We start from the raw sequence: 57,321 nt of genomic DNA, 5'->3' as shown, positions 1-57,321 counted from the left end.
ATGCACCGACAGCACGCCAATCGGTCGTCTATGCGACATGGATCATCGGTGCGTTCTACATATTGACAATCTTCCTCGGATTCGGTGCCGCCGCATTCGTCGGCTCGGATGCCATTATCGCCGCCAACCCGGCCGGCAACATGGCCGCACCGCTCCTGGCTCAAGTGCTCGGCGGCGACTTGTTGTTCGCCTTTGTCGCGGCGATCGCATTTGCCACAATCCTTGCCGTCGTCGCCGGCCTCGTCTTGTCGGCCGCCTCGGCATTCGCCCACGACTTCTATGGACATATCGTCCGTAAAGGGGAAGCAACAGAGAAAGAACAAGTCACGGCGGCCCGCATCGCTTCGATTGCTGTCGCCCTCGTCTCGATGGGACTCGCGTTTTTCGCACAGTCGATGAACGTCGCTTTCCTCGTCTCGCTCGCTTTCGCCGTGGCCGCCAGTGCGAACTTGCCGGTCATCTTGTTCACGATTTACTGGAGACGGTTCAACACCGGAGGAGCCGTGTTCGGCATGATTGTCGGCTTGTTCTCGTCACTCTTCCTCGTCGCCATCAGCCCGAACGTATGGGCGCCGGACGGTTCCGCCATCTTTATCGGTGAGGCTCTGTTCCCGCTCACGAATCCGGGGATCGTGTCGATCCCGCTCGGTTTCCTCGCCGCTATCGTCGGGACGTACGTGACGAAGTCAGATGAAGTCGCCGGAAACTTCGAACGGATTCTCGTCAAGGCCAACACCGGAATCGATGCCGAGACCGAAGCAGCCCTGACCAAAAAATCTTCTTAATCGACAAAACGGCGTCCCTCGCAAGGGACGCCGTTTATGATGCTACGATTTGTTTGTACTTTTGATACATGGCGATGCGCCATGGGACAATCATGCCCCAGGCGATCAAGTAGAACAGGCCGCCCGTCGCGAATATGTTGACCTCGTCGCCAAGGAACGCCTTCATGACCGTCCGGATGGCCAATAAGACAAACACGACGATGAAGAACGCTTTCGAACGGGACAAGTACACCTCTCCGTCACGTTTCTCGAAATTCGACGTCTTGATGAGGAACACGCTGAAAATCAATCCCACGATCAGCGCCTCTCCGACCTCGAGCCAAGTCAGCCGAAACGCCGGGACGAGAAATTGTAACATGCCCGTCGACATCGCCAGCGGCGGAATCAAAATCTTTTTCGCATTCGTCGGACGTGCTGACGCTTTGACGCGAACGAAGCTCGCAATCAAGCCCATCATCAGTGCGACGAGGGTCGATCCCCAAAATATCGACATTCGGTCAACCCCTTTAAAATCCGGTGAATCCTACTAATTCGCTCATCCAAGCAGCGAAGCGGTTCATGCCATCAAAATATAATACGACGCCGAAAGCCATCATCAAATAGCCTCCGAATCTTGCTACCTTGGCGCTATTGCGTGCCAAGTACTTGATTTTGCCGACAAAACCGGCCATAACGAGGAATGGGATGGCAAAGCCGATGACGTATGCCAACATATAGCCCATTCCCTGACTCGGGTTCGACGCCGCGAGGGCGATGACGCCAGCAAGAATCGGTCCGGTACAAGGTGTCCACCCTGCTGCGAATCCGATTCCGATGAGTGCCGTCCCAAAATAGCCGCTCTTGCGCTCTCCTAATGCGAGTTTTTTTTCGCGCATCATAAAACGTGGTTGCCAGAGACCTGCCAAGAAGACACCAAATACGAAGATAAGGATGGCACCGAACATGCGCAAACTATCTTTGTATTGAATGAACACGTCGGCAATCAGCGAGGTCGACAAACCGAGCACGAGAAAGACGATAGAGAAACCGAAGAGGAATGAGAACGTATGAAACCATGCCGTGCGCTGCCGCAGTCCTTCGCTCTTCAAATCAGAGACAGAGACCCCAGTGATATACGATAAAAAGACTGGATACAACGGTAGCGTGCACGGAGACAAAAATGACAAGACGCCCGCCCCAAATGCGAGCCAAAGGGTAACTTCCATGCGATCTTCCACCTTTCAGCCCCATTATAGCGAAAACCTTTTCAAAATGCTCGCATCTTTTTCTGCAACGATTGTTTGATTGAAATTGTAATCTTTGAAATGGAAATGAAACTTGTAAACAGTAGTGTTAGATGCTAAGATTTGGATATTCCTAAGTAACACTTTTGACTTTATAATGATGGGGGAAACACCGTGGCGGTCATCACAGCTGAAAACTTACATTATGCCATTGAACAGAAACGCGATGAACTGTACGAAATCGCTTCGCAACACAGTTGGACGTCTCCTGAAGTGATTCACGTCAGCCAAGAGTTAGACAAGCTGATCACACGTCACGTCCTCGCTATACATGCTTCAGAGCACCTAACTTTTTAAATGAACGGCTCTCCGCATCTCATTTGCGGAGAGCCTTTTCCATGGAAAAAAGACGCCGATATTGGCGTCTTTTTTTGTAATTTATGACATCAGACGTTGGCCTGATTGAAGTTCATACATCTTTTTGTAGAGCCCGTCTTGTTTCAATAACGATTGATGATTACCTCGTTCGACGATTTCACCACGATGGAGGACGAGTATCAAGTCGGCATCTTGAATTGTCGAGAGTCGGTGTGCGATGGCAATCGTCGTCCGACCCCGTCTCATCCGCTCGAGGGCGAGTTGAACGCGCTCCTCGGTCTCAGTATCAATCGAACTCGTCGCCTCATCCAAAATCAAGATTTTCGGATCCCGGGCGACCGTCCGGGCGAACGCGAGCAATTGCCGTTCCCCGCTCGAGAACGTCGCCCCCCGTTCACCGACCGTATGCCCGTAGCCGGCCTCGAGTTTCTCGACGAACGTATGGGCTTGGACGAACTCAGCCGCTTCCCGGACTTTGTCCGAGTCGATTGTCGGGTTAAATAGTTTTAAGTTGTCCTCGATCGTCCCCGTGAACAAGAACGGGTCTTGGAGCACAAGGCCGACTTTGGCTCGAAGCTCGGCTTCCTCGAACTGCTCGATCGGATGCCCATCAATCGTGATTTGTCCTGATTGATACGGATAGAACCGGGTCAACAAGTTGATGATTGAACTCTTCCCGCTCCCGGTATGACCGACGAGTGCGACTGTCTCTCCCGGCTTGGCGACGAACGAGATGTGTTTCAATACGTCGACTTCTCCGTCATAGCTGAACGTGACGTTTTCGAAGCGTACTTCCCCGGAGCCAATTTCAGCCGTTCCCTCCAAGCTCTTTCCTGGGGCCGGTTCATCCGTGTCCAAGACTTTGAAAACTCGGTCCGCCGAAACGACCGCCTGTTGAAATTCGCTCAAGCGTTGCATGATATCGAGCACGGGACGGAAGATTCGTTCGATATAGCTGATAAAGGCGTAGACGACCCCGACTTGTACTTGCTCGGTCGTTGACAAGACGCCGTAATAGCCGAGCAGCCCGATGATGGAGAAGGCGAGCAACAATTCGATAATCGGTCGCAACAACATACTGTCGAGCTTCAAGTTCCGATAACGTGCTTCTTGGTGGGCCTCGTTCGTCTCTTCGAATTGGCGGACAAGCCGCTCTTCTTGACGAAACTGTTGAACGATTCCCATCCCGTTAATCGACTCATTCAACTGTCCGTTCAATTGTGACAGCAGATCACGCACTTGCGCGAAGTACTTTGTCGAGTAGCGACGATACACCCAGATGATGAGCCAGAACAACGGCACGAGCACAAGCCCCATCGTTGCGAGCGTCGGTTCGAGGATATAGAGAAACACGTATGTCCCGAGCAGCTGCACGGCCGATTGGACGAACGTACTCATCACCCCGACGTACAGCTCCTTGACCGCCTCGGTGTCGTTCGTAATCCGCGAGACGAGTACGCCTGCTGGCGTCCGGTCGAAATAGGCGAGCCGCATGCCCATGACGTGACGGAAAATATCCATCCGAATGTTTTGAACGATTTTTAAGGCGATTTTTTGGAATGAAATCGACTGTAAATAGTCGAAGATGATCGCCGACACATGCAAGACCAAATAAACGACGAGCAATGTGACGACCCAGTTCGTCGGATAGACGCCTGGCGTCACGAACTCATCAATAAAGACCTTGATTAAAAACGGTCCCGCGAGCTTCGCACCGGTGGCGAGCAACAAAAAGACGAAAGCGAGACTGAGTGGGCGTGAGTAACGATTCGTATACGCCAATAGACGTTTGATGACCGCCCATTCCTGAACGTCATGCTTCATGGTGGCCACCCCCTTCTACGATTGCTTCGAGCTGTTGACGATCATACGTATCTTTGTACCATCCCGGTTCGCGAATCAAGTCCTGATGCCGGCCCCGTTGGATGATACGACCGTCTTCGAGAACGAGAATCTCGTCGGCGTGCTCGACCGCAGACAGTCGGTGCGCGACAATCAACCGAGATTGATCGGGATTCCCGGCCCGGAAATGCTCGATGATCGCTTCTTCCGTCTTCGCATCGACGGCGGAGAGAGCATCGTCTAGAATCAATACGTCTGCCTCGATCATGAGGGCACGTGCAATCGAGATGCGTTGTTTTTGGCCGCCCGATAGCGTCACGCCCCGTTCGCCTACAAGCGTGGCATAACCTTCTGGTAACCGCATGATGTCATCATGCACTTCGGCGATTTTAGCTGCTTCCATAATCTCGTCAAGTTTTGCTTCCGGTTTACCGAACGCGATATTGTTTGCAATCGAGTCGCTGAACAAGAAATGGTCTTGCGGGACGACGGCGACCTTATCGAGCAGAAGTGATTTTTTCACCTGTCGGATATTGATGCCCCCGATTTTAATCGTGCCGTCATGGACGTCATACTCCCGCGTCAACAGCCGAACGATTGTCGTTTTACCGGAGCCTGTCCGTCCGACAATCCCGAGTGTGCGGCCGCGTTCGATCCGGAACGACACGTCTTGTAAGACGGGTGTCTCATCATAGCGGAAGGCATGAATGTCTGCCACAATCTCCGAATGGGCAAGTTTCGTCGCCGCCATCGGGTCATCTTGAATCTCAGGTTTGACGGCGAGCATTCGCTCGATTCGGTCATAAGACGCACGACCGCGTTCGACGATATTGAACAGCCAGCCGAACGCGAGCATCGGCCAAGTGAGCAAACTGAGATACGCCGTGAAACTGACGATTTGACCGATTGTCAGCTCGCCTTGTTCAATCAAATAGGCACCATAGCCAATCGATAAGATATACGAGAGGCCGACGATTCCGAAGATGGTCGGGTCGTATAGGGCATCGATTTTGGCGACACGGACGTTCTTCGCCATGACCTCGTCGGATAACTTCTCGAACGAGTCGACGTCGCGGCCGACTTCTCCGGCCGATTTCAATACCCGGACACCGCTGACGCTCTCTTGGACTTTGTCATTCAGTTCGGAGAACGCCGCCTGAGCGACCCCGAACCGATTATGTAATAGTTTGCCGTATCGTGTCGTTAACGCGACCATGATTGGCAGCGGCAACAGCGCTACGACCGTCAACTTCCAACTAATCGTCGTCACCATCGTGATGATGACGAACGTCCCCATGGTAATGCTGTCGACGAGCGTCAAAATCCCCGCACCCGCCGTCGTCGAGACGGCTTGGACATCGTTCGTCGCATGAGCCATCAAATCCCCGACCCGCGACTTCTTATAAAAACGTTGATCTAAATCGGTGAAATGGCGATAGAGCTGACTCCGCAACATCCGACCGAGCCGAATTGAAGCCCCAAAGATGAAGTACCGCCAGAAGAAGCGGGCCACATAGTTTCCGATGCCGACGGCCGCGAGCCCGCCGAGCAACATCCACAATAAATCTGTTTCGAGCGATTCTCGGTTGATCTCATCGACGATTCGGCCGATGATGCGTGGCGGCACGAGTTCGAGCGCCGCAACGAACATGAGTAGGACGATACCGAGCGCATACGTCCGCCATTCGAGCTTGAAGAACCAAGCCAATTGTTTGAATACACGAATCTGAAACACCCCCTATGTTGTCTTGAATTCAGACTATTCTTTTAGATTAGCGAAAGTTTGTTCGATTGTCTAACAAAAAATGGATACAAAAAGCACTTTGCGGGCGCAAAGTGCTTCGGTCGATCCGGTTTATTTCTTTTCGTTCTTCATTTGAACGTTCATGGCGCGCATCACTTGGTTGACTTTCTTCTGTGACGGCTTTTGACCCATTTGCATCATCAATGTACGAATCATATCTTCGTTGATCGGTGGGTTCTGTTCGAGGTAGTTCATCATGTATTTACGAGCGATAAAGAAACCGATCGCAATACCCCCGATTAGTGCTGCCACGATCAGAAGAATCCAGAATAATGTACTCAAGGCTTAACCTCCTCTACCATATGAAACATCGTTTTTTACTATACACTATATTACGCTAATTCGCTAGTCGTCTGTAAAAAAAGTGGTGACCCAAAACTCCGGGCCACCACTGATAGTAAGCGATTAAAGTGATTTGACAGCAGCGACGACGTTGTCGACCGACATGCCATATTCTTTCATGAGGAGATCCCCAGGGGCAGAGGCACCGAACTTGTCGATTCCGAGTACTTTACCGCCGAATCCGACGTATTTGTACCAGCCGAGTGTCGCGCCCGCTTCAAGCGAGACACGCTTCGTGATTGACGAAGGAAGGACCGATTCTTTGTATTCTGCTGACTGTGCTTCGAACAATTCCCACGAAGGCATCGAGACGACAGCCGCGTTCACGCCGTCAGCCGCGAGTGCTTCGCGAGCTTCGACGAGGACGTGTACTTCAGAACCTGTACCGAGGAGGAGGACGTCCGCCTCGCTCGAGTTACCGGCGACGACGTAGCCACCTTTAGCCGCTTCTTCGATCGACGTGCCTTCGAGTTCTGGCAACGCTTGACGCGTCAAGACGAGAAGTGACGGTGATGATTTCGTTGTGATTGCTTGCTTCCAAGCCGCAATCGTCTCTTTTCCGTCAGCCGGACGGAGAACAGACAAGTTTGGCATCGCACGGAAGCTCATCAAGTGCTCGACCGGTTCGTGTGTCGGGCCGTCTTCGCCGACCGCGATTGAATCGTGTGTCAAGACGAACGTCGATGGGATTCCCATGAGGGCCGCGAGTCGTACCGCTGGACGCAAATAGTCTGAGAAGACGAAGAATGTCGCGCCGTAAGGAAGGACACCACCGTGGAGTGCCATACCGTTGACGGCAGCTGCCATTGCGAATTCACGGACGCCGAACCAGATGTTGCGGCCTGCTGGATCTTCATCGAAGTCTGCAGCACCTTTAATCATCGTGTTGTTCGAGCCCGCGAGGTCAGCCGAACCACCGAAGAGTGTCGGCACCGCTTTAGCGATTGCGTTCAATACTTCACCGCTCGTTTGACGTGTTGCTTTCTTCGAACCGATTTCGAACGTCGGCAGCTCGCTGTCCCAACCTTCTGGGAGCTCGTTGTTCACTGCACGCTCGAACTGGGCACCGAGTTCAGGGTGTGCTGACTTGTAAGCTTCAACGAGTTCGTTCCAGTCCGCTTCATGCTTCGCGCCTGGCTCAACGACTTTATCGTTGAACAAGTCGTATACTTCGTTCGGTACGTAGAAGTTTTCGCCTTCCCACTTGTAGAACTGCTTCGTGAGCTCGATTTCAGCTTCGCCGAGTGGCGCGCCGTGTGAGGCCGATTTCCCTGACTTGTTCGGTGAACCGAAACCGATGACCGTCTTCACTTCGATGAGGGTCGGTTTCGACGTTTCCGCTTTCGCTTCGTCGATTGCTTTCGCGATTGTATCGATGTCCGTGCCATCTTCAACGCGAATCACTTGCCAGCCGTAAGCGTTGAAACGATCTTCGACACTTTCTGAGAACGACTTGTGAAGGTCGCCATCGAGTGAGATGTCGTTTGAATCATAAAGGACGACGAGCTTTCCGAGTTTCAAGTGACCAGCGAGTGAGGCAGCTTCTGCCGACACGCCTTCCATCAAGTCACCGTCTCCGCAAATCCCGTATGTGAAGTGGTCAACCACTTTGAACTCATCACGGTTGTAAGTCGCTTCCAAATGCTTTTCAGCCATCGCCATACCGACTGCCATGGCAATCCCTTGGCCAAGCGGTCCAGTCGTCGCGTCGACACCAGCCGTGTGACGGTACTCTGGGTGTCCAGGCGTCTTCGAATCCATTTGACGGAACGATTTGAGGTCGTCGAGTGAAAGGTCGTAACCAGATAAGTGAAGAAGCGAGTACAAGAGCATCGAACCGTGTCCCGCTGAAAGAACGAACCGATCGCGGTTGAACCAGTTCGGGTTTTTCGGGTTGTGACGCATCTTATCCGTCCAAAGTGTGAACGCCATCGGAGCCGCACCCATCGGCATCCCCGGGTGACCAGAGTTCGCTTTTTGGACCGCATCAATCGAGAGCGTCCGAATCGAGTTAATCGCTAATAATTCTTTAGTAGTTGTTTCCACTAATTTCATCCTCTCTGTTGTTACAAAGTTTCTACCCGTCATATTTTAGCATACTCATTCGTGTGTCACAACTAATTAATTAGTATAACACATTGAATGGAATCGTTTACTTCCTTTCGTCCAAAATCAGTCCAATAAGTCCCCCTGATCCCCGTTCGCGTATAACAAACATGCACACCCTATATGAAATAGGATGTGCATTCGTGGTCACTCCGAGCGATGTCGTTTCTGCTCGTCTTTCAATTTTTCAGGCGTTACATCGTTCCCGTCCGGATCGACGACCTTCATCCCCATCATTTGTGATTTGAATGATTGGCGGAACGCTTGCAAATATTGTTGGCGCAGCGCTTGCTGCTCGTCCATCTCTTCTGATGACAGTCCATCTGTCTTGGCTTTGTTGGCGAGAAAATTGATTCGCTCCAACTGTTCAGGTGCTAGCATCAGGCTCGCCCCCTCTCTACTGAATTTGTTCTTCTACTGTACAAAATCAGCGAGCAGGAATCAAGTTTCTGGCACTGATACGTGCTCCAAATAACGACGGTTCACGGTCGCTTTCGACACCTCATAGCCAAAACCACGTAGCGTGGCGGCAATTTCAGCGAACGTCAGTCCGCGCTCGCGCAGTTGGACGATCTCTTCGATCGGGACTTCGATTCGGCTCCGACCGCCTTGATCGTGATGTTGGATGTTGCGGTGCGGGTTGAACCCGTTCGCGACCGCCCGACGCATGCCGCGTGAGATTTTCGCATTATGGATTTTACGCTGGTACTCCTCGACGACACTGACGATTTCAAGCACCATCTTCTCGGCATCCGAGACGACGTATTCATCGGACGATTGCATCGTCAACAAGCGGACGTTATGTTTCATGAGCGTATGCAAGATGGCGATTTTCGCGTTCCCTCGTCCGAGGCGGCTGTCATCGCTCACGAGCACGGCATCGAGATTAGACGTCGAGACGTGCTCCAACAAATCGAGCAACCCCGTCCGATTGACCTCATACCCACTCTCTTGCTCACTGATCACATCGACGATTTCGGCGTCAAGACGTTTCGCCATCCGCGTCAGTTCGTCCGCTTGGCGACCGAGTGACGTCTCTTGCGTGGACTTGTTCGTCGACACGCGACAATAAATGACGACTCGCATCCCGTCACTTCCTTTCTTTCCATTCGCCCTCTACGATACACAGGTTCGGGGGCTGTTCGCAATCAGAAAAGATTATTCGGCGGCGAACCACGTCGTCTTGTCGTCTTCTTTCTCAGCGCGTTCGGCGAGAAGCTGTGCCTCGAGCGACTCGGCCTCCGTCAAGGCGACTTCTTCTTCGACGCTATGCTCGATCACCGGTTCGGTCGCGACGACATCGACGTCGTGGCGCATCTCCCCGACCATATAAAACGCGAACATTCCAAGTGCCAACATGCCGACTAAAATGATTCCATTGATTGTGTCTCTCATAACGATTACCTCCTGGGAATAAGAATACACGTTCTCGAGAACGTCTGTTCGTTTATCTGTTCTCATCATAAAACAAGAACTTCTGTTCGGTCAAGTAGAAAAAAACGAACGAATGTTTGTGCGCTCATGTGTTCTTGTGTTAAACTAAACCCATAAAGAATAGGATGCGTTCGCAGGTTATTCGACATAATCGAGGTGAAATCCATTGAAAAAAATGTCAGCAAGACAACAACAGATTCTTGATTTTATAAAAGCCGAGGTCCGGGCGAAAGGGTATCCACCTTCCGTTCGTGAAATCGGAGAGGCAGTCGGACTCGCATCGAGCTCGACCGTCCACGGCCACTTGGACCGTCTAGAGAAGCGTGGATTGATTCGACGTGACAAGACGAAGCCACGTGCCATCGAAATTTTAGATGAAGAGATGTCAGTCGTGGAAGACCATGATGCCGTCATGTACGTGCCGGTCATCGGGAAAGTCACGGCCGGTACGCCAATCACGGCAATCGAGAACGTGGAAGAGCACTTCCCGCTCCCGGCCCACGTCGTCGGTTCCGACAACGTCTACATGCTCTCGGTATCGGGAGACTCGATGATTAACGCCGGCATCTTGGATGGGGACCGTGTCCTCGTCCGCCAACAGAACACGGCCGACAATGGAGAGATTGTCGTCGCCATGACGGATGAAGGCGAAGCGACAGTGAAGCGGATTTATAAAGAAGCTTCGAAAGTCCGTCTTCAACCGGAGAACGACGAACTCGAAGCGATGTATTTCGATAACGTGTCGATTTTAGGGAAGGTCATCGGTGTATACCGTACGATTCACTAATGGCGAGTGGCAAGACACATACCCGTACGAATCTCGTGGCAATCGGTGCTCTTGCGATTGCCACGCCTTTTATTGACATCGATATTCCGACAGTGTTCCTATTCGGCGCCCTAATCGGGACGTTCTGGCTCTCCCCGGACCTTGACTTAAAGTCGGACGCCTATTATCGATGGGGACCACTCCGAGGCTTTTGGCTCCCTTACGTGAAGATTATGCCCCATCGGTCGTTATTCTCGCATCTGCCGCTCTTGAGTGATTTGATCCGGGTCATCTATCTAGGCTTCCCGCTCACGCTTTTGCTCACGTTCACGCCGTATGAGGAAGCTGCCAGATCGTGGCTCGACCTGAACGGGGCCGCCTGTTTCTTCGGACTCGTCTTCGCGACGACGTTACATACGACGCTCGATTATGCGTCGACGTTCTTCAAACGTGCCTTTTAAGCCAAACATTTATGCTATGCACCTAAAAGGGCAACCCGTCTACTAGACTGGGTTGCCCTTTTTAAGCGTCTGAAGATATTAACGGATTAATCATATTCGATAATTCGGATTCCTTCCGACTCAGAAGGTGCTTCAAAAAACGAAGTGACATGATCGAACACTTCTTTTGTGTCAAATGCTGCCCGTTCAGGCATTTCTGTCCGCCTTTTAGCAATTCGTCTCATACACTGCTCGTCGCTAAGATTCAGATAAATCAATTGATGGTCTGCCCCAACCTTGTTCGCTATGGCAAGAAACCATTGACGTAGACCGATTGTGTTGGCAGGGAAGTCCATCACGACATTTGTCCCTACTTCAAGCATACGCTGGACAGTTGTTTCTACGATTGGTTTGAGCAGTTCAGAGTGTCGTCTGTAATCTTCGAACGTATGAATCTGATTAGGATAAAGTGCCTGTAACCACTCATCCTCGGACAACCGTACCGCATGCTTTTCGAGCTCGAGTCGCTTGGATACCGTTGATTTCCCTGCCCCCATCTTCCCACAAAGAAAAAATAATGTTCCTTTTTCCATCATGATCATCTCTCCTGTCCACACAGATGTGGGTGCTGACATCATATTGTTTCGCAAAGTATGATTCAATCATCGCGTTTATACAACATGATGTGATTCTCAGCGACTTCGCGTCCATTGACCAGCAAAACGACACGATGCTCACCCGGATAATGTCGGCGCGTCGTCAAATCTGCCCAACTGTGCATCCTGTTCGCGACCAGTCGCGCACCCCCGGCGACGATTTTATTCGCTAGCAGAAATGCCTTACGACTCGCTTTCCCGTTCGCTTTTATGAAATCGATGGCGTATTCGACCCGAATATAGGCGGCATCGCCTGGACGAATCGACACATCGTATTGAATCTCGCACGCCTCCCCTATGCTGAGCACGTTCGGATGTATCGAAATCGATGCGTTGACGGTCAAATCCGTTTCTTGCGTATAACCGAACAGCGTTAAGCCGTCAGGATGTGCGGATTTGATCAATGTTCGGCACGCATGTCTGATGACCCAATCGGTATGAGGATGTTCGCCTTGCCATCGACGCGAGACTTCGAGCACGGCTTCCGGGTGATCTTTCGAGATATCGTTGAGATTGTTGGCGACACTTTTCCTTACATATAATGATGGGTCTTCTTTCAATAACTCTAAAACCGCAAACACGGGAGCCGGATTTTCTCTGAACATCGGTAATGACTCCGCCCACGGAAGACGAGGACGACAGCCTTCACTTGCCAATCTTCGCACATGCTCATTCGGATGCTTGGCCCATGCCATCATGCGATCCATTACTCGCGTCGAATCACGAAGCAGAAAAGGTCTGATTGCGAATTCAGAAGACGATTTCTGCGTGAAGAGTTCGAGTGCTGACATCGAGCGTTCCCAATGTTCTTCCGCCTGTCCATACACTTCTACGAAGTCGGGAAAGAATAAATATGGAAAGCCGACACAATCGTCTGCAATTTCAACCAATACATCTATAGCTGACTCATAGTTTTGAGGTAAGTACTCCCCGAGCTTTGTCGAAATACGGCGCATACGCCCTTTCAGCGCTAACGCTTCCCATGACTCATCTACAATCGATGCGACAAATGCTTGTATATCAAACGATGGGTAAACGGATTGAATACGTCGTCCAAATCCTAGCAAAAAATCCTCATGATATACCTCTTTCAACGGTGTGGCCACGTCTTCCATCTCCTTCAGTTTCGTCTAGTCCGCTCATCCAGCCATACATTCTTCCTCATTATATAGAACGATAGAAAAAGAGTCCTGAATGAGTTCTTCTTGCGAAGACTCCTTCAGGACTCTGATTGGTAGGGTTAACGTCCCCAGTTCATCTACTTAGTAGAGCGTCATGTACTGATCGCGTTCCCACTCTGTTACTTGCGTACGGAACATATCCCACTCGATTTCTTTCAACTCGAGGAAGTGTTCACCGATGTGGTCACCGAGTGAATCCATCACGACTTTATCGGCGCGAAGTACTTCGAGTGCGTCGAAGAGTGTAGCCGGAAGGTCGTCAATGCCGTTTGCAACACGCTCAGGCTTGTCCATCACGTAGATGTTGCTGTCAATCGGCTTCGGAGCTGTCATGTCTTTCTCGATTCCGTCGAGGCCAGATGCCAAGAGGGCAGACAACGCAAGGTACGGGTTCGCCGCTGGGTCAACTGAACGCACTTCGATACGCGTCGAGAGGCCACGGGCCGCAGGTACACGAACGAGTGGTGAACGGTTGCGCGCGCTCCATGCTACATAGCAAGGTGCTTCGTAACCAGGTACGAGGCGCTTGTACGAGTTGACCGTCGGGTTACAGACGGCCGTGAACGCACGAGCATGCTCGAGAATCCCTGCTGTGAAGGCGCGGGCCGTATCAGAAAGTTCCATTTCGCCGTTTGGATCGTAGAAGACGTTCGTGTCACCTTTAAAGAGCGACATGTTGGCGTGCATCCCTGAACCGTTGACACCGAAGAGTGGCTTCGGCATGAACGTCGCGTGAAGACCGTATTTCGCTGCGATCGTCTTGACAACGAGTTTGAACGTTTGGATGTTATCAGCCGTTGTGACCGCATCTGCGTATTTGAAATCGATTTCGTGCTGACCTGGTGCGACTTCGTGGTGTGATGCTTCGATTTCGAAGCCCATGTTTTCGAGCTCGATGACGATTTCTTTACGGCAGTTCTCGCCGAGGTCGACCGGTGCCAAGTCGAAGTAACCGCCTTGGTCGTTGAGTTCGAGTGTCGGTTGGCCGTTCAAGTCTTTCTTGAAGAGGAAGAACTCAGGCTCTGGTCCGACGTTGAATGCTGTGAAGCCGAGCTTTTGCATGCGCTCGAGGTTACGCTTCAAGCTACCACGCGGGTCACCACTGAACGGTGTGCCGTCCGGGTTATAAATATCACAAATCAAGCGAGCGACTTTACCGCTGCCGTCTGTCCACGGGAAGACAACCCATGTATTGAGGTCTGGATAGAGGTACATGTCTGATTCCTCGATGCGAACGAAACCTTCGATTGAAGAGCCGTCGAACATCATCTTGTTATCAAGTGCTTTGTCCAATTGGCTGATCGGTACCTCGACGTTTTTGATTGTCCCGAGGATATCCGTGAATTGAAGACGAATAAAGCGTACGTCCTCTTCTTGTGCGATCCGTTTGATGTCTTCTTTCGTGAACGTTTTTCTGGCCATGGTAAAATGTCCCCTCTCACATTGTGTAATGGTTAATGTACTGGCGTCATCGATAAAAACGTGACAGCTCACCTTGAATGAGCGACGTCTTATTGAAACGGCCAGCTTCTTGAAGCTGTGTTTTCAATAATTTGTGTAACTCTTGTTCAGAGATCTTCGGTGCTTCATCGACCGGCGCTTTTGGTGATTCCGCATCTTTGGCATCCGTGTTGTCGAGCATATGACGAATCGCCGCCAAGTTGAAGCCTTGGTCGATAAAATCCTTGATCGCGAGTAGACGTTCGACATCATTAAAGGAATAGAGCCGTCGTTTCGATTCCGTCCGACTAGGCGAAATCAGACCCTGTTCTTCATAGTACCGAATCTGCCTACCTGTCAGTTGAGTCAAATCTTGAACGATTCCTATCGGAAACAACGGGTTGGAGCGACGAAATTGATCGGCCATCTCTTACCCCTCCTTTTCTGTCTCACAATGTGAGAATAATACATGACAACTTACCTGTCAATAGATGTTAAGAAAGTTAACATGACATTTCGGTTACAACTTCTGTGAGAGTATGTCACGGTCAAATGTGACGAGCTCTTTCGTCCGCAATTGGCTCAAGGCGAGCATGAGCGCGACCTTGACGTGGGCGTACGTCAAGCCGCCTTGCACGTAGGCCGTGTAAGGAGCACGGAGCGGTCCATCGGCTGATAATTCAATCGACGAGCCTTGAATGAACGTCCCGGCCGCCATGATCACATCATCTTCATAGCCCGGCATATAGGCCGGTACCGGCAACGCATGCGCATTGACCGGTGACGCCATCTGGATGCTCTGACAGAACGCAATCATTTTATCGCGATCGCGGAACGTCACGGATTGAATCAAATCGGTCCGAGGCGTCGTGTAGTGCGGGTCGGTCTCGAAACCGAGCAATCCGAGCAGGCTCGCCGTCAAGTGCGCCCCTTTCAAGGCTTGGGCGACCGTGTGCGGCGCCATATAAAACCCTTGATACATCTCTTGGAGCGAATAGAGTGACGGACCGGCCTCGCTTCCGATGCCAGGTGTCGTCATGCGGAATGAGCAGCGTTCGACGAGTTCTTTCGTCCCGGCGATATAGCCACCCGTCTTCGCCAAGCCGCCACCCGGGTTTTTGATGAGCGAGCCGGCCATGAGATCAGCCCCGACGTGGGTCGGTTCAATCGTCTCGACGAACTCACCGTAACAGTTGTCGACGAAGACGAAGACGTGCGGGTGTGCCGCTTTGATTTTCGCGATTGCCTCCCCGATTTCTCGGACCGGGATGCTGCGTCGATTGGCGTAACCTTTCGAGCGCTGGATGCCAACGAGCTTCGTCTCAGGGCGAATCCGTGCGATGACGGTCTCGACATCGATCTGGTCGTCTTTCAACTCGACCGTGTCGTAGCCGACACCAAGTTCTTTGAGCGACCCACGGCCGTCTCCCCGAATCCCAACAATCTCTTCAAGCGTATCGTACGGCTTGCCGGTAATATAAAGCAGTTCATCCCCTGGCAACAACACACCGAACAAGGCGATCCCGATGGCGTGCGTCCCAGAGATGATTTGCGGGCGGCACAGGGCGAGGTCCGCCCCGAACACGTCAGCATAAATCGATTCGAGCGTGTCGCGTCCGATATCGTCATAGCCGTACCCGGTCGTCGGATTGAAATGAAAATCCGACACTTTATGCTTCTTAAACGACTCGAGGACACGGTATTGGTTGAACTCCGCTGTCGCCTCGATCGTTTCAAAATATGGTTTTACCCGCGCTTCCGCCTCGGTCACGAACGGGGCCAATTCATCATAATACGCAATCTTTTCTTGCCACATCATTGTTTCACACCTCAAATTGTTTAAGCGTCGCATATAGACGCGTGTCTTCTCTCATATATCCAACGAGTTCGACCGAACCGTCATCGAGGAACTTCTCCTCGAGACGATACATCGAATCTTTGGCCGGATGGTAATGCTCGAACGAGCGGACCGGCAAGATGACGTGTACTTTCGTTAACACATCAGCAATCTTATCTTCGATCGCGCCGATGAGCGTCTCGATATCGTTCGAGTCGAGCGCCGAGATGACGAGTGGTCCGCCAACGAAGTCTTCGGTCAACCGGTCTTTCTTATTGTATACCTCGAGCTGCGGCAACTCACTCGCGCCGAGTTCCGTCAAGACCGAGTTGGTCGTGTCGATTTGGTTCATGTAATGCGGGTTTGACGCGTCAATGACGTGCAAGACGAGGTCAGCCCCGAGCACTTCCTCGAGCGTCGAGCGGAACGCGGCGACGAGTTTCGTCGGCAAGTCGCGAATAAATCCGACCGTATCCGTGATGAGCACTTTTCCGCCGCGCGGCAATTCGAGCTCACGCGTGAGCGGATCGAGCGTCGCGAACAATTCGTCCTGTTCGTACGTATCGGCGTCCGTCAAGCGGTTGAAAATCGTTGATTTCCCGGCATTCGTATATCCGACGAGCGCGACTTGGAACACACGGTTCTCTTTCCGACGTTCGCGGTAACGGTCACGGTGCGCGACGGTGCCTTCGAGATTTTTCTTAATCTCGTCGATGCGGCGCTTGATGTGTCGGCGGTCCGACTCGAGTTTCGTTTCACCCGGTCCCCGCGTCCCGATTCCGCCACCGAGACGTGACAGTTGCGTGCCTTGTCCGATTAAGCGTGGGAGCAGGTAGTTCATCTGGGCGAGCTCGACTTGGAGCTTCCCTTCTTTCGATTGAGCCCGTCCGGCAAAGATGTCTAGAATCAATTGCGTCCGGTCAATCAGTTTCATCTCGTCCGGGTCGTTCAGCGAGATGCGGATGTTCTTCGACTGGGCTGGCGACAGCTCGGCGTTGAAGATAACGATGTCCGGCTCAAACTGTTCGATGAGCACCGCGAGCTCCTCGACCTTCCCTTTCCCGATGAACGTGCGGCGGTCGACTTGTTGCCGTTTCTGGTCGAGACGGGCGACGACCTCACCTCGTGCCGTATCGACCAATTCGACGAGTTCCCCCATCGATTGTTCATATGTCCAATCGTCGACAGTCGGTAATTGACATCCGACGATAATGACTTTCTCTCGTTGCATAAAAATCCCTCATTCCTATAAGTCTCATCCTCCATCTTACCACGAAACGACGAATGGAGAACGTCCGTTTGTGGTACGATATGAGGAGAAGGAGGAACGTCCATGACGAAACGTAGAAAAGAGTATCCATTGCCTGAATATATCGAGGCGTACTTGTTCCATCTCGGCGCAAGCGGCCGTCAACCGTCGACGCTGAAACGCTATCGGTACGACTTGATCGATGTGCACAAATACTTTCATGACCATAACGTCGAGCTCGATGCCCCGGAGGCGTGGCTCGCCGTCCCGCTCGAATCGTGGAAGACGTTCGTCAACGACTTCCTCATCGAAGAGAAGCAATACCAACAAGCGACGGTCGCCCGAATCGTCACCGTCATCAATAGCCTGACCGTCTTCTTGAATCCGCACCGGAAAAAGATGCTAGCCTATGCCCAACCAGCCCATACGCTCACCGTCGACCAGATTGCATTGCCCGCCGAGTTCAGCAAGCTCGTTCGGAAGATCCGTTCGACAAGCGGGCTGAGTGAGAACCAGCTTCAGGCGCATCCGTATCTCGTCAATCGGAACGAGCTGATCGTCACGTTGTTCTATAAATATGGACTCCGGGTGCACCATATCATCCGCCTCCGGATGAACGACCTGCATCTCGCGAGCCATGAGTTCGACGTCTATGACCGGCTCGGCAACCGGTTCACGTTGAAACTCAGTCAAGAGGACCAGACACTCCTCATGAACTATTTGGCCGACATCCCGACGCCGGTCCGTCCGCGTTGGTACTCGGACGATCCCGTCTTCGTCTCGTTCGACTTCTCCCGGATGACGTTCCGTTGGGTGTATGCGAAGAACCAGCCGAAACAGCTGACGATTGTCATGATTACGAAGATGATGCGCCAATTGAATGAACGCAGCGGTCTCAGCCGTTCGGTCACACCGTCGATGCTCCGGAACGCCCACGTCTTGAAGACGTATGCGACCGACATGACGTCACTCGAGCGGATGAACGTGACATGTATGCATAAAGAGTCATCGCTCCGGCGCTATGAGCAGGCGTATGCCGAGTTCGGTAGCGAACTCTTCGGCGAACAAATCCCAAACGAAAACCCCGCCTTGTAATGATATGCTCCCCAATAGGTAGACAGATGAAATAACAAATCTGTTTATCTGATTGGGGAGTGTTTTTTTATGGCGAGAAGTCGGCATTCGATCGAACAAAAACTGAGCGCGCTGCGCATGATGAATGAAGAAAAATATACTTGGAAGGAAATCATGGAGGCCCATCACGTCTCTAAGCATACCCTTCGGGTATGGAAAGTGAAATTCGATACCGGTGGGATCGATGCGTTGAAGGAATCGAAGACATGGAGACCTTACACCAAGGAACAGAAGATTGAGGCCGTCCGCGACTATCTCGATGGGATCACTACTATGGAAGTTCTCTCCAAACATCAGATCAGTGATTGGTCTGTTCTTCGAAGATGGGTTAAGAAGTATACTAGTCATAGCGAGTTAACAGATTCGAGGAAAGGGATGGATCGAGCTATGACAAAAGGAAGAAAACTACATTCGAAGAGCGCTTTGAAATCGTGAAATACTGTTTGGAGAATGGACGCAACTACCAACAGACCGCGGAAAAATTTCAGGTGTCCTATGCCCAGGTCTATGGCTGGGTCAAGAAGTATGACACGAACGGGGCAGAAGCGCTCCTAGACCGCCGTGGGCGTACGAAGCCAGAGGACGAACTAAGTGAAGAAGAGAAGCTGAAACGCCGTATCCGGCAAATGGAGCTTGAGAACGAACTTCTTCGTGCAGACAACCTATACCTAAAAAAGTTAGAGGAGATCGAGAGGAGGTCGTGATCAGCCAGGTACGGCTACAGCAAAGATACACCGCCATCAAAGAACTATACGACGAGGAGGCCATTTCGATCGTCCTCCTCTGTCGGGTCGCTGGCATCTCACGGGCGGCCTATTACAAATGGTTGAATCGCACCATACCGGTGCGTCAAGAAGAGAACGAGGAGCTTCTGGAGGACATTCGTCTACTCTATGACCAGGCGAACGGCACATACGGATACCGTCGGATCACGATGACAATCAATCGGCTGCGTCGGCAACAAGGTCTGTCCCCGTTCAATGAAAAGCGAGTCTATCGTTTGATGCATATCCATGGGATCCAATCAATCATCCGCCGGAAGCGGAAGAAACATAAGAAGTCGACGCCACAGCATGTGGCGGAGAACCTGATGAACCGAGAGTTCAGTGCGTCCCGCCCGGACGAGAAATGGTGCACCGACGTCACCGAGTTCAAATATGGTTCCGGAAAAAAGGCATATCTCAGCGCGATCATCGACCTGTATGACGGCTCAATCGTCGCCTATCGTATCGGGAGGTCCAACAACAACGTTCTCGTCTTCCAGACGATGATGCCAGCCATCGCGGGGCTCCGGTCAGGAGCGGGTCCGATGATCCATAGCGACCGAGGGTTCCAATATACCTCGAGAGGGTTCAAGCGAATGGTGGAAGACGCGGGACTGACCCACAGCATGTCCCGGGTCGGACGTTGTATCGACAACGCCCCGATCGAGAGTTTTTGGGGCACCTTGAAAGTTGAGATGTACTACTTGCGTCAGTTCCAGGCCTATAACGAACTCACGACGGCCATCGAGAAATACATATCGTTCTACAACCACGAGCGTCTCCAGAAACGACTAAACGGCTTGAGCCCTGTCGAATACAGGTCTCAAGCCGCCTAGGTTGGTTTTCATTATTTGCCCTGTCTACTTGACGGGGAGCAGTTCATAACAGGACGGGGTTTTGTATGTTAATGGGCCCATTCATCTCGCAACAGCCCGTACACGACGTGGTCGACGTAGCGGTCATAGAGCCACTCCGCATTGCGGAGCACCCCTTCTTCGAGGAAGCCGAACCGTTCCGGCAAGGCCCGACTCTTCACGTTCCCGGTCGCGACCCGAATCTCAATTTTATCAAGTTTCAAGTCACGGAACCCATAATCAATGACCGTCTCGAGCGCTTGACTCATGATGCCCTTCCCTTGAAAGTCTTGGCCGAGCCAATAGCCGACCGTGCCGCACTTGATGCCCCGGTCGATATCGTTGAAGCCGATTGTCCCGGCGAGCTCACCCTGATACACAATCGCGAACGATTTCGGATACCCGCCCGTCTCCATCAATCCTTTAATTCGCCCTTCGATGTTTTGTCGTGAATCCTCGACCGTCTCGGTGTAATCGAGCCAACCGAGCCACTCGCGAAGGTATGGCTTCGACGCCATCGTCAACTGGAACAACGCCTCCGCGTCGTTCACGTTAAACATCCGTAGCGATAGTTCCTCATTCACTTTATAGTCGAGCATGTTTCCCCCGTCCTTTCCCTGTTTTCCATATTGACGTACGATTTAATTTTCTGTCTGTGGATACGTGACAGCAATCTTTAGCGGATGGATGGTCCGTTCACTCAACTCACTAAACGTGCGAATCAAGTCGTCTCGTTGAATGTCCATATCAAAAATTTGTTTAATATATTCGGCTCGTTGAACCGATTCGAAATACCACTGAAAGTGTTCCGGATAGTCCCAGCCGTCACTCGACCCCATAATCTGTAACTCTTTTTCATAGAATTGAGGCTGGAGGACGAGCGCCTCTTTATTCCCGTCCGATAACACACAAATCGATCGTTCCGGTTTCACAGCTTGCTGGAGTAAGGCAAATGCAGCATTGCTCGCTGAACACTCGATACCGTAGTCATAGCAATCGAACCCCATTTCGTTCGGCGCATATACACTCCCTACCCCAAACGCCTTAGCAAGTTCTCTCCGAGTAGGGTCCGGCTCAATCGCATCCACTTTCTCCACTCCATAAAAGACCTTCAAATAGTAAACCGCAAGGAGACCCATCGTACCCATGCCGGAAACGATGACCGCATCCTCTGGCTTAGGGTTCAACTTTCTCACCCCTTTGGCGGCATCACACGACAAGATGGCCAACAGAGCCGATTTATCGTCAATTTCTGCCGGTACGTGAAACGCCTTATCTGCAGAGACGATGCCATATGATTGTTGCCCATAAAACGCAAGGACTCGATCTCCAACTTGAAGCGATGTGACGTCTGTTCCTGTCTTCATGATGACGCCGTAACTTTCATAACCTACTTTTCGCGGATAGTCAGGCGTCGGATCGGTCAGGTCGTTCGCTTCGTATTGTGGGAGTTCGGCACCTATGCTGACGGAAGTCGTGATTGTCTGAATCAAGACTTCATCCGGCGCTAGAGCCGGCAGCTGACGTGAATCCCAACGCAGTCGTTTCTTCCCCACTAATTTTAACGATTGTTGAATCATCTGCCCCTCCTAAGAATTACAATTTTATCCACACGCTAAGTTTACATAAATAATCATTTTTTGTATAATTATTTTAATATTATATAGAGAGCGGTGTAAATATGTAATTCGACATCATGTCATCCACCCAAAATTGAATAGTTCTGGAGGAGAGTCATGATGAAGTCGTTTTACCTGCTGCTGGTCAGTCAATGGCTGGCCAATATTGGTGACGTGCTTTATATCGTCGCCTTGATCGCTTTGTTATATCAACAGACCGGTTCCGCCCTGACTGCGGCCAGTTTCCCGATTGCCGTCACGATCGGCATGACCGTGAGCGGTCTGTTCTTTGCCCGCGTCTTATCTCGGTTCACCCTCGGACAGACGCTGCTCGTCACGCAACTATTGAAGACGGCCTTGCTCGGAGCCGTCATGTGGTCAGAGTCGATTCTCGTCCTCGGTCTCGTCGTGCTCATCGCCTTCTTGGACGGGTTCGCCCGTCCGGTCCAAGCGTCGTTCATCCCCCGACTGACGACGAATCGTCAACAAGCGAACAGTCTCGTCCAAGGGTCGAACCAGTTCATCCAGCTGGCGATGTGGCCGCTCGGTACGATGGTCGTCGCTTCTTTCTCAAGCGCGATTGCCTTGACCGTCGCGTTGATGATGTTCATGCTCTCGACGCTCGTCACGCTTCGCTTCGTCCGTTCACTCGACCGCGACGTGACGGTAGAAGATGATGAATCAGACATTTCCCTTAGAGACAGCCTCGCCATCGTGCGAACAGCACCTCACGCTCGATTAATCACGGTATTCGTCACGTTCGAGTCTTTCGTCAGCACGCTCTGGATTTCTGCACTATTGCTCGTCTATCTGGAACGCCATCTCCACATCGATACGGGCTGGTGGGGCTCGATGAACGCAAGCTTCTTGATCAGCATGATTCTGGCCAGTGCATACTTGTATCGCGCTCAACGGACCAGTTCGCTTGCTGTAGGCTCCCTACTGTCGGTCGGGGCTGCCTTGTTGTTCGGCGTGACGTCTCATATCGCATTCGCGCTCATTGCGCTCGCAGTTCAAGGATACGCCACCCAACTTCGTATCATCCAAACGAACACGGTGCTCCAGGAAACGACACCGGCTTCGCAGCTTCCGTACGTCTATAGCGTCCAACAGACGGCCTACACCCTCGCCTTCAGCATCGGCAGCCTGACGTTCGGAATGCTCGCGGACGGATTACCGATCGCCATCGTCTATTTGATTGGCGCAGCGTTGACCGTTCCGCTCGTCTGGCTCGGTCGGCAAATCGATTTGACGGACGATGTGATTCAATCAGCTTAATAAGAAGGCGCCTTCTCGGTCAGAGAGGGCGCCTGTTTGCTGATATGTGGACTTTTTAAGATTGCTCGTAGTAATGCTTCCCACCAAAATAGATGGTTGGGCTCCCCCGACGGATACATTTTAACCCAATCGCCGCCTCGACAGTCGGGTCCGACATCGTGATGATTTCGAGGACCGTGTCCAATCCGTATATCCGATAGTGGCAAAATGTAGCGACGTCCGGTTTGATGTACTCCCACAACTGAAAACGTGTTTCTTGGAGTTGATCGAGATAGCCTGACTTTGTATAACGAACGATTTGATTTCCTTCAAACTTGTCATGAGGCGTGATCACCACTCCATCGGTATACGATTCATCGATGACTTCCATGTATATGATGTCTTCAAAGCGGAGCTTCACGTTCACCATCTCGCTTTGCGGAGGAATCCCATTCGCCTCAAGCCGCTCACGGAAAGAGACGTTCCGTTTCCTAGGGTGGTCGAAGAGCTGTAGATTGAACGTCAGAGTCTTAGGTCCGAGGTCATAATTGAAAGCAAACACGTGCATCATCCCGTCATACAAGAACAAATCTTCAAATCTCATTGGAAACCACCTCTCCCGGATGTTTATACTGAAACACACCGTAGCCATATCCTTGCGTCAAATCGCCTCCAATGAACAATGAGACGGTTTCTGTCTCGGTCGGGATGAGGAATCGAATGCCTTCCCACTCTTCATCATGTTCCAGGAGTGACACAATTTGATGAACAGCTTGTTCTGGTTGTCGGGAGACATCACAACTCACCTTATACGTCTTCGACCACGTCCATTTCCCACTAGATTCAATTGCATGATCGCTTCCCGTCCGCTTCGCCCAAGACTCAAAATCGGATAACAGTTTATTTTTGGATAAGACGACTTGGAATGACGTAACACCGAGTGCGATTAATAAGTCCGCAATGAATGCCGCAGGGGCCTTCACTTCCGGTAACCCGAACTCTCTCCATTGGCTGTCCGGTGAGAGGCCGTACATATCCTCCATTTTCAGAGAGTATGAATCAGGGTCATGAAACGTCTGACTGTGTGCCAATAAAAAATCGAGGAAAGAAACATCGTGTCCGGCTAGCTCGATGGACACAACTTTTTCTGTATATAATTTGCGATGATACGAATTATACAAAAAGACTAGTTTTTCATTCGAATAGATGCCAATCGGTAACGTCAAATCAATCCATCGAAGCTGAAGTAATTGTGGTTTGGTAAGTTCCAAATCTAACTCACCATAGTCAATCACGCGATAAGAACCGAGCGGCAAAACGTCTGACCAAATAGATTTGAGCAAGAACAAATCAATCGTCCGGAACGTCTGCGCATGTAGATGCTGAACATCTAAGGCATCGAAATTCAATTGGCATTCCCCTTTCCATGAACAGTGTGCTGAATCGATCACAAGTGATGTCGTATACTGAAAGAAACCTTGGAATGGAGTGATTGATGATGTCCACCCTTTCACACGAAGAAACAACCGAGTTGTTGAAAACTCTCGAAGCGCGCTTTACCACCAACCCCGAACGACATCAAGATCTCACCTGGCCCGACATCTTGACTCGTCTTCAAGCGGACGACCGTAAACTCGCCGCGCTCTCCGAAATGGAACGGACCGGCGGCGAACCCGATGTGATTCGACTTCCGAACGGGGAGCATGTCTTCTGTGACTGTTCGGTTGAAAGTCCGAGTGGTCGACGTAGCCTATGCTATGACGATGCGGCGTTAGCGGCGCGAAAGAAGAACAAACCGGTGGGGAGTGCCGTCGAGTTGGCTGAAGAGATGGGCATCGAACTACTCGACGAAGCAACGTATCGCCATCTGCAGACGCTCGGCACGTTCGACTTGAAGACGTCGAGCTGGATTGCCACCCCGGAATCGATTCGTCAAAAAGGCGGCGCCTTGTTCTGCGACCGCCGCTACGACCAGATCTTCGTCTATCATAATGGGGCCGACTCCTATTATGCGGCCCGTGGATTCCGCGGGATGTTGATTCTTTGAGCAGGGCCATTGGCCTTGCTTTTTTATGTGAAGAGCCAATTGAAGACGATGGGGACATATTTGACGAAGAAGAGACTGACGAAAAAGAGCGAGGGTACTTTTAGCAACCACATATACCAGACATTATCTTTACGCATCCAGAACAGAATGACGGCATGAAGCAGCGCATGCTGTGTGACGTTCGGTCCGTGTATCATTTGATTTATGAAAGCTGGCCACCCAGGAAATGAATCTATACCAAATGATGCCGTGAAATCTGGCGATGTATCATATTTAATGCGTACATACCACGCCATGGCATAAAGCGAAACAAAGAACGAAGCGACAATCGTCATCACTAAAAACGTTAAAAACTCTTTCCATGACTCCACATCGAGATAAAACACAACGAACAAAGTTCCAATTGCAAAAATAACCTGAATGATAAAAGCTGGAGAAATCGTCAGGACAGAAAACTCTTCTGCCGTCCAAAGGGCTCCCATCACAATACTAGTGTCGTCAATCATATTACATCCTCACTATTATCTAAAGATTAGGCCGTCATCAATCGTATGATGACAGCAACCTCGTTAATCCATCTGATTGTGATCACCTGAACACCCAGTTGATCACGACCGGAATATACTTGATGAAAAAGAGGCTTACAAAGAAAATAAAGATGACTTTTACCGGCCACATGTACCAGTTATTATATTTTCGCGTCAGGAACAGCAAAGCAGCATATGTAATCGCATTTCCAGTGACATCTGGCTCCTCCATACTCTGTGCCAGCAATTCTTTCCATCCTGGAAATGGACCGGGCGCAAACGAGGCCGCAAAGTCTGGCGTGATATCATGTTTCAGTCGTACATACCAGGCAAACACGTACATCGAAATGAAGAACAGTGACCATATTGTTATAACAGTATTGAACAATCGACCTTTCCAGCTCTTGCTTCGGGAATAAATCACGACAACCAAAGCCACAGCACTGAAGATGACGTTTATGATGAACGGCGGTGAAATCGTCAAGATGGAGAATGTTTCCGCGGACAGGGTTACGCCCATCACTAAATGTGAGGCTTGCATCATCGTCGCGTCGCCCTTTCTTTTATATAATAAATTCGGTAGTTGAAATAATATAAACGTTAATCATTTGGTTTACCTTTTCAAATTTTAGAGTCATTCCACCTAAATGTCTACCAAAATTTTCAAACTAAAACAGCATACCTGAATCAGGCATGCTGCAAGTCACTTATTAACGGGTTGAAGCTTTACTTGACCAATGCCTTCCACAATCAGCATCAGTTCTGGACCGGCATCTCGTGACGTGAACGGCACTTGGAACACCAGATTTGTTTTTCCGGCACTGACCGATCGACTATATCCAGATTCAATGTTGTACACGTTCCCATCCGCATCACGTAGCTTCACGTGGTCGATAAAATAGTTCTCATCGTAATCATCCCCGTTGACGGTAAGCTCGATTCGCATCGATGTCAGGTCGACAACCACATTCCCGACTTCAAGCGGGGAGACGGCGTCGTCAGCTTCATAACGGATCGCGGCTTGCATCGTCACCTGTTCAATCGGTAAACGCCAGTCACCGTTGATTGTATCGGTCTCCCCGTCACGGAACAGCCGAACCGTCTCAATCTCAATCGTCGCTCCTTCCAGTGACGGAATGTCTTTGTCGCCCGCCTCGCTCAACACTTCATATACGAGTGATCCGCTCTCATCGACCATCACGTTCACTTGATGGCCACGCATTCCACCGTCCCCCTTCAACGGCAACGTATCCGATACCATCTCGTCGACATACGATCCGTCCGCACTACGAACACGATAGTCGAGACTCAGATCCGTGACGTCTTTCCATGGTATTTCCTCTTTTGTCAGGACGAAACGGAGCGCGAGTTGATGGCGGTCGGCGATGACCCGCTCTAACTTGATGTGAACGTCTTGATCTGTGGTGGTCGCGACCGGTCGCTCTCCTCCGTTCGTCAACACGACTTGGTCGATGCCACGGTCTCCGAACTTAAATAAACGATCGATGGCGGCAAGCGCTGAACCGTCAAACGCCAGTATGAACACGAGCAACGTCGCGGCCGCCATCATGACCACCCCGCCGACACGGCGCTGGCGTCTCCGACGCGCCCGGTTCGCCTGTTCCCTGACGCGGGCATAGCCGGCATCGAACGCCTGGCGCGCCCCGCTCGATAGATTGGTTTCATTATGTAATTGTGTCAATCGCTTGTCGAACTCTTCATTCATACCGATTCACGCTCCTGTCGATAGTACGTCTGCTTCAACTGTTCTCTCGCCCGCGATAACCTTGCTTTGATTGTTCCTTCCGGCGTGCCAAGCACGTCTGCAATCTCACGGGTCGTCAGTTCCATCACATAGCGCAACGTGACGACTTCGCGATACATCGGGGCAAGAGCGTGAATCGCCTCGTCGAGTTCAAGGTGATACGCATCGTTCACCGCCGTTTCTTTGATGATGCCGTTCACGTTTGTCTCTCGCTCTCGCTTGCGGATGAGACGATGACATTCATTCAGCATGATTCGGTACAACCACGTATGCAGAAATTCAGCGTCACGCAACGTGTGCAGTTTCGTATAGGCGAGGAGCACCGTCTCTTGCATCACGTCGGCGACATCTGCTTCATGGCACAACATGCGTAGTGCGCCGCCATAGAGCGTCGACTCATAGTGTTGCATCAAGGTGATGAACGCCTCTTCATCGCCCTTTTGCGCCCGCTTGACGAGGCGTCTTCGTTGTTCCATCCGGTCGACCCCCTTTTTCTTTGTCATACATTAGAGTCGACAGCCTCGCGTTTCGTTGCATGAAAAAACTGCAGACGAATCGTCTGCAGTTTCAAGCTTATGCGTGAAGCGTGACGTTCAGTTCTTCCGCGACCGCTTTGAAGGCAGCGAGCGCGCGTTCGAGGTCGTCGCGCGTATGTTCCGCCGTCACGATCGTCCGAATCCGGGCCTTGCCTTTCTCGACCGTCGGGAAGGCGATGCTCTGTGCGAACACGCCGTGGTCTTTCAGCTTATCCGAGAATGTGTGCGCAAGCGTCTCTTCGCCGAGCATGACCGGTGTGATCGGCGTCGTCGCATGGCCGATATCGAAGCCGAGATCACGAAGACCCGTCTTGAAGAACTCGGTGTTCGCCCAAAGCTTATCGAACAGCTCTTCCTCCTCTTTCATGACACGGATCGCCTCACGGTTCGCCGCGACGACCGCTGGCGGGTGTGACGTCGAGAACAAGAACGGACGTCCCTTTTGAATCAAGAAGTCACGGATGTCGTTCGAGCAGGCGACGTAGCCGCCGAGGACACCAATCGCTTTCGACAACGTCCCGACTTGTAGCGCGACCCGGCCGTCGAGCCCGAAGTGGTTGACCGTACCGCGGCCGTTTTTGCCCAGCACGCCCGAGGCGTGGGCATCGTCGACCATGACCGCCGCGTCATACTTCTCGGCGAGCTCGACGATTTCTGGGAGCGGCGCGATGTTGCCGTCCATCGAGAAGACGCCGTCCGTGACGACGAGACGCGTCCGATAATCTTGCGTCTCTTTCAACGCCGCCTCTAAATCGGCGAGGTCGGTGTGCTTATAGATGCGGCGGGCCGCTTTCGTCAACCGGATGCCGTCGATAATCGAGGCGTGGTTGAGCGCGTCACTGATGACGACGTCTTCCGGACCGAGCAGTGCCGACAAGACGCCGAGGTTCGTCGCGAAGCCCGACTGGAACACGAGCGCCGCTTCCGTATGTTTGAATTCGGCGAGCTCGCGTTCGAACGCCTCGTGCATCTCGAACGTCCCGGCGATTGTCCGGACCGAACCTGTGCCGGCCCCGAACTGTTCGACCGCTTCAATCGCCGCTTGTTTCAAGCGCGGATGGTTGGCGAGTCCGAGATAGTTGTTCGAAGACAACTGGACGAGCGACTTGCCGTCGATCGTGACTTCGTTCGCTTGCGCCGACTCGAGCGGCACGAGCGAGCGGAACGTGCCCGCTTGTTTCATTTCATTGACTGCTTCTGTAATATGTTCAAATGCCATATCGATTCCCCCTGTTATGGTATTAAGACGACCTTTCCACATTTCCCGGCACGCATAAGCTCGAAACCTTGCTCGAACTCCTCAAGCTTGAACACGTGCGTGATAATCGGTTCTACGTTCAGCTGACCTGTCGCGAGTAGCGTCGACACTTGACCCCACGTCTCATACATCTTACGTCCGGTGATGCCCTGAACGCGCACCCCTTTGAAGACGACGTCACGCGTCAAGTCGATGGCGACCGGCTTGGCTGGGAGTGACAACACATTGACGTCCCCGCCGGCCGTGACCATCTTGAACGCCTGGTCGATGGCGACCGGATGCCCGCTCATCTCACAGACGACATCGATACCGTCCCCGTCCGTCTGATCCATGATCAGCTCGAGCGGATTTTGCTCGAGGCTATTGATGACGACGTCCGCCCCCATGTCTTCGGCGAGCTTCAACCGGTACGGGTTGACGTCAATCGCATAGACGCGGCTCGCACCCGCCGCCTTGGCGACGCCGACGGCCATGAGCCCGATTGGCCCACACCCGACGATGGCGACCGACTTGGCCGACACGTCACTCGCGAGCACTGTATGGACGGCGTTTCCGAGCGGCTCTTGAATCGAAGCGAGCTTGGCCGGCATCGACTCTGGATTGACCCACAAGTTCTCTTCGGGCATGACGACGTATTCAGCGAAACAGCCTTGCGTGTCGACACCGATGATTTTCGTGTTCTTACAGATGTGATACTGCCCGCGCAAACACTGTTTACATTGGTGACAGACGATATGCGTCTCGGCCGATACGGTCTGTCCGATTTGGATGCGTTTCGTTCCTTCCCCGAGCGCCACGACTTCCCCCGCGAACTCGTGACCGAACACGTATGGCGGTTTGACCCGGCTCTTTGCCCAGTCGTCCCACTCATAAATGTGGACATCGGTCCCGCAAATCGATGTCGCTTTCACTTTGATTAACACTTCCCCGGCTCCTGGTGTCGGGATTGGCACTTCGACCAATTGGGCCCCGAATCCGGCCGTATGTTTTTGAATCGCTTTCATCACAGGTGTCGTTGCTTCCTTCTCTGTCGTAGACACGAGCTGTTCCATTGAAAACGTCCCCCTCTTCATCTCTTAATCGAACTTCACGTTCTCTTTCATCTTGTCATAAAATGACGAACCTGAGAAGATAGAACGTCGATTTTCCAGACAAAAAAGAGAAGCCATCCGCGCCGATGGCTTCTCTTACAAGAATAGGACCTATGTCCCGACCGCAAGCTCATCTTGGTTCGATGATGAGCTTGATTGCCGTTCGTTCTTCTCCGTCAATCATAATATCGGTGAACGCCGGGATGCAAATCAAATCCAGCCCGCTCGGCGCGACGAAACCACGCGCGATCGCGACCGCTTTGATGGATTGATTGAGCGCTCCAGCGCCGATTGCTTGAATCTCACACGTTCCTTTTTCACGAAGTACGCCAGCGAGTGCACCCGCCACGGAGTTAGGATTCGATTTTGCCGAAACTTTGAGTACGTCCATTCTTGTTTCCCCCTCGGGTAGGTTGTTCAATCAAACCATACGGTCTGATCATCTAGGTGTATGCGTTCGATTTTCGTGGCTCGTTTCGATTGGTCATCGATTGTGATTAAAACTCCATTTAGTTGTTCCCGTCCCTCGGCAACTTCAAACCGGACCGGGAGCTGGGTGATGAATTTTCTTAAGACGACCTCGGCATCCATGCCGAGCACCCCGTCGAGCGGACCCGTCATCCCGACGTCAGTGATGTACGCCGTACCGTTTTGTAGGATGCGGTTGTCAGCCGTCTGGACGTGCGTATGGGTGCCGACGACGGCTTGAACGCGTCCGTCAAGATGATACCCCATCGCAATCTTCTCACTTGTCGCCTCGGCGTGCATGTCGACGAAAATCGCATCGACCTCGCCGCGAATCTCTTCGACGAGCGCGTCGACGGTGCGGAACGGACAGTCGAGCGACGGCAGGAACACCGTCCCCATCGCGTTGATGACGGCGAGCTTCTTCCCGCCTTGTTTCAACACCATCATCCCGACACCGGGCGTACCGGTAGGATAGTTGGCCGGGCGGACGATGCGGTCGGCATCATCAATCCAGTCAAAGATGTCACGGTTGTCCCAAGTATGATTCCCCATCGTCACGCCATGGAATCCAAGCTCGAGAAATTGTTGATAGATTTTTTTTGTGATACCACGTCCGTTGGCTGCATTTTCACCGTTGACGAGCATGAACGTCGGGCTATATTTGCTTTTTAAGCGTCCGATTTGGGCGCTCAAGATGTCGCGACCTGGTTTTCCGACCACGTCGCCGATAAATAAGATTTTCATAGTCTTGTCCTCCTCCAATAGAAAAAGCGGAGAATGTCTCCGCTCTTGTTACTTCGCATAATCGACGGCACGCGTTTCGCGAATGACCGTCACTTTGATTTGGCCTGGATAGTCAAGCTCATCTTCGATCCGTTTACAGATGTCGCGGGCCATCTTGTTCGCCACGACGTCATCGACGACGTCTGGGCGGACGATGATCCGGACTTCACGTCCCGCTTGGATGGCATATGACTTCTCGACTCCTTCGAACGACTCACAGATCGCTTCGAGGCGCTCAAGGCGTCGGATATAGCTTTCGAGCGTCTCTTGACGGGCTCCTGGACGCGCCGCTGACAAGGCGTCAGCCGCTGCGACGAGAACTGCGATCGTCGATGTCGCTTCGACGTCCCCATGGTGCGAGGCGATCGAGTTGATGACGACCGGATGCTCTTTGTACTTCGTGGCGAGCTCGACACCAATCTCGACGTGGCTGCCTTCGACTTCATGGTCGATGGCTTTCCCGATATCGTGGAGGAGACCCGCTCGCTTGGCGAGCGTGACGTCTTCCCCGAGCTCGGCGGCCATCATGCCGGCGAGGTGGGCCACTTCGACCGAGTGGGCGAGCACGTTTTGACCGTAACTCGTCCGGTAACGCATTCGACCGAGCGTCTTGACGAGGTCCGGGTGGACGCCGTGGATGCCGGCTGAGAATGTCGCTTCTTCCCCGTATTCACGGATGCGTTCATCGACTTCACGACGTGATTTCTCGACCATCTCTTCAATGCGGGCCGGATGGATCCGACCGTCTTGAACGAGTTTTTCGAGCGTCATCTTGGCGATTTCACGACGGACCGGGTCGAATCCAGACAGGATGACCGCTTCCGGCGTGTCATCGATGATGAGGTCGATGCCGGTGAGTGTCTCGAGCGTGCGGATGTTACGTCCTTCACGTCCGATGATGCGCCCTTTCATCTCATCACTCGGCAAGTTGACGACTGATACGGTCGTCTCGGCGACGTGTTCGGCCGCATAACGTTGCATCGTGAGAGACAAGAGGTGTTTCGCTTTTTTATCAGCTTCTAATTTTGCTTTTTGCTCGATTTCTTTTTGAAGGAGAGCAGCATCGTGAAGCGCTTCCTGCTTCGCTTCGTCCATGATGATGGTCCGTGCTTCTTCTTTCGACAAGGCTGCCACGCGTACTAGTTCTTGGCGTGCCTCCTCATATAATTCCTCCACTTTGCTCTCGAGCGTTTCCGCTTCACGCTTCCGTTTCGCGAGTGCAGCCTCACGTTCATCCAACGCGTCTTCTTTCCGTTCAAGCATGTCTGCTTTCCGGTCGAGAAGCTCTTCCTTTTGGACGAAACGATTTTCTTTCACTTTCTGCTCTTCACGTCGTTCGCGCAATTCTTGTTCGGTTTCATTGCGAAGTTGAATCATCTCTTCTTTTACTTCAAGCCGTGCTTCTTTTTGCATCGCTTCCGATTGTTGTCGCGCTTGCTCTACAATCTTGGTCGCTTCCGTCTCGGCACCTTGAATCTTCGCTTCGGCGATCGATTTACGCACAAAAAAACCTGCAACAAAAGCTATCGGCAAAAGGAGGATCAGAATAAGCTCTAATAGCCATTCCATCATGTTCACCTCCCTTTCGCAAGGTTATTTTATTTTTTCATGAATGAAAACGCGAGCGAGCCCGCGTATAGCTTTATTGTACTTATTTACCTGTTAGAATGCAATGCACGGACAGGATAGAACTACCAATTCATCAAAAAAATTATACTAAAAAAATCTCGCCTGAACCATGTCAGGCGAGAAACGTTACTTACTCTTCGTCTAAAAGTGAGAGGACGTCATCGTTGTCAGCTTCGACTGTGACCGTCTTTTCACCGTTGAGACCGTAGTGGTCGCGAATCCGTTCTTCGACCGATGCGGCCACCGACGGGTTCTCTTTCATATACTGCTTCGCGTTCTCACGGCCTTGACCGAGACGCTCTTCGTTGTACGAGTACCACGCGCCGCTCTTTTGAACGATATCGAGGTCGGCCCCGATGTCGATGAGCTCGCCTTCACGCGAGATTCCTTCGCCGTACATGATATCGACTTCTGCCGTCTTGAACGGTGGCGCGATCTTGTTTTTGACGACTTTGATTTTCGTCCGGTTCCCGACCATGTCTTGACCTTGTTTGAGCGTTTCAGCACGACGGACTTCGAGACGGACCGACGAATAGAACTTGAGGGCACGACCACCAGGTGTCGTTTCCGGGTTACCGAACATGATTCCGATTTTCTCACGGATTTGGTTGATGAAGATGACGATTGTCTTCGACTTGTTCGTCGCACCAGACAATTTACGGAGCGCTTGGCTCATGAGGCGGGCTTGAAGACCGACGTGTGAGTCTCCCATCTCCCCTTCAATCTCGGCTTTCGGAACGAGTGCCGCAACCGAGTCGACGACGAGGATATCGACCGCACCAGAGCGGACGAGGGCTTCCGCGATCTCAAGGGCTTGTTCCCCTGTATCCGGTTGTGATAAGAGCAACTCATCGATGTTGACGCCCAAGTTTTGTGCGTATTTCGGGTCGAGCGCGTGCTCGGCGTCGACGAAGGCAGCTTGTCCGCCGCGCTTTTGAACTTCAGCGATAGCATGAAGCGCCACCGTCGTCTTACCTGACGATTCAGGTCCGTACACTTCGATGACACGACCACGTGGATAACCACCTGCACCGAGGGCGATGTCGAGGGCGATTGAGCCTGACGGGGTCACCGAAACTTGCTGATCTGTATTTTCACCGAGGCGCATGATTGAGCCTTTACCGAATTGTTTCTCAATTTGGCGTAATGCCATTTCTAACGCTTGTTTACGATCACTCATAGATTAATGAGCCTCCTTTGATTGATACTTTCATTATAAGCGAAGCGAAGACGATACACAAGTTTTTTGCGAACGTTTATTCGCCTTTTTTCATTTGTTGCAGGAGCGCCCACATTCCGTCTTTCGTAGCCCGGGCTTGAATGACATGCCGCTCTTGATGCGGGTAATCACGTTCGATCACGTCAATCCCGTCCGGTGACCGGATGCCGATGAACACTTTTCCGACCGGCTGACCCGAATTTGACGTCGGACCGGCCTCGCCGGTGAACGCCAGCCCATAATCCGTTCCGGTCTGACGAGTCAGACCGAGGATCATTTCAAAGGCGACTTCTTTTGAGACGACCGAGTGTGAATCAATTGTATCAAGGGACACCCCTAAAAACCTATTTTTTAGCTCGTCGGAGTACGTGACGACTCCGCCCTTGAACACCGAGGATGCTCCTGGAACGGCCGTGAGCATCGCTTGGGCTTGACCGCCCGTGAGCGACTCGGCAATCGACAGCGTCGCCTTGCGCGCTTGTAACTCGTGAATCAGCCGTGCGGCGAGCGTATCCTCGTCTGAACCGAAGTAATAGTGACCGACCCGCGCCAAAATATCCTGTTTGACCCGTTCAATCATCTCCCGCGCCACGGTCTCAGTATCGGCGCGGGCGCTGATGCGCAGTCGTGCCTCGCCCGACTCGGCGTACGGGGCGACCGTTGGGTTCGACCCGGTCATCAAATCGACGACGGCCGCGTCGAGCGCCGACTCACCGATTTCATAAAAGCGCAACGATTCAGAGACGATGGTCATCCCGCCGAATTTTTCTGGGAACGTGGCGTCGACGATCGCTTTCATCTCCCACGGGACACCCGGTAACAACAGCCATGTCGGTTCGTCCTCGATCCACATCCCGGGCGCGAGACCGACCGGGTTGGTGAGCACTTCGGCCCCGGTTAAGACATCGGCTTGCCGCGCGTCCCCTTCGTTCGGCTCGCGTCCTCGCGAGGCGACGAAACGATGGATCGTCTCGAGCGATGCCTCGTCACGGATGAGTGGGCGACCGAGCACCTCGGCGAGTGTCGTCTTCGTGATATCATCCGCCGTCGGCCCAAGGCCGCCAGTGACGATGACGAATTCACTTCGTGATCGCGCATGTTCGAATGTCGCTCGCAAACGTTCCTGATTATCTCCGACGACTACATGATACAGCACGGACAACCCATATTTCGACAGCTGTTCTGATAAGTAACGGGCGTTCGTGTTCGTGATTTCCCCTAAGAGCAGTTCAGAGCCTACCGCAATGATTTCGGTGCGTTTCATCCAAATTCCTCCTCCCAATAAAAAAACGAGCTGTTCGGCCAAGCTGAACAACTCGTCTATGCCGATGGTTACATCGACTTTACAATGATCTTATAGTTTTGTGCGAAATATTCGGCCCCTGAGTAAATCGTCAAGACGAGCGCGAGCCACATGGCCCATTCGCCGAACGGGATGCCGACATAGCTGAAAATCGGGTTGCCGAACAGCAGGAAGATGATGGCAAAGAGTTGGACCCATGTCTTCGCTTTGCCCGACTTCCCGGCCGCAACGACGATTCCTTCATCGGCCGCCACGAGACGAAGTCCCGTCACCGCGAACTCACGCGAGAGAATGACGACGACGACCCATGCCGCGACGAGATCCATCTCGACGAGCAGGACAAGTGCCGCCGTGACGAGTAGTTTGTCAGCGAGCGGATCCATGAATTTCCCAAAGTTGGTGACCAAGTTGTGCTTCCGGGCGAGATGCCCGTCAAGCCAGTCAGTGATAGCGGCAATCGTAAAGATGACCGCGGCGATGAATTGATGGAGCGGTACGTCCGCCCCGAGGAAAGCGATGTCTCCCCAATCAAAATCTACGGCGAGTAAGACGACGAACACGGGGATGAGCAACACCCGTAACATCGTCAAACGGTTAGGTAGGTTCATCGAGAACTCCTCCTCTAGAAGGAGAGTCAACTTATTCTGCGTCGACTCTCTTTACAAATATATTTTGTGTGACCGGCGAGTCGGCTAATTCAAGCTCCCGGCCATTGACAACAATTTTCTCGACCCCACCGATCAAGCCGATTCGGATGCGAAGCGTATCCGTCTCCGCGTCCTCGATGACAATCGGGTTTTGTTTCGATTGGTTCGGATATTCCGGAGCGAGGAACGCTCCCTCGAGTGAGGTGTCCCGAACACCGACATATGTCGCCGGCGACTCTTTCACATGAATCTCCGTCGTCAGTTTATCGGCCGTCGCGATCTCATATGTGAGGTCTGCCCCGTTCGTCGACGCGACCGCAATCGGTCCCGTCTCTTCTGCCGGTTCTTCTTCGACCGGTTCTTCAGCCGGCGGTTCTTCTTCGACCGGCTCTTCTTCCGGCACGTCCTTGTTTTGATCAATGGTTACACCCGAGTTCGTCTGTTCAGTCGGTGACGCGTTTTGGTCGCCGAAATCAAGGTTTCGGACGACGTAATAGACGGCCGTCATCAACAGGAACGCGACGAGCACGAGCATGACTTTCGGTACCCAACGCGAGACACGGCTCGACGTCTCGGACGCTTTCGAATAGGTTTGCTTTCGCGATAATTGAACGGTCGGTTGCGGCTCGATTTTCGGCAAGTCTTTCGCATACGTCTCGTACAGTTCATCGACATCAAGTCCTAACGATTCCGCATACGTTTTAATGAACGCCCGTGCATAGAACGAGCCAGGGAGATTTTTGTAATCACCTTCCTCGATCGCGATGATATAGCGTTTTTGAATCTTCGTCGTCTGCTGGATTTGGTCGAGCGTCAAACCGCTCGCCTCACGCCTTTGTTTCAAAAAAGTCCCTAGTTCTGTCACAGGGGTCCACACCTTCCATTCAAGTAGTTATTCAAACCATTCTGCCTCACGATGTGTCTCTTGAGGAATGATAATCTCCTCATCTTGTGAGTTCCTCAGTTCGATGATGTAATCAAAGTCTTCGAACACGCAATCGGTGTTGCGCACGTATAGGTCCGGATGCTCGATGACTTTCACGGACGGCAACCGCATGACTTCTCGAATCAATTGACGATGGCGTTCATCCATCGTCCGCGTCGAGACGGCACCGTCGATGATATAGACGTGGTCCCCTTCGCGTTCTTCTTCGAACAGCGAGGTCCGCACCGTTTGCTTCATGAGCGTCGATGACAGGAACAGCCAGCGCTTGTTCGCACAGACGCTCGCCGCAACAATCGACTCGGTCTTCCCGACACGCGGATTGCCGCGCACCCCGATCAACAAGTGCCGTTCTTCTTTCATCAGTTCGGCGACGAAGTCGACGAGGACACCTAAGTCCTCGCGGACGAATTTGAACGTCTTCTTGTCGTCATTGTCGTGCTCGATGTAGCGCCCATGTCGAATCGCGATTCGGTCGCGAAGCTTCGGTCGCCGGAGCTTGATGACGACGATGGCTTCCATCTTGCGCAAAATATGTTCCAGACGATGGACGTGATCCGCGGCCGGGGCCTTTAACAGCATGCCGCGGCGCTGGAGATCGACGCCGTTAATCGTCACGATTGAGATTTGAAGCATCCCCATCAGGGAAGCGATATCCCCCAGGATACCGGGCCGATTTTGGCAAAGTTCATATTCGAGATACCATTCTTCGAACTTATGATCCATCTCGTCCACCCTTTCCGATGTGTGCTCGCTACCTTGTTCATTCTAAATTATTTTAGAAGAATTGAAAAGAACTCGTTTCAGTCGTGGCGACAAAGTTTCACACCCAACCGCCATCGATACGGAGCACGGCACCGGTCATATAGGCTGCAGCCGGGGAGCAAAGGAAACGAATCGTCTCCGCCACTTCTTCAGGTCCGCCTAACCGGCCGAGCGGAATCTCCTCACGGGCCGTTTGTTTCGTCTCTTCTACCGTATCATTCATCGGAGTGTCAATCCACCCCGGTGTGACCGCGTTGATACGGACATGAAACGGTCCCGCCTCACGCGCGAACGCTTTGACGAATCCGAGTTGGGCGGCCTTGACCGTCGAATAGAGGACTTCCCCGGCCGCACCGACCTCACCCCAGACGCTCGAGACGACGACGATATCTAGGGGGCGGTCGTACGCTTTTTGCCCGACGACGTGTTGCACGAGCCGGACCATCGAGCGGACATGAATTCGGTACAGCCGATCGAGTTCGAGGAGCGACTGGTCGACGAGCAACCCGTAGGCATGATTGCCGGCGACGTGGATGATGCGGTCGACCGGTCCGAGTGTGTCGAGCCAAGCCTCGAGCCCGGCCTCATCATCGAGGTCACACGTGACGACGTCAGCCGTCAGTCCTTCGCTCGCGACGAACGCACGGAGCGATTCCGCCTGCGTATGCGCCTGCAAGATGAGGTCATCGTCCCGGAACGACAGGGCGACGGCACGACCGATTGCCCCGCTCGCTCCCGTGATGAGCGTCGTCACGGCTTCTTGACGATGCAGACGGTCCGTTGATCGGCTTGGAATAGACGGTCATACGCGGCGTACAGATCGTCGAGTGAAATCGCATCGAGCAGATCAGGGATGTCGAACATATTACCGCCACTGAGCGCATAGCGTGAAAACTGGTTAGCGATGAACTCAGGTGAGTTGAGCGCCTTCAAAAACTGCCCTTTCATCATGCGCTTCTTGCGATCGAGTGTCTCGACGCCGAGTTCGAGCGGACGCTCGAGGGCGGACGTAATCCGATCGACGAACGTCTCGACGTGTGGCGTCTCCATCGACAGGACGGCGAAGGCGAACGTCTCTTCTGACGTATAGTCGAACGAGAACGCGTCATCAATCAATCCTTCGGCATACAGTTCCGCATAGAGCGGTGCCGTCGTGTCGAACAAGGCGTGCATGAGGAGCTCGACGATGAGCTCTTGCTTCATGCCAGCCTTACCGGTAAGCGGCATGTCCTTATACCCGATCATCACTTTCGGCACCGAGACGTCCATCTCGATGATGCGTTCGGCTAGATGCACCGTCTCCGGCTCCTCGATTTCTTCCCGCGCTGTCAACAGCGGCTGTGGGAACGTCTTCGCCGCCTGATTGGCGGTGATTTCCGCGAGGATGGCGTCCGGGTCGATATTCCCGACGACGAACAGCACCATGTTGCTCGGATGATAGAACGCTTGGTGGCAACGATACAAATCGTCCGCCGTGATGGCACTGATCGAGTCGATCGTCCCGGCGATATCGATTTTGACCGGGTGTTCGACGTACATCGCCTCAATCAAACCGAAGTAGAGCCTCCAACCTGGATTGTCTTGATACATCTGAATCTCTTGACCGATGATGCCTTTCTCTTTTTCGACCGATGCTTCTGTAAAGTACGGCGCTTGGACGAAGTCGATTAACGTCTTCAAGTTCTCACTGACGTTCGACGTCGCACCGAACAAATATGCCGTCCGGGTGAACGACGTGAACGCGTTCGCCGACGCACCGAGGCGTCCGAATTGTTGGAACACGTCGCCGTCCTCTTTCTCGAACATCTTATGCTCGAGGAAATGGGCGATCCCGTCCGGTACGTCGACCCAGTCCTCTAGCTTGAACCGACGATCAATCGACCCGTATTTGGTCGTGAACGTGGCGTACGTTTTCTCATAGCCGGTCTTTTTCAATAAGTAAACCGTCAATCCGTTCTCGAGGACGGTATGATGAAGCGTCTCTCCGACGTTTGGAAAATCGAGTTTCATGCGGTTCCCCCCTTTAAACAATAGACGGCCTGTAGCGTCAATCGGTTCGCGAGCGCGGCCACGTCTTGACGCGACGTCCGTTCGATAATCGCCATCTCTTCGTCGAGCGAGAACGGACGGATGTCCGAACCGCTCATCCAAGCGATCAATTGGCGCGGATTATCGCCGAGTTGACGACGCTGATGGAATAACATCGCTTTCGTCTGTTCGAGCGTCTCATCCTCGAACGTGCCGGCTTGAAGGTCGGCTAGCTGGTCGGCGATAATCGCCTCGGTCTTGGCCTGGTTCGAGGCATCGATTCCGGCGTAGACGAACAACATCCGGCTGAGCGAGCTATACTGCGAGGCCGCGTAATAGGCCAAGCTCTCTTTTTCACGGACATTCATGAACAGTTTCGAGTGCGGGAAGCCGCCGAATAAGCCGTTGACGACTTGCATCCGGACGGCGTCCTCACTTCTCGGGTCGATGTCGACTTGATAGGCGAGGTGCAACTTGCTCTGATTGATGGCTTGATGTTCCTCGAGCCGTTGAAACTCACGGTCGACCGGCTGGGGATACTCCCGAACGAGACGTTCTCCGAGCCCTTCGAGCGGGGCGAACGCGTCCGTCACTTGTTCACGACTGACGTCTCCGACGACATAAACGTCGACGCGGTCGTGACGGATCATCGATTCATACGCCTCGAACAACGTCCGAGGTGTCACGTGCTCCAACTGGTCAAGTGTCCCAAGCGATGGGATGGCGAGTTCTCCGCCGAGCAGCTCTTGCAGACGTTGTTGGGCAAAGCGCATCTTGTCATCGTATACCGATTCGATTCGTTGACGCAGGAGACGAGCCTCTTGCTCGACGATGAGCGGTTGGAACGCCCCGTCATAGGCGTTCGGACGAAGCAGCACTTCCTCGAGCAGTTTGATGGCTTGAGCGAGCACCGGTTCGCCGACGAGTTCATCGTTCACGACTTCAAGCTGGAACTGGATGATATGCTCTTTGCCGACTTTCGAGGCCCCGGCGTACAGGCTTGCGTCATACAGTTGTTCGAGCGGCGTGTGGAACAGTTCGATCGACGGATAGGCTTCCGTCGCCTTCTCCATCACATAAGGCAACAAGGCGCGGGCTGCAATCGTCTCAGGCGACAATGGCGCCGCGAACGAGACGAGACATGTCGTCGTCTTGAATTTTTGGGTCGGGTAGACCGAATAGTGCAATCGCTGTTGAAATTGTTCGATTCCTTTCATAACTGGATCTACTCCTTCTTCTTTTTCGTTTTAAAGACATCGGCACCGCGGGCATATTCTTGGTCGGGCACACCGGCCACGACGTTGGCGTAACGGGCCGCAGTAAATAAGTAATCACTCAATCGATTGTAGTACGGGAGTTGACGGACGGCCGCATCGACATTGACAAGTTCTCGTTCGACACGGCGACAGACGGTGCGCGCCACATGCAGGCTTGCCGCTCCGACACTGCCTCCCGGCAAAATGAACCGGACGAGCTCAGGACATTTGGCCTCAAGCTCGTCAATCCACGTCTCAAGCTCCGTGACGATTACTAAATCGACTTGTTGCGGCGGGTCTTGTTTATACATCAGCTCCGAGCCGAGATCGAACAAGTCGTGCTGGATTCGTGTCAATTGGGTCCGGAGCGTCTCGTCCGTCTGATGGGCGAGCGCGAGACCGATCTGACTGTTCAACTCATCTAACAGCCCCATCGCCTGGATGTGGGGATGGACTTTCAAGACGCGTCCACCAATGAGCGACGTCTCGCCCTTGTCCCCGCCTCGTGTGTACAGTTTCATGTCATTTCCTCCTTTATGCCACAAATGGTGACCCATAGGAGTCACCATTGTCGTTATGCCTGCGGTTGCGTGTACGGGAGACGGATTGTGAACGTCGTCCCTTCGTCGAGCGCGCTTGAGACGTCGACCGTGCCGTGATGGGCATCGATGACGTTCTTGACGATGGCGAGACCGATTCCGGTACCCGCCTTGCCGCCGCTCGTCCGTGCTTTATCCGCTTTGTAAAACCGTTCGAACACGAACGGTAAATCTTCTTTCGGGATGCCGCTGCCCGTGTCGGACAGACGGATCATGAAGCCGGTCTCTTCTGCGCTCGCTTCGAGTCGAATCGAACCGGACTCGGTATGTGCGATGGCATTGCCGATCAAATTCGTGAACACTTGTTCCAATCGGTCCCCGTCCGCCTCAATCGTGTGACGCGGAGCCTCAGTCGAGAGGGTGATCCCTTTCTCGTTCGCCATCTGGTTGAACTTGCGCATGACGCGCGGTAAAAACTCACCGAGGTCGAACGTTGCGAATTGCATCGTCTCTTTGCCTGATTCAATCCGTGCCAAGTCGAGTAAATCGTTGACGAGACGGGCGAGCCGGAGTGACTCATCATAGATGATGGACGCGAATTCTTTCGTCGCATCATCACTCTCGGTCATGCCGTCGATAATCGCCTCGGAATACCCTTGGAGCGTCACGAGCGGGGTCCGGAGTTCATGGCTGACGTTGGCGACGAAATCAGTCCGCATCTTGTCGAGGCGATGGCTCTCCGTCGTGTCACGGATGACGACGACGGCCCCTTCGAAATCGTCCTCGCCAAGAAGCGGTGTCACGGTCAACGTGTAATAATGGTCGTGCTGTTTCACTTCAATCGTCTTCTCCGGAGCCCCGGCGACGACGTCCTCATAGAGCGACAACACGACTTCGTGCGGTTGCTCGTCAATGAGGAGCGGTTGGGCTTGAGGATTCGTCACGATGACGTTCGCATGGCGGTCGAGGGTGATGACCCCATCGGCCATCGACCGTAAAATCGAGGCCAATTGTAGCCGTTCCCGATCGAGCGCGTTCACATACGTCGACAGCTGGCTGCTCATCGCGTTGAACGAGCCGGCCAGTTCGCCGATCTCATCGTTCGACTTTTGAACGAGGCGCAGGTCGAACTGCCCTTCCCCTGTCTTGTTGACGGCGTCGCGCATCTCCCGGAGCGGTGCCGTGATGCGCGTCGATAAGAAGAACGCGAACACGGTCGTGACGATGATGGCCGAGGCGACCGTCCAAAAGATGATCGTCCGGGCCCCTTCGTTCGCACTCGAGATCGCATCAAGTGGTTCAATCAAATAAAGCGTATACTCGCCCGTCTCGAGTGAGAACGTCGTCCGGTATGCGAGCGCGGCCTGGTCGTCAAACGACGAGAAGTTCCCGATCGACGTCTCTCCGACAGCTTGATACGCTTCCCAGTCTTGACGTCCGAGTTCGGTCATGAGCCCATCGACTTCGGTCCCGAAATTCGAGCGGACCGTCCCGTTCTCCAATATATAGTTGGCGCCGTACACTTCGATGATTTGATCAACCGTCCGCGATGCGTCCCCTTCTTGGAGCAGTACGGATTGAACTTGTCCCCCGAGTTTGGCCAAATGGCCTCGTTCCTGATCAATATGAAACGAGTTGAAAAACTCGAGCATCAGAACGGAGACGATGAACAAGATAAGACTGACCAACACGAGAATCGTCAACCACAGCTTTGTGACGATGCTATTGCGGCGAATCATCACTCACTGACGACTTCGAACTTGTAACCGACACCCCATACCGTCGTAATCATGTGCGCGGCTTCTGGAGAGACCCGGTTCAACTTTTCCCGGAGTCGCTTCACGTGTGTGTCGACCGTTCGAAGGTCTCCAAAGAATTCATAGTTCCAGACCTCTTTTAATAGCTGTTCCCGTGAGAACACTTTGTCAACTTGCTTGGCCAAGAAGAACAACAATTCATATTCTTTCGGCGTGAGCGCAATCTCTTCTCCGTCGACCGTGACACGGTGCGCGTCGTTATCGATCGTCAAATGCGGGAAGACGATTAAGTCTTTTGATTTTTCAGCCGTACGTAAATATTTGGTCGATCCTGAACGGCGGAGGAGCGCCTTGACGCGTAGGACGACCTCACGCGGGCTGAACGGTTTGACGATATAATCGTCGGCCCCGACCTCGAACCCTTGGACACGGTCGACTTCTTCCCCTTTCGCCGTCAACATGATGACCGGCGTCGCTTTCGATTTGCGAAGTTCGGTACACACCTCGACACCGTCCATTTTCGGCATCATCAAATCGAGCAAGATGACATCGAAATTATGCTCGAGGGCGAGCTGTAACGCCTCTTCCCCGTTCGTCGCTTCGACAATCACGTACTGTTCCCGTTCCAAATACATTTTTAATAGGCGGCGAATTCTTTCCTCGTCGTCGACCACTAAAATTTTTGTTTTATTAGCCATCCACTAAACCTCCTAATCGAACCATTACAAGATGTAGCGATTGTTGCACAATTGTGAACATTTCGCTCTCTTTCATAACTATACCACTCTATTATTTGGCTTCACAACGGTCAGTTGATAGCGCCATGAAAAAAGAAGCCACCGGAGTGACTTCTTTGTTTACGCATATGAATGCAAACCGGCGATGACAAGGTTGACGAAGACGAGGTTGAACATGATGACGGCGAATCCACCGACACAGAGCCAAGCCGCTTTCGTTCCCGTCCAGCCACGCTGGATCCGCATATGCAAGTAATAGATATAGATGAGCATCGTGATGAGCGCCCACACTTCTTTCGGGTCCCAGCCCCAGAAACGGTTCCAGGCGATTTGGGCCCAAATCATGGCGAAGATGAGGCCCCCGAGAATGAACACCGGCAAGCCGATGGCGATCGAACGGTAACTGATCTCGTCAGCGAGGTCGAGGTCGACCTTTTTCGCGAGCGGCTGTAACGCCTCGGCGACGCGCTTGCGTAAGATGACGAAACGGAGCAGCACATAAATCACAGCGCCGGCGATGACCGACCAGATGAGTGTGTTCAATTTCAACGTGTTGATGAACGTCGGCAACTCGAGTGACAAGCCGCTGGCACCAGAGACAAGTTGCGCCCCTTCCGGTACGAACAGCATCGGCATGAAGTACTCATACGACTCTTGCGTTCCGCGATCGTTCGTGAACTCGACGACGCCACCGGCGCCAATCGCCTTGAAGAGCATCGAGACGAGAATGAAGCCGAGCGTACACATGAGTACGAACATCGTGACTTCAAGCCACGTCCGAGACTTCGACTGCTCGCGCATCGATGTCTCGTTTAGCAAGAAGATGAGGCCTGATGCAAAGCTGATGGCCAGAATCCCTTGTCCGAGCGCTGCGGTCGTGACGTGAATCTTCAACCAGACACTGTTCAAGGCTGGGATGAGCGGTGCCACTTCGCTCGAGAACATCGAGGCGAACGCGATGACGAGCAACGCCACCGGCATGGCGAACAACCCGAGCACATCATTCTTATAAATGCCATACACGACGAGGAAGCCAAGCACCATCATCATTCCGAAGAACGTCGTGTATTCGTATAGGTTCGATACCGGCGCATAGCCGACCCCAACCCACCGTAAAATAAAATATCCCATTTGGGCAATAAAGCCGGTGACCGCCAGAATGAACGCATACTTTCCATAGGCGATACGGTTGACGTTGCGGTCTTTGCGCATCCCGCTGACCGCGATCGTGAACAACACGGTCGCGACGGCGTACAGGATGAACGCGATGAAGAGCAAACGACTGCTCCACTGAATCCACTCCATTATGATTCCCCTCTTTCATTGGTTGAGTTGTCGTCTGTCTTTTTTTCAAACCGTGCCTGATCTTCCCAGATCGGCAGGCCATGTTTCTCTAGGAGCGGTGTGATTTCGCGGTTAAGTGAAGATGGGTTCTTGTTCGTGAAACCGGCGACAAGCACGTCCGTCTCGCCGTGACGGCGAATCCAGATGCGACGGTGCGGCCAATACATACCCATCACGATCCCGACCATGAAGATGATTCCCCCGACGATTAACACTGGATACGTCGAGTCACTCTTGACGCGAAGACCGCTCGTGCTCGCCATCTCCGTCCCGGCGAATTGGACCGCATAGCGATTCTCCTCGTCGGCGACGTTCAAGCGAATCCCGATCAAGTTCGATTCGGTCGTGCCGTCCGGTGTGTCAATCGCCATGAAAAAGGCCGGGTTGAGCGCCCGTGGCGATTTCGTGTTCGGCTGGCCGTCCTTGACTTCAAAGTCCGGGTATAAGTCGTTCAGTTTGACCGTGACGTCACCGAGGTCGTATGTCGTCTCCGGATTCGTCAAATCGACCGTGAACGGTCCATACACGTCGCCTGTCTCTTTATCAGCGACGTTGAATGACATTGACAAGAACTCTGGACGACTCGAATACTGTTCTTGATACACTTCATATTTTTCAAACTTGAACGGATGGTTCACTTTCGTCGAACCGGTATCGACTTCCTCGAGTTGCGGCGATCCGTCCTCGTTCGTTCCGGTCTTCTTGAACAGCGTCAATTCCGTCTCATAGTTTTTTGGGACAGCACCCGCTTTTTCGATTGCCTCGGCAAACTTCGCATCTTCGGCGTTGTTTTCCGGATCATACATCTCTAAAATAAATTGATCGTTGCGGAGATAATATTCATCATCCGTCGCCTCGAGCGGAACCGTATCGCCTTCGCGCACCCATTCGAGCGTGTCCGTATGGAATGCCGGAAAGACGCGTAGCATCGCCCCGATGAAGAAGATGACGAGCCCGATGTGGTTGACGTATGGGCCCCAACGGCCAAAACGGTATTTTTCGGCGAGTAAGGCGTCGCCGTCACGCTTCACTTGATAGCGCTTCGCTTTTAAGGCGTCGCCGAACGCATCGATTTGTTCGTCCGAGCCTTTGCCTTCCCCAATCAGACGTTGTCCGCGCATGAAGCGATCGGTACGTCGGACCGGCTGGTTTTTCAACGCTTTATATAGCGGGAAAAATCGGTCGATTGACACGACGATGAGCGATAACGTCAGCATGACGATCAACGTGATGTACCACCACGATGTATAGAGGTTATGGAATCCTAACGTGTAATAAATCGTTCCCGGTGTCCCGTACTCGTCCGTATAATACTGGCTCGCCGGCAACTGTTGCGGAATATACATCTCTTGCGGGAAAATCGTTCCGATCGCCGATCCGACGATGATGAGCCCGATGAGCCATAGACCGACCTTGACCGATGCAAAAAAGCTCCACACCCGGTCAATCCATGACCGTGGACGACGCTTCGATCGTAAATCGGCGCCGTCGTATTTCATATCTAGCATATGTGCGCCCCCCGTTCGCTTACAATGACTTCTCGGCCAACTCCATCAGTTTCTCTTTCGTGAGTTCACCTTCGTACTTTTCAATCACTTTGCCATCGGCATCGATGACGAACGTGACCGGCAAGTTATAAATCCCGTACGCCTTCTCGACTTCGCTGCGCGTGTCCATCAAAATCGGATAGTCGAGCTTGACGCCGAGGTCGTTCACAAAGTTATCGACTCGGAGCGGTGTCTCACCGACATTGACCGCCCAAAAATCGACGCCCATGTCTTGAAGGGCCGCATAGTTGTCCTGGACGACCGGCATCTCTTTCTCACACGGTTCACAGAACGTGCCCCAGAAGTTCACGAGCAGCCCTTTGCCGTCGTATGTCTCGCGCTCGACCATCGTCGTCCCGTCTAAACTGACGAGCTTGAAGTTCGGCGCATCGTCACCGGCCTCGACCCGTCCGTCGTTACCGGCTTGTTCAATCAATTGCATGATGACGACCGCTCCTGCGAACAGGACCATCGTCATGATCATGAGCCGCCAAAATGACCGTTTTTTCTTATGGGCCATCGCCTGATTCATGCGATCACCCGACTTTGTTTCTTTCGTCATGAGTTCACACCATCCTTCAGTTGTTATTGTACTGAAAAAACACCAAAAACGCACATTAACAGACTTTTTTCATCTTTTTGTCACACAATCTCCACAAACTAAAAAATCATCCTATCTCAGGACGATTTTTTAGTTGTTATTTTTTCTTTTTCTTGCCTCGTTGTACAGGGGGTACGGTCGGGTTGGCAAGTTCACGCAACTTGGATACTTCTTTGCGTGACAGTTCACGCCATTCGCCCGTGGTGAGACCGTCGAGCGTCAAGAAACCGAACTGTTCGCGCTTCAATTTGATGACTTCCGAACCGACTGCTTCGAGCATGCGGCGGATTTGACGGTTATGGCCTTCCGAGATGACGATTTCTAGAATGGCCGAGTTTTTCTTATGGTCGACCGTCTTCATCTTCACTTGGGCACTGCCCGTCTTATATCCGTCATCGAGCTCGACGCCCGACTCGAGTTGTTTCATCGCGATATACGAAGGAATGTTCTTCACTTTCGCCACATAGCGTTTCGGGATTTTGAACTTCGGATGGGTCATCATGTTCGAGAACTCTCCATCGTTCGTCAAGATGATGAGTCCCGTCGTGTTATAGTCCAGACGTCCGACCGGGAAGACACGTGATCCGGGTGGGACGAGGTCGGTGATGACTTTACGACCTTTATCGTCTTCGACCGTCGAGACGTAACCGCTCGGCTTGTAGAGGACATAGTAGACATGCTCTTCTTGTTCGATTTTCACACCGTCGACTTCGACTTCAGACTTCGGTCCGACTTTCGTCCCGAGTTCGCGCACGACTTTCCCGTTGACGCGGACCCGTCCATCTAAAATCATTTCTTCGGCTTTGCGCCGTGAGGCGACACCTGCTTGGGCAATCACTTTTTGTAAACGTTCCATTTATTCATTCTCCAATCTATCTTGCATAATCGCAGACGGCTGGCCGAAGAACAAATCGCCTTCGTCCGAGAGCTCGTCTTCAAACGTTAATGGGGGCAATTCATCAAGTGAATTAAACCCGAAATGGTCCAGGAAATGCTCGGTCGTGCGGTACAACTTGGCCCGTCCGATCGTCTTGGCCCGGCCTGCCGACTCAATCAAACCTTTTGATAACAGCGTATGAATGACGCGTTCGACTTTGACGCCCCGAACTTCTTCGATATCGGCCCGGGTGACCGGTTGCTTGTACGCGATGATGACGAGCGTCTCCATCGCGGCCCGAGACAACGCTTGTTCGGCCATCGTGCCGACGTAACGCTGAATATACTTGGATACCTCGGGGACCGTCACGAGCTTGTACACGCCCGCCGATTCAATCAATTGGAACGGGCGACCGGAGTCTTTAAACGATACTTCTAGCTTACTCAACTGTTCTCGGGCGGCGGCTTCCGAAATGTCGAGCGTATCCGCGAGGGCACGCACTTCCATCCCTTCTTCGCCGACGACGAACAGTAGACTCTCAATAATCGTTTCATAAGACAGCAACGGCTTCATTCCTTTCCTTTGATGATTCGACGAACGAGATTTGAATGTCCCGTTCTTCTTGTTTGGTCGTGACGACACGCAACTTGATTAGCTCAAGCAACGCCATGAACGTGACGACGAGGTCGGAGACATCGGGCCGCTCTTCAAAAAACGAAAAGAACGAGGTCGTCCCTTCTGCCGAGACATGCTCATGCAACCGCGTCATCTGCTCCTCCAGCGTCCGTTCTTCGCGTTTGATCGTCTTCTTGCGGCGTTCTTTCCACCGCTTGCGCTCGACCATCTTCGAATAGGCGTGCAACAAGTCCGAGAAGTTGAGCGGTCCGTCGTACGGTTGGACGAGGTCGGACATATAGCGCGTCAAATCTTCGCCCGGACGGCTGTACAGTTCGAGCCGAGACTCTTCCTGCTCGCGCATGAACACAACCGCTTCTTTATAGGCCTTATATTCAATCAACTGTCGAATCAACCCTTCGCGGGTCGGTTCTTCGCCGAAGTCAGGAATGTCATCCTCTTCGACCGGTACCGGTGGCAACAGCTGCTTGCTCTTCAATTGGAGCAACGTCGCCGCCATGACCAAATACTCACTGGCCACATCGAGCTCAAATTTTTGCATCGTCCGGATAAAGGCGACATACTGGTCCGTGACCTCGGAGACAGAGATGTCCGCGATGTCGAGCTCCATCTTGCCGATCAAGTGGAGCAGCAAGTCGAGCGGACCTTCGAACGTATCGATTTTGACGTTGTACGCTTCCATAGAGACACCTGCCATTTACATTTTTGCGCTTTAGTATAACATGTTTTGTAGTACCGTGACCACGAAAGGAGAAATTTGATGTCAACGCCTTTAATCCAGTATACGCTCTTGTTTGAATGCCATGCCGATTATTTCGAATGCCACGAAGTGCTCGAGGAAGCATGGCAAGACGGAGGCCGTCAAGATTTAGGTTACGCCGCCTTGATTCAGTACGCCGTCGCCCATTACCATGCCCGCCGCGGCAATACGGCCGGGGCGAAAAAGAGCATCGCGGCGTTACAACAGAAACTTGGGCTGGCCGCGACCGAGCTCGAGGGGCACGGCATCGATGTGGAAACGTTCGCCGAGGATTTGGAGTGTTGGCCGCTCCCCGAGACGCTGCCGCTCGACAAATCGACGCGCCGACAAATCGAGCGCTTGAAACCGACATTCGAACCGACCGCGCTCACGTTTGACGAGCTCGTCCATAAACATATGTATCGAGACCGGACACCGGTCGTCACCGAGCGGCTCCGGGCGCTCGAGGCACGCAAAAAAGCTAGGCGCTGAGCCTAGCTTTTTTAGATGACGACTTGATTCCATTTATCGAGCAAGTCCCCGGTCTTGCCTTGACCGACGAGCTTCAAGTCGAGCGGCAATAAGTTCCGGGTCTCATCGAGCAGTTCATAAGAACGTTTCTCGCCACGGAACGACGGAGACAACGCAATATGATGGATGAACATCGTCGTCTCTTGTTGCTCCATCCCGATGATCCCGACGAAGTCTTCCCCGACTCTCCAGAGATAAAGGAATTTGGCAGGGTCTTCTTCGTAGGACCGGACGAGTTCGAGCAAGGCGAGCGGAGATTTGTCGCTACATGAGAACGCGAGCAAGCCCATCGCCGTCTTTTCGTACGATTGTTTATATTTCACCAGCATCGCTGGTTTCACCACCTTTAGTCATTCATGTTTCACTAAGTGAACACGTGAGAGACATGGCTCATTGTGTCATAACATTCAGGCAGAAATCAATTCTCGTCCCAAACTTTGACTTCGGCCATCTTCGTGCCTTGACGAAGTTTGACCGCGTGCTCGAGGCCAGACGTCACTTTTCCGAAGACCGTGTGGACGCCATCAAGGTGCGGTTGTGGCTCATGGACGATAAAGAACTGTGACGAGCCCGTGTTGCGTCCAGCGTGCGCCATTGAGAGCGAACCGGCTTCATGCTTGTACGGGAATGACGTCGACGTCTCACATGGGATCGTGTAGCCTGCGCCGCCCATGCCTGTGCCTTCTGGGCAGCCGCCTTGGCTGACGAAGCCTGGGATGACCCGGTGGAATGTCAAACCGTTATAGAAACCGCTGTTCGCGAGCTTCTCGAAGTTTTCAACCGTGATCGGTGCCGCATCGTGGAACAAATCGAATTCGATCATTTCGCCGTTCTCTAATTTCATTGATCCTTTTTTCATATCAAGTTACCCCTTTATGTTCATATTGTCTTTCTCACTCACACATTGCCCATTCTATCAAAAAAAACCGTCTGTCTCCACTATTTTGTGGAAACAGACGTTCTGACTTGCTACTTACTGGATGACAGCGTGGACGAGTGGACGGGCCGTCGGCTCTGTCGCACCGATCGTATACGCGTGGTCCATCCGCTCGAGCGCAGACGTCATATCTTCTTTGTTCGAACGGAGCACGGCGATCACGTCACCGGCTTCGACCTTGTCACCGACTTTCTTCTCGAGCGTGATACCGGCCGCAAAGTCGAGCTGATCATCTTTTGTCGCCCGACCTGCGCCGAGGAGCATCGCTGCCACACCGACTTCGTCAGCGATAATCGACTCGACGTAACCCGCTTGTTTCGCGACGAACGTCGTCTCATACTTCGCTTGCGGAAGTTTCGACAAGTCATCGACGAGCGACGCGTCGCCACCTTGTGCCGCTACGAACTGACGGAACACTTCGAGGGCATGACCATCCGCCATCCGTTTCTCAAGGTCAGCGTACGCCTCGTCGAACGTTGGATAGAACTCGCCAAGTACAGCCATATGGCCGGCGATCGTGAGGGCAATCGTCTTCAAGTCGTTCACGTCTTTGCCCGATAGGACTTCGATCGCTTCTTTCACTTCATTCGCGTTCCCGATTTCGAAACCGAGCGGCTGGTCCATGTCCGTGATGACGGCGACCGTTTGACGGCCGACGTTCTTCCCGATGGCGACCATCTCTTCAGCGAGCGCTTTTGCATCATCGAACGACTTCATGAACGCGCCTGAACCCGTCTTGACGTCGAGGACGATGCTGTCGGCACCGGCCGCGATTTTCTTCGACATGATCGAGCTCGCGATGAGCGGGATTGAATCGACCGTCGCCGTCACGTCACGGAGTGCGTAAAGACGTTTGTCGGCAGGCGTCAAGTTACCCGTCTGACCGATGATTGACATCTTGATATCGTTTACTTGCTTCGTGAACTGTTCTTCCGTCAACTCGACGTTGAAGCCAGGGAACGATTCGAGCTTATCGATTGTCCCGCCCGTGTGGCCGAGACCGCGCCCGCTCATCTTCGCGACCGGAATGCCGATTGACGCGACGAGCGGAGCGACGATTAAGCTGATTTTGTCACCGACACCGCCGGTCGAGTGTTTATCGACTTTTTTACCTTGGATGTTCGAAAGATCGATGACGTCACCAGACTTGACCATCTCCATCGTCAAGGCTGCCGTCTCTTTCTCTGTCATGCCGTTAAAGTAAATCGCCATTGAAAGGGCAGACATCTGATAATCAGGAATCGTCTCGTTCGTGAAGCCTTCGATGATGAAGCGAATCTCCTCTTCGTTTAATTCGCCACCGTTACGTTTTTTCAAAATCAAATCGACCATGCGCATAAGTTTCGTCCTCCTAATTGGGTAGTGGTTACATGCTTTGAATCGTGCCGCGTACGAGTGAAAGGAAGTCTTGGCGGACGCGTTCTGTCGTCTCGATGACCTCTTCATGGTTGAGCGGTTGATCTAAAATCCCGGCTGCCATGTTCGACACGCACGAGATGCCGAGCACACGCATATCCGAATGACGGGCCACGATGACTTCAGGTACCGTCGACATGCCGACGACGTCGCCGCCGAGGAGGCGTGCCATCTTCACTTCGGCTGGTGTCTCATATGTCGGACCTGTGTTTCCGAAATAGACGCCTTTTTGAATCGAGAGGCCGAGCTTCGCAGCGACACCTTCCGTCAACGTGACGAGCTCTTTATCGTACGCTTCTGACATATCTGGGAAACGTGTCCCGAAGTCGCTCGCGTTCTTGCCGATGAGCGGGCTCGTGCCGAAGAAGTTGATGTGATCCGTGATGATCATCAAATCGCCCGGGTTGAATGACTCATTGCAAGCACCAGCCGCGTTCGTGACGATAAGCGTCTCGACACCGATCAATTTGAGGACGCGGACCGGGAACGTGACTTGTTCCATCGAGTAACCTTCATAGAAATGGAATCGTCCTTGCATCGCGACGACGCGTTTTCCTTCGAGGTCACCGAAGACGAGTTGTCCAGCGTGTCCTTCGACGGTCGATACCGGGAAGTGCGGAATGTCCTCGTAAGGGATTTTGACCGCGTTTTCAATTTCATCAGCGAGGACGCCGAGTCCTGAGCCGAGGATGAGTCCGATTTCTGGTGTTCCGTTCATGCGTTCCTGTAAAAATGCCTTTGTTTCGTTCCAATTTACCATGAGTAGTGCCTCCTCAAATTTCGTTTAAGAAACTCTTTCCGTGTACTGGTGCATCGACATCGAAGTTATCCGCGACTGTGGCGCCGATGTCGGCGAACGTTCCTCGAATCCCGAGGTCGACTGCTGTCGCGCCGTGATGATGAACGATGAGCGGCACGTATTCACGCGTATGGTCCGTGCCTGGTGCCGTCGGATCGTTCCCGTGGTCGGCCGTGATGATGAGCAAGTCGTCTTCACGCAACTTCTCCATCACTTCTGGTAGACGGGCGTCATACTCTTCAAGCGCGATCGCATAGCCTTCTGGGTCACGGCGGTGACCGAAGAGTGCGTCAAAGTCAACGAGGTTCAAGAAGCAGAGTCCTTCGAAGTCTTCATCGAGCGATTCGACAAGCTTGTCCATCCCGTCCATGTTCGACTTCGTCCGAATCGCTTTCGTGACGCCTTCGCCGTCGTAAATATCGCTGATTTTCCCGAGGGCGATCACGTCTTTCCCGGCCGTCTCGAGCGTGTTCATGACCGTCTTGCCGAACGGTTTGAGCGCATAGTCGTGGCGGTTCGACGTACGGACCCAAGCGCCAGGTGTTCCGAGGAACGGGCGGGCGATGATGCGACCGAGCATGTACGGGTCTTCGCGCGTGATTTCACGGGCGTATTCGCAGATGCGATACAACTCGTCGAGCGGGACGACTTCTTCATGCGCCGCGATTTGAAGCACAGAGTCAGCCGACGTGTAGACGATCAAGGCGCCCGTGTTGAAGTGTTCTTCACCGAGCTCATCCAAAATCTCTGTGCCTGATGCCGGCTTGTTGCCAATGATGTCACGACCGCTGAACTCTTTGAGACGATTGATCAAGTCATCCGGGAACTCTTCGAAGACGCGAAACGGCGTATCGATATGAAGGCCCATGATCTCCCAATGGCCGGTCATCGTGTCTTTACCTGCTGAAATCTCTTCCATGCGTCCGAAGGCGCTAGGCGTCTCCGATGATTCGATTCCTTCAATCGGTTTAATGTTCGACAAGCCGAGACGGCCCATATGCGGCATGTTTAAACCACCATGCTCACGGGCGATATGTCCGAGCGTGTCCGAACCGACGTCGCCGAACTGATCGGCATCCGGGGACTCCCCGATTCCGACCGAGTCCATGACGACCAAGAAAATACGTTTAAATTTCTTCACAAAAAGTTCCTCCTTTGGTGTCGTTACGCACGCGGGTGATGTTTTCGATAGACATCATGAAGTCGTGCCTTATTGACATGTGTGTAAATTTGAGTCGTGGAGAGGTCTGCATGCCCGAGCATCTGTTGGATGGCCCGAAGGTCGGCGCCGTTCTCAAGCAAGTGTGTCGCGAACGAATGCCGGAGCACGTGCGGCGTGATCTCTTTTTGAATGCCAGCCTCTTTGGCCCGTCGTTTAATCATCTTCCAGAATCCTTGACGACTGAGCCGGCCGCCACGTCCGTTCAAGAACAACGCCTCGGTCTCCCGACCACCGAGCCCGTTACGCGCCTGCTGGATATAGCGTTCGACAAAACTTTGGGCGACCGATGACACCGGGATAATCCGGGCACTCTCGCCTTTGCCTTCACACTGTAGATACCCCAATTCGAACTGTAAATCATCCAAATCGAGCCCAAGAAGTTCACTGACGCGCATGCCCGTGCCGTAGAGCAGTTCGAGCATGGCCCGATCGCGCAGCGCAAGCGGGTCTGACGTCGGAACGCTGTCGAGTAACCGCTCGACTTCGTCTTGCGACCACGTGTCCGGCAGATGGCGCTCTGCTTTCGGCGTCTCTAAATAGAGCGCCGGGTCAGTCGTTGCCCCACCCGTCATCTTTAAATGATGATGGAACGTCCGAATCGAACTGACGGCCCTCCGCAATGATGAGGCGGCCCGACCGGCTTGCGACAACTCTTCCATATGCTTGACGATATGTGCCCGCGTGACTTCATTCCATTCGGTCACCCCGAGTTGGGTCAACGTCGATAAGTACTGGGTCAAATCGCTCGCATAGGCTTGTCTCGTGTTCGTTGACATTCGTTTTTCTACCGTCATGTACTGCAAAAATGACTCGACTTGCGAACGCATGACATCCCCCTCCTTTCTCGTTACACCTGAATACGCTTACATCATATCACTTATGTAAACCGTTGTGAAGACGTCTGACCTCATTTTTTTTAAAGCTTTTTTGTGACGGATTTTGGTGAGGTTTTTACGCTTTCCTTCCGATTGGGGGCTTACGAATCTCGTCACAATTTGATACACTCAAGTCGACTTATTAAACCAATTTAAAAAGTTAGGAAGGAGTCGTCCATGGACCAGACCACTACTAATCTGACGGTCGCCGTCAGACGGCAACTCGTCTTGAACGGCCGCTCGACCGTCGCCGCCATCTCGGAGGCGACCCGGCTCAGCTTTCCGACCGTCAAGAAGCAGTTAGAGCAGTTGATGCAAGCCGGTGAAGTGTTCGAACACGGATTTGAGGACTCACGCGGCGGACGCCCTGCCAAACGTTACATCTATAATGAGCGGTTCACGCACGGATTGACGCTATACGTCGAGAAGACGGTCGTCCGCTATCGTCTCATCGATTGCAAAGGCGCAACGATTGACGACGGGACGCAAATGATTCTAGACGGGGACCACCTTGGTGCGCTCGGTGCGGTACTCGATCGACAGTTGGACCAGACCTCCGACGTGAGTGCGATCTCCATCGGTGTCGCGGCGGCCGTCGCGGACGGGACGGTCATCTTCGCCCCGGACTATCCTACGTTCGCACACCTCGACTTGAAACATTGGGTCGAGTCACGCACCGCTCGCCCTGCCGTCATCGAGAACGACATGAACGCGGCTGTCTATGGATACGGACACACGCACGAACTCACTGGCGACCAGTCAATCGTCTACATCTATCTGGGAAAAAACGGACCCGGTGCCGGGATTCTCATCAACGGACAGCTCATCCGTGGAAAGACCGGGTTCAGCGGGGAGATCTCGTTTCTACCGCTCTATGACGACTCGACGTTTCATGACCGGATAGCGAGTGAGCGGTCGGCCCCGGCCCCATTGTCGGACGCCGCGCTCGATGCGCTCGGTCGGCTCGTCGCGACCTTCACCGCGACACTCAATCCGCACGCCATCATTTTTTCGGACGTCGATCTCGTCGATACCGAGTTGGAGGGGATTCGGCACGCCTGCCAGCGTCATATTCCGGCGGCTCACACCCCAGATTTATTGATCGGCATATGGGAGGAAGATTATTTCGCAGGCTTAGCTCGACGTTGCGTCGGGTTGATCCTTGAATCGATTTGAAGAGGTGAACTATGACAGGATTTTTATTATTGACCGTGATTTACATTGCCTTTATCAGTCTTGGCCTGCCCGACGCCTTGCTCGGTGTCAGTTGGCCGTTGATGCACGTCGAGTACAACGCCCCTAGACTGACCTAGCGAAATGAGACACTAATAAAAACACCTTGATTAGGCTGCCATCCCACCGTATTTTATCGGTGTGAGGTAGCCTAA

At 52.7% G+C, this 57,321-nt stretch carries 61 protein-coding genes and 1 pseudogene (1 of these 62 only partly in view); 11 read left to right on the top strand and 51 right to left on the bottom strand.

The genetic code is table 11. The features are described 5' to 3' along the window. Positions 1-785, top strand: partial view of a solute symporter family protein gene (locus tag KNP84_RS10515; RefSeq protein WP_131471210.1) — the 3' portion only. It extends 778 nt beyond the left edge of the window; only the last 785 of its 1,563 coding nucleotides appear in the window; its start codon lies beyond the left edge, outside the window; it ends in the stop codon at positions 783-785. A gap of 34 nt (positions 786-819) precedes the next feature. On the opposite strand, the gene KNP84_RS10510 is transcribed toward KNP84_RS10515, so the two are convergent. Next, positions 820-1,272, bottom strand: a complete 453-nt coding sequence (locus KNP84_RS10510) for a CcdC family protein (protein WP_034797347.1) — start codon at positions 1,270-1,272, stop codon at positions 820-822. A 19-nt stretch (positions 1,273-1,291) separates the two neighbouring features. Further along, the gene (locus KNP84_RS10505) at positions 1,292-1,990 is read right to left on the bottom strand and encodes a cytochrome c biogenesis CcdA family protein (protein WP_021067580.1); all 699 of its coding nucleotides are present in this window, start codon (positions 1,988-1,990) and stop codon (positions 1,292-1,294) included. Positions 1,991-2,182: 192 nt separating this feature from the next. Here KNP84_RS10505 and KNP84_RS10500 point away from each other — a divergent pair, with 192 nt between their 5' ends. Then, positions 2,183-2,365, top strand: coding sequence for an aspartyl-phosphate phosphatase Spo0E family protein (locus KNP84_RS10500; protein WP_021067581.1), 183 nt, complete (start codon positions 2,183-2,185; stop codon positions 2,363-2,365). Positions 2,366-2,446: 81 nt separating this feature from the next. Here the strand turns inward: KNP84_RS10500 and KNP84_RS10495 are convergent, their stop codons facing one another. The 7 genes from KNP84_RS10495 to KNP84_RS10465 all read right to left on the bottom strand — a co-directional run bounded on the left by KNP84_RS10495 (position 2,447) and on the right by KNP84_RS10465 (position 9,875). Further along, positions 2,447-4,210 (bottom strand): ABC transporter ATP-binding protein, encoded by a 1,764-nt coding sequence (locus tag KNP84_RS10495; RefSeq protein WP_021067582.1) that lies wholly within the window; start codon positions 4,208-4,210, stop codon positions 2,447-2,449. Continuing rightward, entirely contained in the window at positions 4,200-5,954 is a 1,755-nt protein-coding gene (locus tag KNP84_RS10490) for an ABC transporter transmembrane domain-containing protein (RefSeq protein ID WP_215114827.1), read from the bottom strand. Before KNP84_RS10490 ends, KNP84_RS10495 begins: the two co-directional genes overlap by 11 nt. Before the next feature lie 129 nt (positions 5,955-6,083). After that, entirely contained in the window at positions 6,084-6,314 is a 231-nt protein-coding gene (locus KNP84_RS10485) for a YneF family protein (protein WP_021067584.1), read from the bottom strand. 123 nt (positions 6,315-6,437) lie between these two features. After that, positions 6,438-8,429, bottom strand: a complete 1,992-nt coding sequence (gene tkt / locus KNP84_RS10480; RefSeq protein ID WP_058763807.1) for a transketolase — start codon at positions 8,427-8,429, stop codon at positions 6,438-6,440. Between the two features lie 198 nt (positions 8,430-8,627). Further along, the gene (locus KNP84_RS10475) at positions 8,628-8,861 is read right to left on the bottom strand and encodes a DUF896 domain-containing protein (protein WP_021067586.1); all 234 of its coding nucleotides are present in this window, start codon (positions 8,859-8,861) and stop codon (positions 8,628-8,630) included. A 60-nt stretch (positions 8,862-8,921) separates the two neighbouring features. Continuing rightward, positions 8,922-9,566 carry a YneB family resolvase-like protein gene (locus tag KNP84_RS10470; protein ID WP_021067587.1) on the bottom strand — a complete coding sequence of 215 codons (645 nt, stop codon included), beginning with the start codon at positions 9,564-9,566 and terminating at the stop codon, positions 8,922-8,924. 72 nt (positions 9,567-9,638) lie between these two features. After that, on the bottom strand, positions 9,639-9,875 hold the full coding sequence (locus KNP84_RS10465) for a hypothetical protein (RefSeq protein ID WP_021067588.1): 237 nt from the start codon (positions 9,873-9,875) through the stop codon (positions 9,639-9,641). 205 nt (positions 9,876-10,080) lie between these two features. On the opposite strand from KNP84_RS10465, the gene lexA reads away from it, so the two are divergent. Beyond that, positions 10,081-10,701 (top strand): transcriptional repressor LexA, encoded by a 621-nt coding sequence (lexA, locus tag KNP84_RS10460; protein WP_021067589.1) that lies wholly within the window; start codon positions 10,081-10,083, stop codon positions 10,699-10,701. Further along, positions 10,701-11,141: a metal-binding protein gene (locus KNP84_RS10455; protein WP_215114758.1), complete on the top strand. Its 441-nt coding sequence runs from the start codon at positions 10,701-10,703 to the stop codon at positions 11,139-11,141. The genes lexA and KNP84_RS10455 overlap by 1 nt, the downstream gene beginning before the upstream one ends. A gap of 86 nt (positions 11,142-11,227) precedes the next feature. Here KNP84_RS10455 and KNP84_RS10450 read toward each other — a convergent pair whose 3' ends face one another. The 6 genes from KNP84_RS10450 to hflX all read right to left on the bottom strand — a co-directional run bounded on the left by KNP84_RS10450 (position 11,228) and on the right by hflX (position 17,465). Then, positions 11,228-11,716 carry a P-loop nucleotide/nucleoside kinase family protein gene (locus KNP84_RS10450; protein WP_215114757.1) on the bottom strand — a complete coding sequence of 163 codons (489 nt, stop codon included), beginning with the start codon at positions 11,714-11,716 and terminating at the stop codon, positions 11,228-11,230. A gap of 62 nt (positions 11,717-11,778) precedes the next feature. Continuing rightward, positions 11,779-12,882 carry a DNA alkylation repair protein gene (locus KNP84_RS10445; protein WP_215114756.1) on the bottom strand — a complete coding sequence of 368 codons (1,104 nt, stop codon included), beginning with the start codon at positions 12,880-12,882 and terminating at the stop codon, positions 11,779-11,781. Between the two features lie 156 nt (positions 12,883-13,038). Further along, positions 13,039-14,379 carry a type I glutamate--ammonia ligase gene (gene glnA, locus KNP84_RS10440; RefSeq protein ID WP_215114755.1) on the bottom strand — a complete coding sequence of 447 codons (1,341 nt, stop codon included), beginning with the start codon at positions 14,377-14,379 and terminating at the stop codon, positions 13,039-13,041. A gap of 46 nt (positions 14,380-14,425) precedes the next feature. Then, on the bottom strand, positions 14,426-14,824 hold the full coding sequence (locus KNP84_RS10435) for a MerR family transcriptional regulator (RefSeq protein WP_215114754.1): 399 nt from the start codon (positions 14,822-14,824) through the stop codon (positions 14,426-14,428). Positions 14,825-14,917: 93 nt separating this feature from the next. Further along, a complete protein-coding gene (locus tag KNP84_RS10430) occupies positions 14,918-16,213 on the bottom strand; it encodes a methionine gamma-lyase family protein (RefSeq protein WP_215114826.1) in 1,296 nt (431 codons plus the stop codon). A 7-nt stretch (positions 16,214-16,220) separates the two neighbouring features. Continuing rightward, positions 16,221-17,465, bottom strand: a complete 1,245-nt coding sequence (gene hflX / locus KNP84_RS10425; protein ID WP_131471212.1) for a GTPase HflX — start codon at positions 17,463-17,465, stop codon at positions 16,221-16,223. A gap of 102 nt (positions 17,466-17,567) precedes the next feature. On the opposite strand from hflX, the gene KNP84_RS10420 reads away from it, so the two are divergent. Both KNP84_RS10420 and KNP84_RS10415 read left to right on the top strand, forming a co-directional pair. Further along, complete coding sequence (locus KNP84_RS10420; RefSeq protein ID WP_215114753.1) at positions 17,568-18,578, top strand: site-specific integrase; 1,011 nt, start codon at positions 17,568-17,570, stop codon at positions 18,576-18,578. Positions 18,579-18,647: 69 nt separating this feature from the next. Then, positions 18,648-20,217: pseudogene (locus KNP84_RS10415) on the top strand (IS3 family transposase). A 68-nt stretch (positions 20,218-20,285) separates the two neighbouring features. On the opposite strand, the gene KNP84_RS10410 reads toward KNP84_RS10415, so the two are convergent. Then, positions 20,286-20,834, bottom strand: coding sequence for a GNAT family N-acetyltransferase (locus KNP84_RS10410; protein ID WP_215114752.1), 549 nt, complete (start codon positions 20,832-20,834; stop codon positions 20,286-20,288). 42 nt (positions 20,835-20,876) lie between these two features. Next, on the bottom strand, positions 20,877-21,815 hold the full coding sequence (locus KNP84_RS10405; protein WP_215114751.1) for an alcohol dehydrogenase catalytic domain-containing protein: 939 nt from the start codon (positions 21,813-21,815) through the stop codon (positions 20,877-20,879). Between the two features lie 159 nt (positions 21,816-21,974). On the opposite strand from KNP84_RS10405, the gene KNP84_RS10400 reads away from it, so the two are divergent. Then, positions 21,975-23,132, top strand: a complete 1,158-nt coding sequence (locus KNP84_RS10400) for an MFS transporter (RefSeq protein WP_215114750.1) — start codon at positions 21,975-21,977, stop codon at positions 23,130-23,132. 55 nt (positions 23,133-23,187) lie between these two features. Here the strand turns inward: KNP84_RS10400 and KNP84_RS10395 are convergent, their stop codons facing one another. Both KNP84_RS10395 and KNP84_RS10390 read right to left on the bottom strand, forming a co-directional pair. Then, complete coding sequence (locus KNP84_RS10395; RefSeq protein ID WP_058763817.1) at positions 23,188-23,715, bottom strand: hypothetical protein; 528 nt, start codon at positions 23,713-23,715, stop codon at positions 23,188-23,190. Further along, the gene (locus KNP84_RS10390) at positions 23,705-24,520 is read right to left on the bottom strand and encodes a hypothetical protein (RefSeq protein ID WP_215114749.1); all 816 of its coding nucleotides are present in this window, start codon (positions 24,518-24,520) and stop codon (positions 23,705-23,707) included. The genes KNP84_RS10395 and KNP84_RS10390 overlap by 11 nt, the downstream gene beginning before the upstream one ends. Before the next feature lie 89 nt (positions 24,521-24,609). On the opposite strand from KNP84_RS10390, the gene KNP84_RS10385 reads away from it, so the two are divergent. Beyond that, on the top strand, positions 24,610-25,158 hold the full coding sequence (locus KNP84_RS10385) for a DUF4256 domain-containing protein (RefSeq protein ID WP_215114748.1): 549 nt from the start codon (positions 24,610-24,612) through the stop codon (positions 25,156-25,158). Between the two features lie 23 nt (positions 25,159-25,181). Here KNP84_RS10385 and KNP84_RS10380 read toward each other — a convergent pair whose 3' ends face one another. The 26 genes from KNP84_RS10380 to KNP84_RS10255 all read right to left on the bottom strand — a co-directional run bounded on the left by KNP84_RS10380 (position 25,182) and on the right by KNP84_RS10255 (position 50,096). Continuing rightward, positions 25,182-25,664 (bottom strand): hypothetical protein, encoded by a 483-nt coding sequence (locus KNP84_RS10380; protein ID WP_215114747.1) that lies wholly within the window; start codon positions 25,662-25,664, stop codon positions 25,182-25,184. Positions 25,665-25,746: 82 nt separating this feature from the next. Further along, positions 25,747-26,229 carry a hypothetical protein gene (locus KNP84_RS10375; RefSeq protein WP_215114746.1) on the bottom strand — a complete coding sequence of 161 codons (483 nt, stop codon included), beginning with the start codon at positions 26,227-26,229 and terminating at the stop codon, positions 25,747-25,749. A gap of 159 nt (positions 26,230-26,388) precedes the next feature. Continuing rightward, the gene (locus KNP84_RS10370) at positions 26,389-27,411 is read right to left on the bottom strand and encodes a hypothetical protein (RefSeq protein ID WP_215114745.1); all 1,023 of its coding nucleotides are present in this window, start codon (positions 27,409-27,411) and stop codon (positions 26,389-26,391) included. After that, positions 27,408-27,926: an RNA polymerase sigma factor gene (locus KNP84_RS10365; protein ID WP_215114744.1), complete on the bottom strand. Its 519-nt coding sequence runs from the start codon at positions 27,924-27,926 to the stop codon at positions 27,408-27,410. Before KNP84_RS10365 ends, KNP84_RS10370 begins: the two co-directional genes overlap by 4 nt. 97 nt (positions 27,927-28,023) lie before the next feature. Continuing rightward, positions 28,024-29,205, bottom strand: a complete 1,182-nt coding sequence (locus KNP84_RS10360; protein ID WP_215114743.1) for a glycine C-acetyltransferase — start codon at positions 29,203-29,205, stop codon at positions 28,024-28,026. Between the two features lie 14 nt (positions 29,206-29,219). After that, positions 29,220-30,296 carry an L-threonine 3-dehydrogenase gene (tdh, locus tag KNP84_RS10355; RefSeq protein ID WP_051627709.1) on the bottom strand — a complete coding sequence of 359 codons (1,077 nt, stop codon included), beginning with the start codon at positions 30,294-30,296 and terminating at the stop codon, positions 29,220-29,222. Positions 30,297-30,465: 169 nt separating this feature from the next. Next, positions 30,466-30,726, bottom strand: coding sequence for a stage V sporulation protein S (locus KNP84_RS10350; RefSeq protein WP_012726477.1), 261 nt, complete (start codon positions 30,724-30,726; stop codon positions 30,466-30,468). A gap of 26 nt (positions 30,727-30,752) precedes the next feature. Further along, positions 30,753-31,547: a TIGR00282 family metallophosphoesterase gene (locus KNP84_RS10345; RefSeq protein ID WP_058763830.1), complete on the bottom strand. Its 795-nt coding sequence runs from the start codon at positions 31,545-31,547 to the stop codon at positions 30,753-30,755. Positions 31,548-31,595: 48 nt separating this feature from the next. Continuing rightward, on the bottom strand, positions 31,596-33,158 hold the full coding sequence (gene rny / locus KNP84_RS10340; RefSeq protein ID WP_029595337.1) for a ribonuclease Y: 1,563 nt from the start codon (positions 33,156-33,158) through the stop codon (positions 31,596-31,598). A 187-nt stretch (positions 33,159-33,345) separates the two neighbouring features. Then, positions 33,346-34,395: a recombinase RecA gene (gene recA, locus KNP84_RS10335; RefSeq protein WP_021067612.1), complete on the bottom strand. Its 1,050-nt coding sequence runs from the start codon at positions 34,393-34,395 to the stop codon at positions 33,346-33,348. Positions 34,396-34,471: 76 nt separating this feature from the next. Beyond that, positions 34,472-35,698: a competence/damage-inducible protein A gene (locus KNP84_RS10330; RefSeq protein ID WP_215114742.1), complete on the bottom strand. Its 1,227-nt coding sequence runs from the start codon at positions 35,696-35,698 to the stop codon at positions 34,472-34,474. A 68-nt stretch (positions 35,699-35,766) separates the two neighbouring features. Continuing rightward, positions 35,767-36,345 (bottom strand): CDP-diacylglycerol--glycerol-3-phosphate 3-phosphatidyltransferase, encoded by a 579-nt coding sequence (gene pgsA, locus KNP84_RS10325; RefSeq protein WP_021067614.1) that lies wholly within the window; start codon positions 36,343-36,345, stop codon positions 35,767-35,769. Positions 36,346-36,376: 31 nt separating this feature from the next. Then, complete coding sequence (locus KNP84_RS10320) at positions 36,377-37,228, bottom strand: helix-turn-helix domain-containing protein (RefSeq protein ID WP_241764584.1); 852 nt, start codon at positions 37,226-37,228, stop codon at positions 36,377-36,379. A 48-nt stretch (positions 37,229-37,276) separates the two neighbouring features. Continuing rightward, on the bottom strand, positions 37,277-38,053 hold the full coding sequence (locus KNP84_RS10315) for a YmfK family protein (protein ID WP_021067616.1): 777 nt from the start codon (positions 38,051-38,053) through the stop codon (positions 37,277-37,279). 97 nt (positions 38,054-38,150) lie between these two features. Next, a complete protein-coding gene (gene ymfI / locus KNP84_RS10310) occupies positions 38,151-38,846 on the bottom strand; it encodes an elongation factor P 5-aminopentanone reductase (RefSeq protein WP_021067617.1) in 696 nt (231 codons plus the stop codon). Further along, positions 38,843-40,102, bottom strand: a complete 1,260-nt coding sequence (gene yfmH, locus KNP84_RS10305; RefSeq protein ID WP_215114741.1) for an EF-P 5-aminopentanol modification-associated protein YfmH — start codon at positions 40,100-40,102, stop codon at positions 38,843-38,845. Before yfmH ends, ymfI begins: the two co-directional genes overlap by 4 nt. Continuing rightward, positions 40,099-41,337, bottom strand: a complete 1,239-nt coding sequence (gene yfmF, locus KNP84_RS10300) for an EF-P 5-aminopentanol modification-associated protein YfmF (protein WP_215114740.1) — start codon at positions 41,335-41,337, stop codon at positions 40,099-40,101. The genes yfmH and yfmF overlap by 4 nt, the downstream gene beginning before the upstream one ends. A gap of 8 nt (positions 41,338-41,345) precedes the next feature. Then, positions 41,346-41,897 carry a cob(I)yrinic acid a,c-diamide adenosyltransferase gene (locus KNP84_RS10295; RefSeq protein ID WP_021067620.1) on the bottom strand — a complete coding sequence of 184 codons (552 nt, stop codon included), beginning with the start codon at positions 41,895-41,897 and terminating at the stop codon, positions 41,346-41,348. Positions 41,898-41,950: 53 nt separating this feature from the next. Beyond that, on the bottom strand, positions 41,951-43,654 hold the full coding sequence (locus KNP84_RS10290; protein WP_058763840.1) for a sensor histidine kinase: 1,704 nt from the start codon (positions 43,652-43,654) through the stop codon (positions 41,951-41,953). Continuing rightward, positions 43,654-44,370: a response regulator transcription factor gene (locus KNP84_RS10285; RefSeq protein WP_021067622.1), complete on the bottom strand. Its 717-nt coding sequence runs from the start codon at positions 44,368-44,370 to the stop codon at positions 43,654-43,656. Before KNP84_RS10285 ends, KNP84_RS10290 begins: the two co-directional genes overlap by 1 nt. Positions 44,371-44,529: 159 nt before the next feature. Further along, positions 44,530-45,714 (bottom strand): c-type cytochrome biogenesis protein CcsB, encoded by a 1,185-nt coding sequence (ccsB, locus tag KNP84_RS10280; protein WP_215114739.1) that lies wholly within the window; start codon positions 45,712-45,714, stop codon positions 44,530-44,532. Next, entirely contained in the window at positions 45,714-47,261 is a 1,548-nt protein-coding gene (resB, locus tag KNP84_RS10275) for a cytochrome c biogenesis protein ResB (RefSeq protein ID WP_021067624.1), read from the bottom strand. The genes ccsB and resB overlap by 1 nt, the downstream gene beginning before the upstream one ends. A 19-nt stretch (positions 47,262-47,280) precedes the next feature. Next, positions 47,281-47,862, bottom strand: a complete 582-nt coding sequence (locus KNP84_RS10270; RefSeq protein WP_021067625.1) for a redoxin domain-containing protein — start codon at positions 47,860-47,862, stop codon at positions 47,281-47,283. Between the two features lie 136 nt (positions 47,863-47,998). After that, positions 47,999-48,757 (bottom strand): pseudouridine synthase, encoded by a 759-nt coding sequence (locus KNP84_RS10265; protein ID WP_021067626.1) that lies wholly within the window; start codon positions 48,755-48,757, stop codon positions 47,999-48,001. Beyond that, on the bottom strand, positions 48,758-49,351 hold the full coding sequence (gene scpB / locus KNP84_RS10260) for an SMC-Scp complex subunit ScpB (protein WP_215114738.1): 594 nt from the start codon (positions 49,349-49,351) through the stop codon (positions 48,758-48,760). Further along, positions 49,329-50,096 (bottom strand): segregation and condensation protein A, encoded by a 768-nt coding sequence (locus tag KNP84_RS10255; protein WP_214835134.1) that lies wholly within the window; start codon positions 50,094-50,096, stop codon positions 49,329-49,331. Before KNP84_RS10255 ends, scpB begins: the two co-directional genes overlap by 23 nt. 78 nt (positions 50,097-50,174) lie before the next feature. On the opposite strand from KNP84_RS10255, the gene KNP84_RS10250 reads away from it, so the two are divergent. After that, positions 50,175-50,645 carry a DUF309 domain-containing protein gene (locus KNP84_RS10250; RefSeq protein ID WP_214827307.1) on the top strand — a complete coding sequence of 157 codons (471 nt, stop codon included), beginning with the start codon at positions 50,175-50,177 and terminating at the stop codon, positions 50,643-50,645. A gap of 11 nt (positions 50,646-50,656) precedes the next feature. On the opposite strand, the gene KNP84_RS10245 is transcribed toward KNP84_RS10250, so the two are convergent. The 6 genes from KNP84_RS10245 to xerD form a co-directional block, all read right to left on the bottom strand. Further along, positions 50,657-51,013: a GNAT family N-acetyltransferase gene (locus KNP84_RS10245; RefSeq protein ID WP_021067630.1), complete on the bottom strand. Its 357-nt coding sequence runs from the start codon at positions 51,011-51,013 to the stop codon at positions 50,657-50,659. Positions 51,014-51,102: 89 nt separating this feature from the next. Further along, a complete protein-coding gene (locus KNP84_RS10240) occupies positions 51,103-51,543 on the bottom strand; it encodes a peptidylprolyl isomerase (RefSeq protein WP_021067631.1) in 441 nt (146 codons plus the stop codon). Between the two features lie 114 nt (positions 51,544-51,657). Beyond that, positions 51,658-52,959 (bottom strand): pyrimidine-nucleoside phosphorylase, encoded by a 1,302-nt coding sequence (locus KNP84_RS10235; protein ID WP_214756568.1) that lies wholly within the window; start codon positions 52,957-52,959, stop codon positions 51,658-51,660. A gap of 28 nt (positions 52,960-52,987) precedes the next feature. After that, positions 52,988-53,797, bottom strand: a complete 810-nt coding sequence (locus tag KNP84_RS10230; protein WP_021067633.1) for a purine-nucleoside phosphorylase — start codon at positions 53,795-53,797, stop codon at positions 52,988-52,990. Between the two features lie 13 nt (positions 53,798-53,810). Beyond that, on the bottom strand, positions 53,811-54,977 hold the full coding sequence (deoB, locus tag KNP84_RS10225) for a phosphopentomutase (RefSeq protein WP_215114737.1): 1,167 nt from the start codon (positions 54,975-54,977) through the stop codon (positions 53,811-53,813). Between the two features lie 23 nt (positions 54,978-55,000). Beyond that, on the bottom strand, positions 55,001-55,885 hold the full coding sequence (gene xerD / locus KNP84_RS10220; RefSeq protein ID WP_021067635.1) for a site-specific tyrosine recombinase XerD: 885 nt from the start codon (positions 55,883-55,885) through the stop codon (positions 55,001-55,003). Positions 55,886-56,110: 225 nt separating this feature from the next. Here xerD and KNP84_RS10215 point away from each other — a divergent pair, with 225 nt between their 5' ends. Then, positions 56,111-57,109, top strand: coding sequence for an ROK family transcriptional regulator (locus KNP84_RS10215; RefSeq protein WP_215114736.1), 999 nt, complete (start codon positions 56,111-56,113; stop codon positions 57,107-57,109). 11 nt (positions 57,110-57,120) lie between these two features. After that, positions 57,121-57,246: a hypothetical protein gene (locus KNP84_RS15310; RefSeq protein ID WP_285800466.1), complete on the top strand. Its 126-nt coding sequence runs from the start codon at positions 57,121-57,123 to the stop codon at positions 57,244-57,246. Positions 57,247-57,321 lie beyond the last annotated feature (75 nt).

It is taken from the genome of Exiguobacterium sp. s70, assembly GCF_018618315.1.
In the GTDB taxonomy this organism is placed as follows: domain Bacteria; phylum Bacillota; class Bacilli; order Exiguobacteriales; family Exiguobacteriaceae; genus Exiguobacterium; species Exiguobacterium chiriqhucha.
The sequence above is the reverse complement of the archived record's forward strand: the minus strand, read 5'-3'. Positions and strand labels throughout refer to the sequence as shown.

Bases quoted from the DNA above. Each gene is read 5' to 3' on its own strand.
- KNP84_RS10455 (WP_215114758.1), top strand. From the start codon at position 10,701: ATGGCGAGTGGCAAGACACATACCCGTACGAATCTCGTGGCAATCGGT.
- KNP84_RS10295 (WP_021067620.1), bottom strand. From the start codon at position 41,897: ATGAAACTGTACACACGAGGCGGGGACAAGGGCGAGACGTCGCTCATT.
- KNP84_RS10405 (WP_215114751.1), bottom strand. From the start codon at position 21,815: ATGATTCAACAATCGTTAAAATTAGTGGGGAAGAAACGACTGCGTTGG.
- rny (WP_029595337.1), bottom strand. From the start codon at position 33,158: ATGATGGAATGGCTATTAGAGCTTATTCTGATCCTCCTTTTGCCGATA.
- KNP84_RS10235 (WP_214756568.1), bottom strand. From the start codon at position 52,959: ATGCGCATGGTCGATTTGATTTTGAAAAAACGTAACGGTGGCGAATTA.
- tdh (WP_051627709.1), bottom strand. From the start codon at position 30,296: ATGGAACAGCTCGTGTCTACGACAGAGAAGGAAGCAACGACACCTGTG.
- KNP84_RS10410 (WP_215114752.1), bottom strand. From the start codon at position 20,834: ATGCTCGACTATAAAGTGAATGAGGAACTATCGCTACGGATGTTTAAC.
- KNP84_RS10230 (WP_021067633.1), bottom strand. From the start codon at position 53,797: ATGGTAAATTGGAACGAAACAAAGGCATTTTTACAGGAACGCATGAAC.
- KNP84_RS10370 (WP_215114745.1), bottom strand. From the start codon at position 27,411: ATGAATGAAGAGTTCGACAAGCGATTGACACAATTACATAATGAAACC.
- resB (WP_021067624.1), bottom strand. From the start codon at position 47,261: ATGCTAGATATGAAATACGACGGCGCCGATTTACGATCGAAGCGTCGT.
- tkt (WP_058763807.1), bottom strand. From the start codon at position 8,429: ATGAAATTAGTGGAAACAACTACTAAAGAATTATTAGCGATTAACTCG.
- KNP84_RS10430 (WP_215114826.1), bottom strand. From the start codon at position 16,213: ATGTGGCAAGAAAAGATTGCGTATTATGATGAATTGGCCCCGTTCGTG.
- KNP84_RS10435 (WP_215114754.1), bottom strand. From the start codon at position 14,824: ATGGCCGATCAATTTCGTCGCTCCAACCCGTTGTTTCCGATAGGAATC.
- scpB (WP_215114738.1), bottom strand. From the start codon at position 49,351: ATGAAGCCGTTGCTGTCTTATGAAACGATTATTGAGAGTCTACTGTTC.
- KNP84_RS10245 (WP_021067630.1), bottom strand. From the start codon at position 51,013: ATGCTGGTGAAATATAAACAATCGTACGAAAAGACGGCGATGGGCTTG.
- KNP84_RS10360 (WP_215114743.1), bottom strand. From the start codon at position 29,205: ATGGCATTTGAACATATTACAGAAGCAGTCAATGAAATGAAACAAGCG.
- KNP84_RS10330 (WP_215114742.1), bottom strand. From the start codon at position 35,698: ATGAAACGCACCGAAATCATTGCGGTAGGCTCTGAACTGCTCTTAGGG.
- KNP84_RS10505 (WP_021067580.1), bottom strand. From the start codon at position 1,990: ATGGAAGTTACCCTTTGGCTCGCATTTGGGGCGGGCGTCTTGTCATTT.
- yfmF (WP_215114740.1), bottom strand. From the start codon at position 41,337: ATGAAAGGAATCGAACAATTTCAACAGCGATTGCACTATTCGGTCTAC.
- KNP84_RS10265 (WP_021067626.1), bottom strand. From the start codon at position 48,757: ATGGAACGTTTACAAAAAGTGATTGCCCAAGCAGGTGTCGCCTCACGG.
- hflX (WP_131471212.1), bottom strand. From the start codon at position 17,465: ATGCAACGAGAGAAAGTCATTATCGTCGGATGTCAATTACCGACTGTC.
- pgsA (WP_021067614.1), bottom strand. From the start codon at position 36,345: ATGAACCTACCTAACCGTTTGACGATGTTACGGGTGTTGCTCATCCCC.
- KNP84_RS10350 (WP_012726477.1), bottom strand. From the start codon at position 30,726: ATGGACGTACTCAAAGTTTCGGCAAAATCGAATCCTAACTCCGTGGCG.
- KNP84_RS10255 (WP_214835134.1), bottom strand. From the start codon at position 50,096: ATGGAAGCGTACAACGTCAAAATCGATACGTTCGAAGGTCCGCTCGAC.
- KNP84_RS10345 (WP_058763830.1), bottom strand. From the start codon at position 31,547: ATGAAAATCTTATTTATCGGCGACGTGGTCGGAAAACCAGGTCGCGAC.
- KNP84_RS10290 (WP_058763840.1), bottom strand. From the start codon at position 43,654: ATGATTCGCCGCAATAGCATCGTCACAAAGCTGTGGTTGACGATTCTC.
- xerD (WP_021067635.1), bottom strand. From the start codon at position 55,885: ATGCGTTCGCAAGTCGAGTCATTTTTGCAGTACATGACGGTAGAAAAA.
- KNP84_RS10215 (WP_215114736.1), top strand. From the start codon at position 56,111: ATGGACCAGACCACTACTAATCTGACGGTCGCCGTCAGACGGCAACTC.
- KNP84_RS10240 (WP_021067631.1), bottom strand. From the start codon at position 51,543: ATGAAAAAAGGATCAATGAAATTAGAGAACGGCGAAATGATCGAATTC.
- KNP84_RS10365 (WP_215114744.1), bottom strand. From the start codon at position 27,926: ATGGAACAACGAAGACGCCTCGTCAAGCGGGCGCAAAAGGGCGATGAA.
- KNP84_RS10375 (WP_215114746.1), bottom strand. From the start codon at position 26,229: ATGATGCAAGCCTCACATTTAGTGATGGGCGTAACCCTGTCCGCGGAA.
- glnA (WP_215114755.1), bottom strand. From the start codon at position 14,379: ATGGCCAGAAAAACGTTCACGAAAGAAGACATCAAACGGATCGCACAA.
- KNP84_RS10495 (WP_021067582.1), bottom strand. From the start codon at position 4,210: ATGAAGCATGACGTTCAGGAATGGGCGGTCATCAAACGTCTATTGGCG.
- KNP84_RS10470 (WP_021067587.1), bottom strand. From the start codon at position 9,566: ATGCGAGTCGTCATTTATTGTCGCGTGTCGACGAACAAGTCCACGCAA.
- KNP84_RS10385 (WP_215114748.1), top strand. From the start codon at position 24,610: ATGTCCACCCTTTCACACGAAGAAACAACCGAGTTGTTGAAAACTCTC.
- KNP84_RS10465 (WP_021067588.1), bottom strand. From the start codon at position 9,875: ATGAGAGACACAATCAATGGAATCATTTTAGTCGGCATGTTGGCACTT.
- yfmH (WP_215114741.1), bottom strand. From the start codon at position 40,102: ATGAAACTCGATTTTCCAAACGTCGGAGAGACGCTTCATCATACCGTC.
- KNP84_RS10395 (WP_058763817.1), bottom strand. From the start codon at position 23,715: ATGAGATTTGAAGATTTGTTCTTGTATGACGGGATGATGCACGTGTTT.
- ccsB (WP_215114739.1), bottom strand. From the start codon at position 45,714: ATGGAGTGGATTCAGTGGAGCAGTCGTTTGCTCTTCATCGCGTTCATC.
- KNP84_RS10315 (WP_021067616.1), bottom strand. From the start codon at position 38,053: ATGGATCATAAGTTCGAAGAATGGTATCTCGAATATGAACTTTGCCAA.
- KNP84_RS10400 (WP_215114750.1), top strand. From the start codon at position 21,975: ATGAAGTCGTTTTACCTGCTGCTGGTCAGTCAATGGCTGGCCAATATT.
- KNP84_RS15310 (WP_285800466.1), top strand. From the start codon at position 57,121: ATGACAGGATTTTTATTATTGACCGTGATTTACATTGCCTTTATCAGT.
- KNP84_RS10420 (WP_215114753.1), top strand. From the start codon at position 17,568: ATGACGAAACGTAGAAAAGAGTATCCATTGCCTGAATATATCGAGGCG.
- KNP84_RS10270 (WP_021067625.1), bottom strand. From the start codon at position 47,862: ATGACGAAAGAAACAAAGTCGGGTGATCGCATGAATCAGGCGATGGCC.
- KNP84_RS10380 (WP_215114747.1), bottom strand. From the start codon at position 25,664: ATGATTGACGACACTAGTATTGTGATGGGAGCCCTTTGGACGGCAGAA.
- KNP84_RS10450 (WP_215114757.1), bottom strand. From the start codon at position 11,716: ATGATGGAAAAAGGAACATTATTTTTTCTTTGTGGGAAGATGGGGGCA.
- KNP84_RS10285 (WP_021067622.1), bottom strand. From the start codon at position 44,370: ATGGCTAATAAAACAAAAATTTTAGTGGTCGACGACGAGGAAAGAATT.
- KNP84_RS10475 (WP_021067586.1), bottom strand. From the start codon at position 8,861: ATGCTAGCACCTGAACAGTTGGAGCGAATCAATTTTCTCGCCAACAAA.
- KNP84_RS10250 (WP_214827307.1), top strand. From the start codon at position 50,175: ATGTCAACGCCTTTAATCCAGTATACGCTCTTGTTTGAATGCCATGCC.
- recA (WP_021067612.1), bottom strand. From the start codon at position 34,395: ATGAGTGATCGTAAACAAGCGTTAGAAATGGCATTACGCCAAATTGAG.